This window comes from Roseomonas sp. CECT 9278 (genome assembly GCF_918698155.1).
Taxonomy (GTDB): Bacteria; Pseudomonadota; Alphaproteobacteria; order Acetobacterales; family Acetobacteraceae; genus Neoroseomonas.
Genome location: NZ_CAKKLX010000004.1, coordinates 1 through 57,032 on the forward strand (window position 1 = coordinate 1; position 57,032 = coordinate 57,032).

50 protein-coding genes and 1 tRNA gene (1 of these 51 running past the window's edge) are annotated in these 57,032 nt (G+C 70.2%); 19 read left to right on the forward strand and 32 right to left on the reverse strand.

Annotation, left to right across the window (positions count from 1 at the left end; genetic code table 11):
- Positions 1 to 243: 243 nt before the first annotated feature.
- The 3 genes from LQ222_RS03635 (at position 244) to LQ222_RS03645 (ending at position 4,644) form a co-directional block, all read left to right on the forward strand.
- Positions 244 to 1,416, forward strand: a complete 1,173-nt coding sequence (locus LQ222_RS03635) for an acetyl-CoA acetyltransferase (RefSeq protein ID WP_230164553.1) — start codon at positions 244 to 246, stop codon at positions 1,414 to 1,416.
- A gap of 117 nt (positions 1,417 to 1,533) precedes the next feature.
- The gene (locus LQ222_RS03640) at positions 1,534 to 2,631 is read left to right on the forward strand and encodes a Hint domain-containing protein (RefSeq protein WP_230164555.1); all 1,098 of its coding nucleotides are present in this window, start codon (positions 1,534 to 1,536) and stop codon (positions 2,629 to 2,631) included.
- Positions 2,632 to 2,952: 321 nt separating this feature from the next.
- Complete coding sequence (locus LQ222_RS03645) at positions 2,953 to 4,644, forward strand: bifunctional diguanylate cyclase/phosphodiesterase (RefSeq protein WP_230164557.1); 1,692 nt, start codon at positions 2,953 to 2,955, stop codon at positions 4,642 to 4,644.
- A gap of 264 nt (positions 4,645 to 4,908) precedes the next feature.
- On the opposite strand, the gene LQ222_RS03650 is transcribed toward LQ222_RS03645, so the two are convergent.
- The 3 genes from LQ222_RS03650 to LQ222_RS03660 all read right to left on the reverse strand — a co-directional run bounded on the left by LQ222_RS03650 (position 4,909) and on the right by LQ222_RS03660 (position 7,261).
- Positions 4,909 to 5,601, reverse strand: coding sequence for an HD-GYP domain-containing protein (locus LQ222_RS03650; protein WP_230164559.1), 693 nt, complete (start codon positions 5,599 to 5,601; stop codon positions 4,909 to 4,911).
- 76 nt (positions 5,602 to 5,677) lie between these two features.
- The gene (locus tag LQ222_RS03655; RefSeq protein WP_230164561.1) at positions 5,678 to 6,832 is read right to left on the reverse strand and encodes a bifunctional 2-C-methyl-D-erythritol 4-phosphate cytidylyltransferase/2-C-methyl-D-erythritol 2,4-cyclodiphosphate synthase; all 1,155 of its coding nucleotides are present in this window, start codon (positions 6,830 to 6,832) and stop codon (positions 5,678 to 5,680) included.
- Between the two features lie 39 nt (positions 6,833 to 6,871).
- Complete coding sequence (locus LQ222_RS03660) at positions 6,872 to 7,261, reverse strand: DoxX family protein (RefSeq protein ID WP_230164562.1); 390 nt, start codon at positions 7,259 to 7,261, stop codon at positions 6,872 to 6,874.
- A 133-nt stretch (positions 7,262 to 7,394) separates the two neighbouring features.
- On the opposite strand from LQ222_RS03660, the gene dusB reads away from it, so the two are divergent.
- The 12 genes from dusB (at position 7,395) to greB (ending at position 19,885) form a co-directional block, all read left to right on the forward strand.
- Positions 7,395 to 8,456 carry a tRNA dihydrouridine synthase DusB gene (dusB, locus tag LQ222_RS03665; protein ID WP_230164563.1) on the forward strand — a complete coding sequence of 354 codons (1,062 nt, stop codon included), beginning with the start codon at positions 7,395 to 7,397 and terminating at the stop codon, positions 8,454 to 8,456.
- Positions 8,453 to 9,592: a nitrogen regulation protein NR(II) gene (locus LQ222_RS03670; protein WP_374202151.1), complete on the forward strand. Its 1,140-nt coding sequence runs from the start codon at positions 8,453 to 8,455 to the stop codon at positions 9,590 to 9,592. The genes dusB and LQ222_RS03670 overlap by 4 nt, the downstream gene beginning before the upstream one ends.
- Positions 9,589 to 11,031, forward strand: a complete 1,443-nt coding sequence (ntrC, locus tag LQ222_RS03675; protein WP_230164564.1) for a nitrogen regulation protein NR(I) — start codon at positions 9,589 to 9,591, stop codon at positions 11,029 to 11,031. Before LQ222_RS03670 ends, ntrC begins: the two co-directional genes overlap by 4 nt.
- Before the next feature lie 18 nt (positions 11,032 to 11,049).
- Positions 11,050 to 13,377, forward strand: coding sequence for a PAS domain-containing sensor histidine kinase (locus LQ222_RS03680; protein WP_374202152.1), 2,328 nt, complete (start codon positions 11,050 to 11,052; stop codon positions 13,375 to 13,377).
- Positions 13,367 to 14,785 (forward strand): sigma-54 dependent transcriptional regulator, encoded by a 1,419-nt coding sequence (locus LQ222_RS03685; RefSeq protein ID WP_230164565.1) that lies wholly within the window; start codon positions 13,367 to 13,369, stop codon positions 14,783 to 14,785. Before LQ222_RS03680 ends, LQ222_RS03685 begins: the two co-directional genes overlap by 11 nt.
- A gap of 15 nt (positions 14,786 to 14,800) precedes the next feature.
- Positions 14,801 to 15,673: a D-amino-acid transaminase gene (locus LQ222_RS03690; protein ID WP_230164566.1), complete on the forward strand. Its 873-nt coding sequence runs from the start codon at positions 14,801 to 14,803 to the stop codon at positions 15,671 to 15,673.
- Positions 15,670 to 16,077, forward strand: coding sequence for an ester cyclase (locus tag LQ222_RS03695; protein ID WP_230164567.1), 408 nt, complete (start codon positions 15,670 to 15,672; stop codon positions 16,075 to 16,077). The genes LQ222_RS03690 and LQ222_RS03695 overlap by 4 nt, the downstream gene beginning before the upstream one ends.
- Before the next feature lie 48 nt (positions 16,078 to 16,125).
- Positions 16,126 to 16,776, forward strand: a complete 651-nt coding sequence (locus tag LQ222_RS03700) for an HAD family hydrolase (RefSeq protein ID WP_230164569.1) — start codon at positions 16,126 to 16,128, stop codon at positions 16,774 to 16,776.
- 119 nt (positions 16,777 to 16,895) lie between these two features.
- Positions 16,896 to 17,225, forward strand: a complete 330-nt coding sequence (gene hfq / locus LQ222_RS03705) for an RNA chaperone Hfq (protein ID WP_230164570.1) — start codon at positions 16,896 to 16,898, stop codon at positions 17,223 to 17,225.
- Complete coding sequence (gene hflX, locus LQ222_RS03710; protein ID WP_230164793.1) at positions 17,209 to 18,525, forward strand: GTPase HflX; 1,317 nt, start codon at positions 17,209 to 17,211, stop codon at positions 18,523 to 18,525. Before hfq ends, hflX begins: the two co-directional genes overlap by 17 nt.
- Positions 18,522 to 19,349 carry an inositol monophosphatase family protein gene (locus LQ222_RS03715; RefSeq protein ID WP_230164572.1) on the forward strand — a complete coding sequence of 276 codons (828 nt, stop codon included), beginning with the start codon at positions 18,522 to 18,524 and terminating at the stop codon, positions 19,347 to 19,349. Before hflX ends, LQ222_RS03715 begins: the two co-directional genes overlap by 4 nt.
- Positions 19,346 to 19,885, forward strand: a complete 540-nt coding sequence (greB, locus tag LQ222_RS03720; RefSeq protein WP_230164573.1) for a transcription elongation factor GreB — start codon at positions 19,346 to 19,348, stop codon at positions 19,883 to 19,885. The genes LQ222_RS03715 and greB overlap by 4 nt, the downstream gene beginning before the upstream one ends.
- 133 nt (positions 19,886 to 20,018) lie before the next feature.
- On the opposite strand, the gene LQ222_RS03725 is transcribed toward greB, so the two are convergent.
- Entirely contained in the window at positions 20,019 to 20,423 is a 405-nt protein-coding gene (locus LQ222_RS03725; protein ID WP_230164574.1) for a hypothetical protein, read from the reverse strand.
- Positions 20,424 to 20,602: 179 nt separating this feature from the next.
- Between LQ222_RS03725 and LQ222_RS03730 the strand changes: the two genes are divergently transcribed.
- Together LQ222_RS03730 and LQ222_RS03735 are read left to right on the forward strand one after the other, a co-directional pair.
- Positions 20,603 to 21,970, forward strand: a complete 1,368-nt coding sequence (locus LQ222_RS03730) for a S1C family serine protease (protein WP_230164575.1) — start codon at positions 20,603 to 20,605, stop codon at positions 21,968 to 21,970.
- Between the two features lie 100 nt (positions 21,971 to 22,070).
- Positions 22,071 to 23,021 carry a pirin family protein gene (locus LQ222_RS03735; protein WP_230164576.1) on the forward strand — a complete coding sequence of 317 codons (951 nt, stop codon included), beginning with the start codon at positions 22,071 to 22,073 and terminating at the stop codon, positions 23,019 to 23,021.
- Here the strand turns inward: LQ222_RS03735 and LQ222_RS03740 are convergent, their stop codons facing one another.
- Both LQ222_RS03740 and mazG read right to left on the reverse strand, forming a co-directional pair.
- Positions 23,022 to 23,957, reverse strand: a complete 936-nt coding sequence (locus LQ222_RS03740) for a hypothetical protein (RefSeq protein WP_230164577.1) — start codon at positions 23,955 to 23,957, stop codon at positions 23,022 to 23,024.
- A 3-nt stretch (positions 23,958 to 23,960) separates the two neighbouring features.
- A complete protein-coding gene (gene mazG / locus LQ222_RS03745) occupies positions 23,961 to 24,776 on the reverse strand; it encodes a nucleoside triphosphate pyrophosphohydrolase (RefSeq protein ID WP_230164578.1) in 816 nt (271 codons plus the stop codon).
- A 146-nt stretch (positions 24,777 to 24,922) separates the two neighbouring features.
- On the opposite strand from mazG, the gene LQ222_RS03750 reads away from it, so the two are divergent.
- Together LQ222_RS03750 and LQ222_RS03755 are read left to right on the forward strand one after the other, a co-directional pair.
- Complete coding sequence (locus LQ222_RS03750; RefSeq protein ID WP_230164579.1) at positions 24,923 to 26,950, forward strand: molybdopterin-dependent oxidoreductase; 2,028 nt, start codon at positions 24,923 to 24,925, stop codon at positions 26,948 to 26,950.
- Complete coding sequence (locus LQ222_RS03755) at positions 26,947 to 28,350, forward strand: amidase family protein (protein ID WP_230164580.1); 1,404 nt, start codon at positions 26,947 to 26,949, stop codon at positions 28,348 to 28,350. The genes LQ222_RS03750 and LQ222_RS03755 overlap by 4 nt, the downstream gene beginning before the upstream one ends.
- Positions 28,351 to 28,666: 316 nt before the next feature.
- Here the strand turns inward: LQ222_RS03755 and dnaE are convergent, their stop codons facing one another.
- From dnaE to LQ222_RS03885, 26 genes are all read right to left on the reverse strand, one after another.
- Entirely contained in the window at positions 28,667 to 32,125 is a 3,459-nt protein-coding gene (dnaE, locus tag LQ222_RS03760) for a DNA polymerase III subunit alpha (RefSeq protein ID WP_230164582.1), read from the reverse strand.
- A 39-nt stretch (positions 32,126 to 32,164) separates the two neighbouring features.
- On the reverse strand, positions 32,165 to 33,826 hold the full coding sequence (locus LQ222_RS03765) for a hypothetical protein (protein ID WP_230164584.1): 1,662 nt from the start codon (positions 33,824 to 33,826) through the stop codon (positions 32,165 to 32,167).
- Positions 33,827 to 34,052: 226 nt separating this feature from the next.
- A complete protein-coding gene (locus LQ222_RS03770; protein ID WP_230164586.1) occupies positions 34,053 to 34,742 on the reverse strand; it encodes an ABC transporter ATP-binding protein in 690 nt (229 codons plus the stop codon).
- Complete coding sequence (locus LQ222_RS03775; protein ID WP_230164795.1) at positions 34,735 to 35,964, reverse strand: lipoprotein-releasing ABC transporter permease subunit; 1,230 nt, start codon at positions 35,962 to 35,964, stop codon at positions 34,735 to 34,737. Before LQ222_RS03775 ends, LQ222_RS03770 begins: the two co-directional genes overlap by 8 nt.
- 28 nt (positions 35,965 to 35,992) lie before the next feature.
- Complete coding sequence (locus LQ222_RS03780) at positions 35,993 to 37,237, reverse strand: lipoprotein-releasing ABC transporter permease subunit (RefSeq protein ID WP_230164588.1); 1,245 nt, start codon at positions 37,235 to 37,237, stop codon at positions 35,993 to 35,995.
- 8 nt (positions 37,238 to 37,245) lie between these two features.
- Positions 37,246 to 38,562, reverse strand: a complete 1,317-nt coding sequence (gene proS, locus LQ222_RS03785; RefSeq protein ID WP_230164589.1) for a proline--tRNA ligase — start codon at positions 38,560 to 38,562, stop codon at positions 37,246 to 37,248.
- Between the two features lie 297 nt (positions 38,563 to 38,859).
- Positions 38,860 to 39,117 (reverse strand): DUF1467 family protein, encoded by a 258-nt coding sequence (locus LQ222_RS03790; protein ID WP_230164591.1) that lies wholly within the window; start codon positions 39,115 to 39,117, stop codon positions 38,860 to 38,862.
- Positions 39,114 to 40,760, reverse strand: coding sequence for a ribonuclease J (locus tag LQ222_RS03795; protein ID WP_230164592.1), 1,647 nt, complete (start codon positions 40,758 to 40,760; stop codon positions 39,114 to 39,116). The genes LQ222_RS03790 and LQ222_RS03795 overlap by 4 nt, the downstream gene beginning before the upstream one ends.
- 160 nt (positions 40,761 to 40,920) lie before the next feature.
- On the reverse strand, positions 40,921 to 41,739 hold the full coding sequence (locus LQ222_RS03800) for a type III pantothenate kinase (protein WP_230164593.1): 819 nt from the start codon (positions 41,737 to 41,739) through the stop codon (positions 40,921 to 40,923).
- The gene (locus tag LQ222_RS03805; protein ID WP_230164594.1) at positions 41,739 to 42,461 is read right to left on the reverse strand and encodes a biotin--[acetyl-CoA-carboxylase] ligase; all 723 of its coding nucleotides are present in this window, start codon (positions 42,459 to 42,461) and stop codon (positions 41,739 to 41,741) included. The genes LQ222_RS03800 and LQ222_RS03805 overlap by 1 nt, the downstream gene beginning before the upstream one ends.
- Complete coding sequence (nuoN, locus tag LQ222_RS03810; RefSeq protein ID WP_230164595.1) at positions 42,458 to 43,882, reverse strand: NADH-quinone oxidoreductase subunit NuoN; 1,425 nt, start codon at positions 43,880 to 43,882, stop codon at positions 42,458 to 42,460. The genes LQ222_RS03805 and nuoN overlap by 4 nt, the downstream gene beginning before the upstream one ends.
- Positions 43,883 to 43,886: 4 nt before the next feature.
- Positions 43,887 to 45,398, reverse strand: a complete 1,512-nt coding sequence (locus LQ222_RS03815; RefSeq protein ID WP_230164596.1) for an NADH-quinone oxidoreductase subunit M — start codon at positions 45,396 to 45,398, stop codon at positions 43,887 to 43,889.
- A complete protein-coding gene (nuoL, locus tag LQ222_RS03820) occupies positions 45,395 to 47,311 on the reverse strand; it encodes an NADH-quinone oxidoreductase subunit L (protein WP_230164597.1) in 1,917 nt (638 codons plus the stop codon). Before nuoL ends, LQ222_RS03815 begins: the two co-directional genes overlap by 4 nt.
- 4 nt (positions 47,312 to 47,315) lie before the next feature.
- The gene (gene nuoK, locus LQ222_RS03825) at positions 47,316 to 47,642 is read right to left on the reverse strand and encodes an NADH-quinone oxidoreductase subunit NuoK (protein ID WP_230164598.1); all 327 of its coding nucleotides are present in this window, start codon (positions 47,640 to 47,642) and stop codon (positions 47,316 to 47,318) included.
- On the reverse strand, positions 47,626 to 48,303 hold the full coding sequence (locus tag LQ222_RS03830) for an NADH-quinone oxidoreductase subunit J (RefSeq protein ID WP_230164599.1): 678 nt from the start codon (positions 48,301 to 48,303) through the stop codon (positions 47,626 to 47,628). Before LQ222_RS03830 ends, nuoK begins: the two co-directional genes overlap by 17 nt.
- Before the next feature lie 7 nt (positions 48,304 to 48,310).
- Positions 48,311 to 48,799, reverse strand: coding sequence for an NADH-quinone oxidoreductase subunit NuoI (nuoI, locus tag LQ222_RS03835; RefSeq protein WP_230164600.1), 489 nt, complete (start codon positions 48,797 to 48,799; stop codon positions 48,311 to 48,313).
- Positions 48,800 to 48,809: 10 nt separating this feature from the next.
- A complete protein-coding gene (nuoH, locus tag LQ222_RS03840) occupies positions 48,810 to 49,820 on the reverse strand; it encodes an NADH-quinone oxidoreductase subunit NuoH (RefSeq protein WP_230164602.1) in 1,011 nt (336 codons plus the stop codon).
- A 5-nt stretch (positions 49,821 to 49,825) separates the two neighbouring features.
- Complete coding sequence (gene nuoG, locus LQ222_RS03845) at positions 49,826 to 51,850, reverse strand: NADH-quinone oxidoreductase subunit NuoG (RefSeq protein ID WP_230164603.1); 2,025 nt, start codon at positions 51,848 to 51,850, stop codon at positions 49,826 to 49,828.
- Positions 51,851 to 51,854: 4 nt separating this feature from the next.
- The gene (gene nuoF, locus LQ222_RS03850; RefSeq protein WP_230164605.1) at positions 51,855 to 53,150 is read right to left on the reverse strand and encodes an NADH-quinone oxidoreductase subunit NuoF; all 1,296 of its coding nucleotides are present in this window, start codon (positions 53,148 to 53,150) and stop codon (positions 51,855 to 51,857) included.
- Positions 53,151 to 53,152: 2 nt separating this feature from the next.
- Positions 53,153 to 53,761 carry an NAD(P)H-dependent oxidoreductase subunit E gene (locus tag LQ222_RS03855; RefSeq protein WP_230164607.1) on the reverse strand — a complete coding sequence of 203 codons (609 nt, stop codon included), beginning with the start codon at positions 53,759 to 53,761 and terminating at the stop codon, positions 53,153 to 53,155.
- The gene (locus LQ222_RS03860) at positions 53,758 to 54,978 is read right to left on the reverse strand and encodes an NADH-quinone oxidoreductase subunit D (RefSeq protein ID WP_230164608.1); all 1,221 of its coding nucleotides are present in this window, start codon (positions 54,976 to 54,978) and stop codon (positions 53,758 to 53,760) included. The genes LQ222_RS03855 and LQ222_RS03860 overlap by 4 nt, the downstream gene beginning before the upstream one ends.
- A complete protein-coding gene (locus LQ222_RS03865) occupies positions 54,975 to 55,640 on the reverse strand; it encodes an NADH-quinone oxidoreductase subunit C (protein WP_230164610.1) in 666 nt (221 codons plus the stop codon). The genes LQ222_RS03860 and LQ222_RS03865 overlap by 4 nt, the downstream gene beginning before the upstream one ends.
- On the reverse strand, positions 55,633 to 56,190 hold the full coding sequence (locus tag LQ222_RS03870) for an NADH-quinone oxidoreductase subunit B family protein (RefSeq protein ID WP_230164613.1): 558 nt from the start codon (positions 56,188 to 56,190) through the stop codon (positions 55,633 to 55,635). Before LQ222_RS03870 ends, LQ222_RS03865 begins: the two co-directional genes overlap by 8 nt.
- Before the next feature lie 7 nt (positions 56,191 to 56,197).
- Complete coding sequence (locus LQ222_RS03875; protein ID WP_230164615.1) at positions 56,198 to 56,566, reverse strand: NADH-quinone oxidoreductase subunit A; 369 nt, start codon at positions 56,564 to 56,566, stop codon at positions 56,198 to 56,200.
- 225 nt (positions 56,567 to 56,791) lie between these two features.
- A tRNA-Asp gene (locus LQ222_RS03880) sits at positions 56,792 to 56,868 on the reverse strand.
- An 84-nt stretch (positions 56,869 to 56,952) separates the two neighbouring features.
- Positions 56,953 to 57,032: the 3' end of a TfoX/Sxy family protein gene (locus LQ222_RS03885; protein ID WP_230164617.1), read on the reverse strand. The gene runs 280 nt beyond the window's last position; only the last 80 of its 360 coding nucleotides appear in the window; its start codon lies beyond the right edge, outside the window; the stop codon is at positions 56,953 to 56,955.

Here is a 57,032-nt window from a genome sequence, read left to right on the forward strand (position 1 = left end):
CCATGCTCGCCTGGCGGGCCGAGGCGATGGGCTGGTGCCCCGCCACGCCGCCGCCCGCGCCGCCCGCCGCGGTCGGCACCCTGCGCGAGCGGCTGGCCGCATCGCCGGCCGCGCCGGCCTCGGGGCCCGCACTGCCCTTCACCGCGCCCCGGGGCGGCTGAGCGCGGTTTCCCGCCGCCCCGGCGATCCGCTATCGTCGACTCCGCACAGGCGGCCGCGCGCCGCACCGACGGAGGCTGCACCATGACCGACGCCTGCATCGTGGGCTGGGCCCATTCCGCCTTCGGCAAGCGCGAGGATGCCCCCGACCTCGAATCGCTGATGGCCGGCGTGGCGCGCGCCGCCATCGAGGATGCCGGCATCGCCCCGGAGGAGATCGATGCCGGCTTCGTCGGCGTCTTCGGGGAGGGCTTCACGCCGCAGGGCTTCCCCGCCTCGCTGGTGCTGCAGTCGGTGCCCGAACTCCGCTTCAAGCCGATCACGCGGATGGAGAATGCCTGCGCGACGGGCTCCGCCGCCATCCATGCCGCGCGCGACTTCATCGCCGCCGGGCGCGGCCGGATCGCGCTGGTGGTGGGCGCGGAGAAGATGACCTCGACCCCCGGGCCGAAGGTCGGCGACATCCTGCTGACCGCGTCCTATCGCCGCACCGAGCAGGATATCGAAGGCGGCTTCGCCGGTGTCTTCGGCCGCATCGCCGAGACCTATTTCCAGAAGCATGGCGACCAGTCGGATGCGCTGGCCGCCATCGCCGCCAAGAACCACCGCAATGGCGTGGACAATCCCTGGGCGCAGATGCGCCGCGACCTCGGCTATGAGTTCTGCCGCACCGAGAGCGAGAAGAACCCCTATGTCGCGCGGCCGCTCAAGCGCACCGATTGCTCGCTGGTCAGCGACGGCGCGGCGGCGCTGGTGATGGCGGATGCCGACACCGCGGCGGGGCTGGCCAAGGCGGTGCGCTTCCGCGCCGCGGTGCAGGTCAACGACTTCCTGCCGATCGCCGCGCGCGACATCACCCGCTTCGAGGGCGCGCGCGAGGCCTGGGCGCGCGCCTATGCCGCCGCCGGCATCGGCGTGGGCGACCTGTCCTTCGTCGAGACGCATGACTGCTTCACCATCGCCGAACTGATCGAATACGAGGCGATGGGCCTGGCGGCCGAAGGGCAGGGCGGCCGCGCCGTGCTCGATGGCGTCACGGCGGCGGGCGGGCGGCTGCCGGTGAACCGTTCGGGCGGGCTGAAGGCCAAGGGGCACCCGATCGGCGCCACCGGCGTGTCGATGCATGTGCTGGCGGCGATGCAACTGACCGGCACGGCGGGGGCGATGCAATTGCCCAAGGCCGATCTGGGCGGGGTGTTCAACATGGGGGGCGCGGCGGTGGCCAACTACGTCTCGCTGCTGGAACGCGCCCGGTAGGCCTGCCTGCGTGAATGCCGCGTGAAACCAATTAATTAATATTGAGATTCGCGATCATCGCGCTCTAGTTGACGGACCGTCGGGCAGCGGCCCGCGGCTCCTGATAGGGAAAGCGCGATGTCCGGGCAGTGGTACGATGCGGACGGCAACCCCCGGCCGGAGAACCTGCCGACTGAAACTGCCGACCGGTGGATCGGCACCGACGAGACGGACACGCAGTACGACGACCTTGGTTCGCTGGTCATCGGCACCTCCGGCGGCGTGGGAGACGACACGCTCGATGGGCGCGGCGGCAACGACCTGCTGGCCGGCGCAGAGGGCGATGATTCGCTCCTGGGCGGCAGCGGCGATGACAACCTCGGCGGCGGGGGCGGCAACGACACGCTCAATGGCGGCGCCGGCAACGACCTGCTGAACGGCATCCCGGGCAATGACTGGATGTATGGCGGCGGCGGCAGCGACACCGTCCAGATGGATGGCGGACCGGCAGGCCATGTCTGGGTGGCGGTTCCGGGCGGCTGGAACGTCATCGACATCGACCCGAATGACGGCGACGACGGCAGCGACTTCGTGGCCGATGACATCGCCTGGGTCGAATACACCGGGACGGGCGAGACCCTGCCCACCCCGTGCTTCCTCGCCGGCACGCTGATCGCCACGCCGGACGGCGAGCGCGCCATCGAGACGCTGCGCATCGGCGACCTGGTGCTGACCGCGGATGGGCGCGCCGTGCCCATCCTGTTCGCCGGCCGCACCACGGTCGAGGCGCGCTCCGCCCGCGGCGCGCGCGGCCTTCCCATTGTCCTGCGCGCCGGCGCGCTGGCCGACGGCGTGCCGCATCGCGACCTGCATTGCTCGCCCCAGCACGGCATCGTGCTGGACGACATGCTGGTGGTCGCGCAGGCGCTGGTGAACGGCCTGTCGATCTGCCACGCCCCCGCGCCCGCCCCGGTCTTCGTGTACTACAACATCGAGACCGAGGCGCATGAGGTGATGCTGGCCAACGGCGTGCCCGTCGAGACCTTCTGCGACCACATCGCCCGCGACGCCTTCGACAATGCCGCGGAGTTCGACGCGCTGTATCCGGGCGGGCGCGAGATCACCGAGATGGCGCTGCCGCACGCCAAGTCGGCCCGGCAGATCCCGCGCGCCACGCGCGCCCGGCTCGAGGCGCGGGCGCTCGCCGCGGCCGGGGGCGTGCCCAGGGCAGCGTGACGGGCGCAGCATGACGGGCGCGGCGTGACGGGGGCCGGGATGCCTGACGACCTGCGCCCGGCCTGGCCCGCCGCGCTCCCGATGCTGGGCGCGCCCGGCTGCGATGCGGGCGCGCGCGCGGGGCTGGTGCGCCCCTGCATGGGCCCCGATCGCCGCCACGGGCCGGGTGCCTGCCCGATGCGCTTTGCCGATTGCGCCGCCGCCCCGGCGCAGCCCTGCGCGGGCATCGCTGCCGTTCCATCCACGATTTCTTCATCCCTGCGGCGCGACATTGCCGGCGCGACCCGGCCGCGATCGGCCAGCAGAGGACGACAGCGCGCGATGGACGGGATGGCCGAAGCCGGCGGCGCGCCGAAGCCCCAGAAGCCCCCGGGGCGGGGGCAATTGGCGGCTGCGGCGCTCGAGACGCTGCCCGATGGCGTCATCAGCTTCGATTCCGACCTGCGGGTCGGCCTGGTCAGCGGCCGCGCGGCGGCGCTGCTGGGGCTGCAACGCACGGCGCGCCACGCGCAGGGCGTGTGCGACCTGCTGGAAGCCAGCCCGCGCCTGGACCGCGAGGCAGTGTCGGTGATCGCCGCCGCCTGCCTCACGGCCACCCTGCCGGACCACGACCCCGAGGCCGACCTGCGCCTGGCCGGCGCGCCGGGCCTGCGCTTCGGCATCCGGCGCGCAACGGTGGGGACCTGGGTGCTCGCCATCACGCCCGAGACGGTGCTGGCCGGCGGCGGCGGCATCGACCCGCTGACCGGCCTGTCGGACCGCGCGATGTTCGAAGCGCGGCTGGCCGCCGCCATCGATCGCCCGGCGCGCCGGCGCGGCGGCTGCGCCGTGCTGCTGGTCGACCTCGATGGCATCCGCGCGGTCAACCAGGTGCTCGGCCATGCCATCGGGGAGGACCTGCTGCGCGCCGCCTCGCGCCGGCTGCAGGCGGCGGTGCGCGACGGCGACCTGGTGGCGCGCATGGCCGGGGAGGAATTCGCCGTCCTGCAGGGCGAGGTCACCGACCCCTCGCATGCGGTCGCGCTGGCGGCGCGCCTGGTGGAGCTGCTCGGCCGGTCCTACCTGATCGCTGGCGAGACCGTGGCGATCACCCCGCGCATCGGCATCGCGCTGGCCCCGACCGATGGCGCCGAGGCCGCGCTGCTGCTGCGCCGCGCCGCGATGGCCCGGCACGACGCGCCGGCCGAGGGCCAGGGCACCTGGCGCCGCTTCAGCCCGGAGATGGATACCCGCTGGCAGGAGGCGCGCCTGATGGAGGCCGCGCTGCGCCGCGCCGTCGCCGAGGACCAGTTCGAGCTGCACTACCAGCCGCAGGTCACCCTGCCGGAGGGCATCGTGACCGGCTTCGAGGCGCTGATCCGCTGGCGCCACCCCGATCGCGGCCTGCTGGGCCCGGCGGCCTTCCTGCCGATGGCGGAGCGGCTTGGCCTGATGCGGCGGATCGGCGACTGGGTATTGCGCGACGCCTGCGCGGCCGCCAAGCGCTGGCCCGCCGCGCTGAGCGTCGCCGTCAACCTGGCCCCCGCGCAGTTCGAGGACGGGCGGCTGCCCGAGACCGTGGCCGCGCTGCTGGAGGAATTCGGGCTGGCGCCGCGCCGGCTGGAGCTCGAGGTGACCGAGACGGTGCTGCTGGCGAATGGCGACGCCGCGCTGTCGCAGCTGCTGGCGCTGCGCGATGCGGGCGTGCGCATCGCGATGGATGATTTCGGGACCGGCCATTCATCGCTGACCCAGCTGCGGGTGTTTCCCTTCGACCGCATCAAGATCGACCGGTCCTTCGTGAAGGACCTGCCGCTGCGCGGGGATGCGCCGGCGATCGTGCGGGCGGTGACCGGGCTGGGGCGCAGCCTGGGCATTGCCGTCATCGCCGAGGGGGTGGAGACCGAGGCCCAGCTGCGCGAATTGCTCGCCGAGGGCTGCGAGGCGGCGCAGGGCTACCTGTTCGGCCGCCCGGTGCCGATCGCCCAGGTCCCGGCGGTGATCGACCAGCTGAGGGCGCCCGCGCTGACGTGACCGGCGCCCGGGCCAGCGCCGGCACGCAGGCCCACCACCAGTTCCACCCCCAGCGGATCGTGCGCCTGCACGATCCGGGAGCGCAGGGCGCGACCGCGCCCAGGCCTCCAGCGGCACCAGGCCGGCCCGTCCAAGGCGCGCAAGCCAAGGCCGCGGATGCGGCCGCCCGGCGCCTGAGGGCGAAACACAAACGGCGCCAGGCCGGCCCGTCCAGGGCGCGCAAGCCAAGGCCGCGAACACGGCGGCCCGGCGCCTGCGCGAACATCAATGCGCGATGGCGGCGATCTCGGCTTCGCGGGCGCGCAACGCGTCCAGGATCTGCGGGTCGAACTGCGCCGGCGCGATGCGATCGTCGCCGGTGAACAGCAACGCCAGGGCCGCCGGGTGGGCCAGCGGTTCCTTGTAGGGGCGGTCGGAACGCAGCGCGTCATAGACGTCCGCCACCGCCACCAGCCGCGCCGCCAGCGGGATGTCCTCGCCCACCAGCCCGGCCGGGTAGCCGCTGCCGTCCCAGCGCTCGTGATGGTTGAGCGCGATGGTCGCCGCCAACTGCATCCAGGGTGCGCGCGCATGGGCCAGGATGCTGGCGCCGAGCACCGTATGGCGCTGCATGACGCGCCGCGCCGCCGGGTCGAGCACATGGCTGTGCCCCAGCACGCCTTCCGGCAATGCCATCTTGCCGATGTCGTGCAGCACGGCGGCGCGCCGCAGCATGGCGCGCTCCGCCGCCGCGATGCCGAGGTGTTCGGCCAGCATCGCCGCGATCAGCCCGACCCGCACCGGATGGTCGCGCCCTTCGGGATCGATCGCGACGGCGCGCGAGACCAGCCCTTCCAGCGCCTCGTCATGCGCGGTGCACAGGCAGGCGGCCGCCGAGGCATCCGCCGCGCCGCCGCGCCGCCCGCATTGCGGGCAGGCTACGGTCCGGTCGGGGATGACGAGGGTGACGGCGTTCATGCTTGTGGCGTTCGGAATCGATGCAATCGCGGATCGCAGGATACGCCAGATCCATGTCTCGGAAAAAGACAATGAATCACGAAATGGCACACCGCGGCACCAGCACCACGGCGGCGGCCTGGGCGGCAATGCCCTCGCCACGGCCGGCGAAGCCGAGTTGTTCCGTGGTGGTCGCCTTCACCGAGACGGCGTCGATCGGCACGCCCAGCAGCTCGGCCAGGCGCGCGCGCATCGCGGGGGCATGGGGCGTGATCTTGGGGCGTTCGCAGATCAGCGTGACGTCGGCATTGGCCAGCACGCCGCCGCGCGCGGCGATCCGCCCCGCCGCATGGCGCAGGAAGCGGGCACTGTCGGCGTCCTTCCATTGCGCCTCGCTGGGGGGAAACCAGCGGCCGATATCGCCCTCGGCCAGCGCGCCATAGATCGCGTCGCACAGCGCATGGATGCCGACATCGGCGTCGGAATGCCCTGCCAGGCCGAGCGGATGCGGCACGGTCACGCCGCACAGCACGAGCGGGCGGCCCTCGACCAGCCGATGCACGTCGAAACCGGTGCCCATGCGCGGGCTGAGATGGGCGGACAGGTGCGCTTCCACGCGGGCGAGGTCCTCCGGCCAGGTGATCTTGATGCTGTGCTCGCTGCCGGCGACCAGAGCGACCGGCAGGCCACCGGCTTCGAGCAACGCCGCATCGTCGGTGGCGGTTGCATCGCCGCCGCGATGGGCGGCCAGCAGCACGTCGAAGCGGAAGGCCTGCGGGGTCTGGGCGCGGAACAGGCCCTCGCGCGGGACGGTGTGCAGGATGCGCCCATCTGCGCCGCGCTTGAGGGTATCGGTCACCGGCTGGGCCGGGATGGCGCCCGGCGCATGGGCCAGCGCATCGCGCAGCGCGGCGATGGTGCCGGGCGGGATGACCGGGCGGGCGGCGTCGTGGACCAGCACCATGGCGGGCGGGTCGGTGGCCAGCACCTCCAGCCCGGCGCGCACGCTGGCGGCGCGGGTCGGCCCGCCGGCCACCGGGGGCAGGGCGGGCAGCCCGTCCAGCAGCGCGGCCACATGGGCTTCCTCGCCGGGGGCGACCACCGGCAACAGGCGGTCCACCAGGCCCTCGCGCAGCAGCGCCTCGGCCGCGTGGCGGATCACCGGGCGGCCGAGCAGCGGCAGGTACTGCTTGGGCACCGGCGCGCCGAAGCGTTGGCCGGTGCCGGCGGCCATCAGAAGGGCAGCGATCATCCTTGGCGTCTCCGGCCCGCAACCGGGCCGGCGCTTAGCCTACTTGCGGCGATTGTCCAGCGCGAAGGCGCCGGGGCCGGCGAAGACCAGGTAGAGGAACAGGAAGCAGTACAGGATGGCCGCATCGCCGCCATTGAGCACCGGGAAGGGGCTGCGCGGCGCATGCGCGATCCAATAGGCCGCCGCCATCAGCCCCGACATCACGAAGGCGGTCGGGCGCGTGAACAGGCCAATCGCCAGCAGCACGCCGCCGATGATTTCGAGCACGCCGGCGACCCAGAACATGGAGAACAGCGCTGGGCCAGCGCCGCCGCCGGCGCGCTCGGGGAAGCCGAACAGCTTCTGCGTCCCGTGTTCGAGGAAGATGACGGCCGCGACGATGCGCAGCAGGCCGAGCGCATAGGGCGACCAGCGGTCGAGATTGGGCATGGGAAGACTCCGGCGTTCGTTGTGCGGCGCAGCATGAATGGCGCGGCGCCGTGCGGCAATGCCGCCCCCGCCTGCGCGGTTGCGCGGCAATGCTGTTGCCGAACGCCGGGGCAGCGCCTATTCTGCACAAATCATGAGCAATCATTCCTCCCCGCGATTGGCGCCGATCCAGGTCGGCGGCATCACCATCGACCTGCCGGTGATCCTGGCGCCGATGTCGGGCGTGACCGACCTGCCGTACCGGCGGCTGTCGCGCAGCCTGGGCGCGCCGATGGTGGTGAGCGAGATGATCGCCTCGCAGGCCATGGTGCGGACCAACCGCCAGACGCTGAAGATGGCCGAGGTGGACGGCTTCGGCGGCCCGGCCTCGGTGCAACTGGCCGGCTGCGAGCCCGCGACCATGGCCGAGGCGGCGCGGCTGGTGGTCGATCGCGGCGCGGCGATCGTGGATATCAATTTCGGCTGCCCGGTGAAGAAGGTCGCGATCGGGCAATCGGCCGGCAGCGCGCTCATGCGCGACGAGGTCGCCGCCGCGCGCATCCTGGAAGCCACGGTGCGCGCCGTGGACGTGCCGGTCACGCTGAAGATGCGGATGGGCTGGGACCACAACAGCCTGAATGCGCCGCGCCTTGCGCGCATCGCCCAGGAATGCGGCATCCGCCTGGTCACGGTGCATGGGCGCACGCGGCAGATGCTCTACACCGGCACCGCCGACTGGGCCTTCATCCGCAAGGTGAAGGAGGCCGTGACGATCCCGGTCATCGCGAATGGCGACATCCTGACCGCCGAGGATGCCGAGGAGGCGCTGCGCCAATCCGGCGCCGATGGCGTGATGATCGGGCGCGGTTGCTATGGGCGGCCCTGGCTGCCGGCGGTGGTGGCGGCGCGGCTGTCGGGGCGCGACGCTGCCGAACCCGCGCTGGCCGAGCAGAAGCGCATCCTGCTCGCGCATTACGCCGACATGCTCGACCACCATGGGCGCGACCCGGGCGTGCGCCTCGCGCGCAAGCATGTCGCCTGGTATTCCAAGGGCCTGCCGGGTTCGGCTGAATTCCGCGTCGAGGTGAACCGCTGCGAGACGCCCGAGGCCGTGCTGGAGCTGGTGCATCGCTTCTACGACCCGTTGATCGACCAGGGGGTCGAGGCCGCGCGCGAAGCCTTCCGCCTGGCCGGCGAAGATCGCATCGCCGCATGAAATCCGGCCTGCTGCGCCGTGCCATGCGCCCTTCGGCCTGGCAGGGCCGCGCGGTGCCCGATGCCGCCGCCATCCTGGGCGCCATCGCCGTGCCGGTGGTGGTGCTGGATGCCGAGGACCGCTTCCGCAGCGCCAATGCCGCGGCGGAACAGTTCTTCCAGACCTCGATCGCCTCGCTGTCGCAGATGGGGCTGGCTGACCTGCTGCCGCCCGACAGCCGGATCTTCGCGGTGATCGCGCAGGTGCGGCACCTCGATGCGCGGGTGTCGGACCATGACCTGACACTGGACAGCCCGCGCCTGTCGCGCCGCGGCGTCACGGTCCATGCCGCGCCGCTGCCCGAATTGCCGGGCGGCGTGGTGCTGACGCTGCAGGATGGCTCGACAGCGCAGATGCTCGATCGGCAGTTGAACTTCCGCGGTGCGGCGCGCGGTGCCTCGGCCATGGCGGCGATGCTCGCCCACGAAGTCAAGAACCCGCTCTCGGGCATTCGCGGCGCGGCGCAGTTGCTCGAACAATCCGCCGCCAATGACGGCGACCGCGAATTGTGCCAGCTGGTGCAGGACGAGACCGACCGCATCCGCGACCTGGTCGACCGCTTCGACATGTTCTCCGAACGTCCGGTCGAGCTCGGCCCGGTGAATATCCACCAGGTGCTGGACCACGTGCGGCGGATCGCCGCGACCGGCTTCGCCGCCCATCTGCGGCTGGCCGAGGACTACGACCCGTCGCTGCCGCCGGTCTGGGGCAATCGCGACCTGTTGGTGCAGATCCTGCTCAACCTGGTGAAGAATGCGGCGGAAGCGGTTGATCCGCTGGCCGGCGAGATCGTGCTGACCACCGCCTATCACCATGGCGTGCGGATCGCCGTGCCCGGTTCCCCCGACCGCGTGCACCTGCCTTTGCAGATCAGCGTGCGCGACAACGGCCCGGGCATCGCCGACGAGATCCGCGGCACGCTTTTTGAACCCTTCGTCAGCACGAAGCGGGGCGGACAGGGGCTCGGCCTCGCGCTCGTCGCGAAGTTGGTCGCGGACCAGGGGGGGTTGATCGAATGCGACAGTCGCCCCGGCAGGACCGTGTTCCGGCTTTCGATGCCCACCCCACCGCCGGGAAGCTTCGGGACCGCCCAATGACTGACGCGCGCACCATCCTCATCGCCGACGACGACCGCGCCATCCGCACGGTGCTCAGCCAGGCGCTGGGGCGCTCCGGCTACCAGGTCCGCGCCACCTCCTCCGCCGCCACGCTGTGGCGCTGGGTCGAGGATGGCGAGGGCGACCTCGTCATCACCGACGTCGTGATGCCCGACGAGAACGGGCTCGACCTGGTGCCGCGCATCCGCCGCGTGCGCCCGGAGCTGCGCGTGGTGGTGATGAGCGCGCAATCGACCTTCGCCACCGCCATCAAGGCGACCCAGCGCGGCGCCTTCGAATACCTGCCCAAGCCCTTCGACCTGAAGGAATTGCTGGCGGTTGTCGAACGCGCCCTGGCCGCGCCGCCCAGCGCGGTCGCGGCCAGCGAGGATGGCGAGGGCGAGAAGCTGCCGCTGGTCGGGCGCAGCGCGGCGATGCAGGAGATCTACCGCACCGTCGCGCGGCTGACGACCACCGACCTCACCACCATGATCACCGGCGAGAGCGGCACCGGCAAGGAACTGGTCGCGCGCGCCCTGCACGACTACGGCAAGCGCCGCGCCGGCCCCTTCATCGCCATCAACATGGCCGCCATCCCGCGCGAACTGATCGAGGCCGAATTGTTCGGCCATGAACGCGGCGCCTTCACCGGCGCGCTGAACCGCGGCATCGGCCGCTTCGAACAGGCCGCCGGCGGCACGCTGTTCCTGGATGAGATCGGCGACATGCCGCCCGAGGCGCAGACCCGCCTGCTGCGCGTGCTGCAGGAAGGCGAGTTCACCACGGTCGGCGGCCGCCAGCCGATCAAGGCCAATGTCCGCATCGTCGCCGCCACCCATCGCGACCTGCGGCAATTGATCCGCCAGGGCCTGTTCCGCGAGGACCTGTTCTACCGCCTGAACGTGGTGCCGATCCGCCTGCCGCCGCTGCGCGAGCGCATGGAGGACATCCCGCTGCTGGCGCGCCATTTCCTCGACCGTGCGCGGCTGGCTGGCCTGCCGTCGAAGCAGCTTTCCGCCGAGGCGATGGACGCGCTGAAGGGCCATGCCTGGCCGGGCAATGCGCGCGAGCTCGAGAACCTGATGCGCCGCCTGGCCGCGCTCTACCCGCAGGAAGTCATCGGCGCCGATGCCGTGGCCGCCGAGCTGGCCGAGGCCGTGCAGCCCGCCGGTCCCGATGGCCAAACCATGCCCGCCACGCTGGAACAGGCGGTCGAACGCCACCTGGCGACCTTCATGGCCGCCCACAAGGACGGCATGCCGGTGCGCGACCTGTACGAACGCGTGCTGGCCGAGGTCGAGCGCCCGCTGCTGCGCCTGGCGCTGGGGGCGACCCGCGGCAACCAGATCAAGGCGGCGGCGATGCTGGGGCTGAACCGGAACACGCTGCGCAAGAAGATCCGGGAATTGGAACTGCCGGTGGTGCGCGGATTGTCCTGACCATGTACAGGCCCTGACATGATGGGCCTGTTCCACCGCCGCGCCGCCGGCCGCCCCGGATCGCGCGCCGCACAGCCGCCGGGGCCGATCGCCGGCGAAGCCACCGCGCCCGGCTCCTGGGGCCGGCGCCTCGGCGACGCGCTGCTGGGGCCGAGCGCCACCATCGGCATGGCCTTGCTCGCGCTGGTGCTGGGCATCGCGACCTTCGCGGTGCTGTCGGGCGGCACGCCGCTCGGGCCGACCTCGCCGGGGCAGGTGGTCGGGATCATCCTGGCGAACCTGGCCGTGCTGCTGCTGCTGGCGGCGTCGCTGGTGGCGCGCGTGGTACGGATGTGGGTGGAGCGGCGGCGCGGGTCGGCCGGGTCACGCCTGCATGTGCGCCTGGTGCTGCTGTTCGGCGTGGTGGCGGTCGGGCCGTCGATCCTGGTGGCGGGCTTCGCCGCGCTGTTCTTCAACCTCGGCATCCAGTCCTGGTTCAGTGACCGGGTGCGGGACACGCTGGAGGCCTCGCTGGTGGCCTCGCGCGCCTATCTGGAGGAACACCGCAACACCATCCGCGCCGACATTCTGGCGATGGCGAACGACCTGAACCGCGCCGCACCCGTGCTGCTGCCGGAAAACGGGATCGCCTTCGCCCGGCTGCTGGCGACCCATACGGCGATCCGCGGGCTGACCGATTCGCTGGTGGTGGAACCGACGCTGGGGCAGGTGGTGGCCTCGGCCGGGCTGACCACCGGGGCGGTGGTGGACGTGCCGCCATCCTGGGCGCTGGAGGCGGCGCGCGCCGGCGAGGTGGTGGTGCTGCCGAGCGAATCCGGCGAGGGGCGCGTGCGCGCCATGGTGCAGCTCAACATCGCCCCGGGGCTGCTGCTGATGATCAGCCGGCCGGTCGATCCGGGCGTGCTCGACCACATGCGGACCACGGAACTCGCCTTCCAGGAATACGACCGGCTGGACCGCAATCGGGGCGATTTGCAGATCACCTTCGTGCTGATCTTCGCCATCGCGACGCTGCTGGTGCTGCTGGGGGCGGTGCTGCTGGGGCTGCTGATCGCCAACCGGATCGCGCGGCCCATTTCGCGGCTGATCACCGCGGCGGAACGCGTGCGCGCCGGCGACCTCGGCACCCGCGTGCAGGAAGGCGAGGCGGATGACGAGGTCGCCTCCCTGTCGCGCGCCTTCAACCGCATGACCAGCCAATTGGGCGCGCAGCGCGGCGAGTTGATGGAGGCGTACCGCCAGATCGACGAACGCCGGCGCTTCACGGAAACCGTGCTGTCGGGTGTGACCGCCGGCGTGATCGGCCTCGATGCGGAGGGGCGGGTGAACCTGCCCAACCGGTCGGCCTCGGCGCTGCTGGGGGTGGATCTCGATGCCGCGATCGGCCTGCCGCTGGCCGGTGTCGCGCCGGAATTCGCGCCCCTGATCGATGCCGCGCGCGCCACGCCCGACCGCCCGCAGACCGCCGAGATCCGGTCCGGCCAGCCCAATGCGCGCCGCACCTTCATCGCCCGCCTGGGCGCCGAGATGCAGGGCGGGCGGGTCGAGGGCTACGTGCTGACCTTCGACGACATCACCGAATTGCTGAGCGCGCAGCGCAAGGCCGCCTGGGCCGATGTGGCGCGGCGCATCGCGCATGAGATCAAGAACCCGCTGACGCCGATCCAGCTTTCGGCCGAACGGCTCAAGCGCCGCTACCTCAAGCAGATCACCGACGACCCCGATACCTTCCGCCAGTGCACCGACACCATCGTGCGCCAGGTCGGCGATATCGGGCGGATGGTCGATGAATTCTCAGCTTTCGCGCGCATGCCCCAGCCGGTGATCTTTCCCGAGGACCCCAACCGCCTGCTGCGCGACGCGCTGGTTCTGCAGCGCGACGCCCACCCTGAGATCACCTACGCGACGCAGTTCGCCGACCCCGCGCCGATGATCCCCTGCGACCGCCGCCTGATCGGCCAGGCACTGACCAACCTGCTGCAGAACGCCGCCGACGCGGTGGCGATGCGCGCCGCCGAGGGCGCCGGGCGGATCGAGGCCAGCGTCACCGCGACCGCCGAGCAGGTCGCCATCGCGGTCGCCGATGACGGAGTCGGGCTTCCCAAGGAGGAGGACCGCGACCGCCTGACCGAGCCCTATGTCACTCACAAGACGAAGGGAACCGGGCTCGGCCTTGCCATCGTCAAGAAGATCATGGAGGACCATGGCGGGAAGCTTGTTCTGGAAGACCGGGAAGACGGCCCCGGCGCCCGGGTCACGCTGATCATCCCCGTCCGTGCGACGGCGGAGGTCACGGCAGACCCGACCAGGGCGGGCGAGGGAGCGAAGGTCGCGCATGGCGCATGAGATCCTGATCGTCGACGACGAACCGGACATCCGGACGCTCATCGAGGGCATCCTGTCCGACGAAGGCTACGAGACCCGCCAGGCGCACAACTCCGATTCGGCGATCGCCGCCTTCCGCGCGCGCCGCCCCTCGCTCGTGATCCTGGATATCTGGCTGCAGAATTCGCGCCTGGATGGGCTCGGCATCCTGGAGGCCCTGCATGTCGAGGAACCGCACGTCCCGGTCATCATGATCTCCGGCCACGGCACCATCGAGACCGCGGTGCAGGCGATCCAGCAGGGCGCCTACGACTTCATCGAGAAGCCGTTCAAATCCGACCGGCTGCTGCTGCTGGTCTCGCGCGCGCTGGAAGCCGCCAAGCTGAAGCGCGAGAACAGCGAGCTGCGCCTGCGCGCGGGGCCGGAGACCGACCTGCTGGGCGGGTCGGGCCCGGTCGCGCAATTGCGCGGCGCGATCGAGAAGGTCGCACCCACCGGGTCGCGCGTGCTGATCACCGGCCCGGCCGGGGCGGGCAAGGAAGTGGCGGCGCGCATGATCCATGCGCGGTCGCGCCGCGCCGACGGCCCCTTCCTGGTGCTGAACTGCGCCACGCTGAACCCGTCGCGCTTCGAGGAAGAACTGTTTGGCATCGAGGCCGGTACCGATGCCTCCGCCCAGCCGCGCCGCGCCGGCGTGCTGGAACGCGCCCATGGCGGCACGCTGCTGTTGGACGAGATCGCCGACATGCCGCTGGAGACCCAGGGCAAGATCGTGCGCGCGCTGCAGGAACAAGGCTTCGAGCGCATCGGCGGCGGCACGCGGGTGAAGGTGGATGTGCGCGTGTTGTCCACCACCAATCGCGACCTGACCGCCGAGATCGCCGCCGGGCGCTTCCGCGAGGACCTGTACTACCGCCTGGCGGTGGTGCCGCTGCGCGTGCCCGCGCTGCGCGAACGGCGCGAGGACGTGCCGATGCTCGCGCGCCACTTCATGGGCCGCTCCACCGAGACCACGGGCATGCCGCGGCGCGAGCTCAGCGAGGATGCGCTGGCCGCCATGCAGGCCTATGACTGGCCCGGCAATGTGCGGGAATTGCGCAACCTGATCGACTGGCTGCTCATCATGGCGCCGGGCGAGCCGCGCGAGGCGATCCGCCCCGACATGCTGCCGCCTCAGGTCGGCGCCGCGGCGCCCGCGGTGCTGAAGCTCGACCGCAGTTCCGAGATCATGACCCTGCCGCTGCGCGAGGCGCGCGAGCTGTTCGAACGCCAGTACCTGGAAGCGCAGCTGCTGCGTTTCGGCGGCAATATCTCCCGCACCGCGAATTTCGTCGGCATGGAGCGCAGCGCCCTGCACCGGAAGCTGAAATTCCTCGGCGTGCAGGCCGAGGACCGCGCCAGCCCGGCCGGCACCGTCGGCAACGCCTGAACAGGACGCGCCCGCATGTCCCGCATCGCCTATGTGAACGGCCGCTACCTTCCGCAACCCGATGCGAGCGTGAACATCGAGGATCGCGGCTACCAGTTCGGCGACGGCATCTACGAGGTCGTCCACCTGTTCGACGGGCGCTATATCGACGAGGACCTGCACCTCGACCGGCTGGAACGTTCCTTGCGCGAAATCCGGCTGCCCATGCCGATGGCGCGCGCCGCACTTCGCCTGGTGCTGCGGGAAGTGGCGCGGCGCAATCGCGTGACCGAGGGGCTGCTGTACATGCAGGTGACGCGCGGCGTGGCCCGGCGCGACCATGCCTTCCCGACCACGCCGGTGGCACCCGCGCTGGTGGTGACCATCAAGCGCATCCCGCCTTATCCGACCGATATCGACCGCTGGGGGGCGTCTGTCATCACCGCGCCGGACCTGCGCTGGGCGCGCTGCGACATCAAGACCGTGAACCTGCTGCCCAATTGCCTGGCCCGCCAGGCGGCGCGCGAACAGGGCGCGATCGAGGCCGTGCTGTTCAACCCCGAGACCAGCATGGTCACCGAGGGGGCCGCGACGTCCTTCTGGATCGTGGACGAACATGGCGTGATCCGCGTGCGCCACCTCGATGATGCCATCCTGCCCGGCTGCACCCGCGCGGCGCTGATCGCGGAATTGCAGCAGGCCGGCATCGCGGTCGAGCTGCGCGAATTCTCGCTCGATGAAATGAAGCGCGCGCGCGAGGCCTTCATCACCTCCGCCACCTCCTTCGTGAAGCCGATCCTGAAGATCGACGGCGCGCCGGTCGGCGACGGCAAGGTCGGCCCGGTGGTGCGGCAGCTGTTCGACATCTTCGCCCGCCACGTGAAGGGCGGCATGAAGAACGCGGCGTGAGCACCACCAACGCCGAGGTGATCCGCGCCTTCTACGCCGAGTTGTGGGAGGCCGCGGACCTGTCGCGGCTGCCCGCCCTGATGCACGAGGACGTCGCCTTCCAGGGCACCTTCGGCCAGACCATGCGCGGCCACGAGGCCTTCGGCGCCTATGTCCGGTCTGTCCGTCATGCCTTCTCGACCTATCGCTGCGCTGTGCTGGACCTGCTGGTGGATGGCGATCGCGTGGCGGCGCGGGTTCGCTTCTCCGGCACGCATGACGCCGGCCCCTTCCTGGACCATCCGCCGAGCGGGCGCGAACTGGCCTGGGAGGGCGTGGGGTTCTTCGCGCTGGATGCCGGGCGCATCCGCCATTTGTGGGTGATGGGGGACATGCTGGGCCTGCTGAACCAGTTGAAGTCATGACGCGGCCTGCCGAGGTGCTGCGATGACGCGGCCCGCCGAGGTGCTGCGATGACGCGGCCTGCCGCGATCCTGTGGGACTGGGACAACACCCTGGTCGATGGCTGGGCGGCCATCCAGGCCGGGCTGAACGCCGCCTTCCGCGCCTTCGACCTGCCGGAATGGGACCGCGCGACGGTGCTGTCCCGGGTCCGCAAGTCGCTGCCCGAATCCTTCCCCCCGATGTTCGGCGCAGAATGGGAACGCGCGCGGGACATCTTCTACGCGCAGGTGCGCGCCTGCCACCTCGATGTGCTGCTGCCCATGCCCGGCGCGGTCGCGGCCATCGCCGCCGCGGGCGCCATCGCGCCGCAGGCCGTGGTGTCCAACAAGCAGGGCGCGCTGCTGCGCGCGGAAGCGGCGCATCTGGGATGGGCGCCGCGTTTCGGCACGCTTGTCGGCGCCGGGGATGCCAGCGCCGACAAGCCCGCCGCCGCGCCGCTGCTGCTGGCGCTGGAACGCCTCGGCGTGCCGGCCTCCGATCGGGTCTGGTACATCGGCGACACCGTGCTCGACATGCAGGCGGCGCGCGCCGCCGGCTGCCGCGCCGTGCTGCTGGGCGACGCATCGCATGACGGTGGCGTGAACGCTGCCACGCCCGATGCGGTCTTCGCCGACGGCCATGCGCTGGAAGCGCATCTGCTTTCCCTTGCCAAGCCGTAGCGGGGCGGGGAAACTCGACACACCGGCGGCCGGAAATGGTTTTCGCCGGTCCGTTGTCCGGTCGGTGACCGGCAAGAACAGTCCGGCCGGTGGCCGGCAAGAACAGAAGGACCGGGCTCATGGCCGCGGAGAAGTCCCAGAACGTGCAGGACGTGTTCCTGAACCACGTTCGCAAATCGAAAACCCCCGTGACGATCTTCCTGGTGAACGGCGTGAAGCTGCAGGGAATCATCACCTGGTTCGACAATTTCTCGGTGCTGCTGCGCCGCGATGGCCACACGCAGCTCGTCTACAAGCACGCGATCAGCACGGTGATGCCCGGCGCGCCCATCATGCTGTTCGACGCGGCGGCGGCCGGGCAGGGCGCGGCGGCGCCGGCCGGTGCGGCCGCACCGTCCGAGACGCGCATGACCCTGGCGCGCGAGGTGGCTCCTGGCGGCAACGACTGACGCTGACGGCGGCGCGCCGACCCGCGCCGCCGTCATCCTGCCCTACGAGCGCATCAACCGCGTTGCCATCGGCGACCCGGGCGGGCATCGCGCGGCCGAGGCGCGCCTGGCCGAAGCCGTCGGCCTGGCGGCGTCGATCGGTGTCGCCATCGTGCATTCCGCCGTGCATCCGCTGCGCGAGCGCCGCCCCTCGACCCTGATGGGCGAGGGCCAGGTCGCGATGATCGGCCAGGCGCTGAAGGAACAGGAGGTCGGCGTGGTGGTGGTCGACGCCGCGCTGACGCCCGTGCAGCAGCGCAACCTGGAACGCGCCTGGGGCTGCAAGGTGATCGACCGCACCGGCCTGATCCTGGAGATCTTCGGCGAGCGCGCCGCCACCAAGGAAGGCGCGCTGCAGGTCGAACTTGCCCACCTGGAATACCAGCGCACGCGGCTGGTGCGGTCCTGGACCCACCTGGAGCGCCAGCGCGGCGGCTTCGGCTTCCTGGGCGGCCCCGGCGAATCGCAGATCGAGATCGACCGCCGCCTGATCGGCGAGCGCATCGTGAAGCTGAAGCGGGAACTGGAGCAGGTGCGCCGCACCCGCGGCCTGCACCGCCACGCCCGCGCGCGCGTGCCCTACCCGGTGGTGGCGCTGGTGGGCTACACCAATGCCGGCAAGTCCACGCTGTTCAACGAACTGACCGGTGCCGGCGTCTATGCGCAGGACCAGCTTTTCGCGACGCTCGATCCCACCATGCGCGCCATCCGGCTGCCGTCCGGGCGCACCTGCATCCTGTCCGATACGGTGGGCTTCATCTCCGACCTGCCGACGCAGCTGGTCGAGGCCTTCCGCGCGACCCTCGAGGAAGTGGCGGCGGCCGACATCATCCTGCATGTCCGCGACATCGCGCATCCCGACAGCGCCGCGCAGCGCGCCGATGTGCTGGGCGTGATGGCCGAGATGGCCGACGGCCCCAACGCCGCGCTGGAACCCGCCTGGGAAAGCCGCGTGGTCGAGGTGCTGAACAAGGCCGACCTGCTTGGCGGCGTGGATGCCGTGGCGCGCCGCGCGCCCGGGGCGGTGCCGGTCTCGGCGCTGACCGGCGAGGGGCTGGACGAATTGCGCCGCGCCATCGATGCGCGGCTGTCGGCCGGGCTGGAAACCATGGAGGTGAGCGTGCCGACCACCGATGGCGCCGGCCTTGCCTGGCTCTATGCCCATGCCGAGGTGCTGTCGCGCCAGGATGACGAGGACGCGATCCGCCTGACGGTGCGGATTTCCGCCGCCGACCGCGCGCGCTTCGAGGACCGCGCATGATCGGCGCCGCGCGCGCCGCCGAGGTCGCGAGCCTGCTGCGCGAGGCCGCGCGCGCCGAGATCCTGCCGCGCTTCCGCCGCCTGGCGCAGGGCGCGGTACGGGCGAAGTCCGGTCCGCTCGACCTGGTGACCGATGCCGACGAAGCGGCCGAACGCGTCATCGAGGCCGGGCTGTCGCGCCTGTTCCCCGGTTGCGCCGTGGTGGGCGAGGAAGCCTGCGCCGCCGATCCCGCGGTGATGGACCGGATCGCCGATGCCGACCTGGCCTTCGTGGTGGACCCGGTGGACGGCACCGCGAATTTCGCCGCCGGCGTGCCGCTGTTCGGCTGCATGGCGGCGGCGGTGTCGAAGGGCGAGGTGGTGGCCGGGTGGATCCACGATCCGCTCGGCGACGATACCGCGATCGCGCTGCGCGGGGAGGGCGCCTGGCTGGCCGATGGCGAGGGGCGGCACATGGCCGACCTGCGCGTCGCCGCGCCGGCGCCGCCGGAGCGCATGGTGGGCGCGATCTCCTGGACCTACCTGCCGGAACCGCTGCGCGGGCGCGTGGCGTCGCGCCTGCCGCGGCTGGCGGGCGTGGTGGGGTATCGCTGCGCCGCGCATGAATACCGGCTGGCGGCCGGCGGGCATGCCCATGCGCTGCTGTACAATCGGCTGATGCCCTGGGACCACCTGCCGGGCTGGCTGCTGCATCGCGAGGCCGGCGGCTATGCGGCGCGCTTCGATGGCAGCGAATACCTGCCGACGCATCGCGATGGCGGGCTGATCTGCGCGCCGGATCGCGCCTGCTGGGAGGCGCTGCGCGCCGCGCTGCTCGACCCGTGAGCGACGACGACGAGGCCGAGGACACCCCGCCCGGCCTGCCCCCGGGCACGCCCTTCTACATGACCCCCACGGGTGCCGCCGCGCTGCGCGAGGAAATTCGCGCCCTGTGGGAGGATGAGCGGCCGCGCGTGGTCGAGGTGGTCTCCTGGGCGGCCTCGCTCGGCGACCGGTCGGAGAATGCCGACTACCAGTACGGCAAGCGGCGGCTGCGGCAGATCGACGGCCGGGTGCGCTTCCTGCGCAAGCGGCTGGAGCGCGTGCAGGTGGTGGACCCGACGGCGCAGGCCCGGCGCGACCAGGTCTTCTTCGGCGCGACAGTGACCTATGCGCGCGTGTCGGATGATGCGGAGGTGACCATCCGCATCGTGGGCGTGGACGAGGCCGTGGCCGAGCGCGGCGACATCGCCTGGGTGGCGCCCGTCGCCCGCGCGCTGCTGGGCGCCCGGGTGGGGGACGTCCGACGCTACCGTACGCCGGCGGGCACCGAGGAGGTCGAGGTGGTGGCGATCGCCTACGGCATGGATCCGCCGCGCTGAACCGGCGCGGGCGGGCAGCGCGCCGCGCCATGGACGGCTTGCGCGGCACCGCGCCGATGGCGGGTGCGGCATCATGCCGCCAGGGCCGGCGGTTGGCGGGCGGCGCCGGGTGGCACCGCCCGCGTCGCCCTGGCTACTTCTCGAACACGTCCTTCACGGCCTGCATCATGTCGCGGCCCTTCGCTGAGTCCTTCGCATGCGAACGCGCGAAGGACTGCCCGGCCAGGAAGCCACGGCGGATGATGGTGGCGGCCTCGGCCGTGCTGATCCCGATATCCGGCATGCCGCCGCGCTCGATCGCCCCGATCGTTGCATCCAGGCGGTTGTAGTGCGCCACCGTCATGAAGTCCCATGCGCGGTCGAGCGCGATGGCGAAGGCACCGGCGAGCAGGAGCCTCTCGGCCTGGGCGCGCGCGGGGGTGGTCGGGCCGGCGACGAGCGTGGCCGCCGGGGTCTCGGTGAGGCTGCGGGCCTGCGTACCACCCTGGAAGCCCAGGACGGAGGCAGCGACCAGCGTGACGGCGAGAAGGTTGCGCATCGTGTGTGAAACCTTTGTCCGACCGCGGCCGCCCGATGCGGCGCGGTGCAGGTCTTCTGGCGACAACCGACAGGCGCGGCACTGAAGCGTTGCGCAGGCGGCGCTTTGCAACCGCTGGGTGGTGGACCGCCACTTCCGGATACGAAATAAACATTTGTCCCGCCGGGCAGGAGAATGACATGCGTCGCTTCCTCCTCATGGCTGCTGGATTGGCGCTGGTCGCCGCGATGCCACCCGCCGCGCGGGCCCAGCCCCGGCCGGCGGCGCCACCGGCGGCCCAGCCCGCCCATCCCGACCCGGACTTCACCCTGATCAACGCGTCCGGCCGGTCGGTGTTCTTCATCCGCATCCGCCCGGCCGGCAGCACCGACTGGGGCGAGGACCTGCTCGGCTCCGGCGTGGTGCTGCGCGACGGCGCCCGCTTCCTGGTGCGCCCGCCGCGCGACGGGCGCTGCAGCTGGGACGTGCAGGTGCAGTTCGACAACAGCGTCGAACGCATCTTCCCGGCCACGCCGGTCTGCCGGCTGGCCCACCAGACCATCAGCCCGGAGATGGCCGCGAGCTCGGGCAGCACGGCCATCGTCCTGCCCGGCGCAACGGCCACCCCGCCCGCCGCGGCAGCGCAGGCGCCCCCCGCCTCGCCCGCCGCACCGACGCCACGGCTGCGCGTGACCAATGGCTGGTCGGTCACCCTGCTGAACCTGGCGCTGCGCCCGCCCGGGCGGCCCGACAGCGACGCGAACTGGGGCGCCGACCTGCTCGGCATCGAAACCGTGCTGCCACGCGAAAGCCTGGCGGTGCGCCTGCCGGAGGGGACGCCCTGCCGGGTCGATATCCGCACCGGCTTCGACATGGGCAACACCCCCCTGGTGATCCTCACGCGCAATGTCGACCTGTGCGCCGGCGGCGAATTCGCCGCGAATGGCCCGCCGCGCGGCCAGCTGCTGGGCACCGGCAGCGGCTTCTTCGTCACGCGCGCCGGGCATATCGCCACCAACCAGCACGTCGTGCATGGCTGCGGCAGCATGGTGGTCATGCGGCCGGACGGCCAGACGATCCGGCTGCGCGTGCTGCAGAACGACCCGCGCAACGACCTGGCACTGCTGCAATTGCCCGAGGCGCGTACGCCGGCCGTGACCTTCCGCGACCCGCTGCGCCCGATGCGCCAGGGCGAGGCGCTGCTGGCCATGGGCTATCCGCTGGGTGCGAGGCTGGGCAACCAGGTCACCATCAGCACCGGCATCCTGACCGCCCTGCGCGGCGCGCGCGGCAGCGAGAACCGCTTCACCCTCAGCGCGCCGCTCAATGGCGGCAATTCCGGCGGGCCGATCTACGATGATGCCGGCCTGGTGGTGGGCGTCGCCGTGTCGGTCTCGACCGGCAATGTCCAGAGCGTCAATTTCGGCGTCCCGGCGCGGCTGCTGATCGAATTGCTGGCCAGCGCGAACATCACGCCCGAGACGACCGCGCCGCGCGAACCGATCAAGCCGGCCGATGTCTTCGAGCGCAACGCGCCCATGGTGATGCAGCTCGGCTGCATCAGCTGACGGCGCGCCATCACCGGTGCCGATGATGCGCATCATCGGCGCGGGCTGGCGGCCGGCCCGCCGCGCATCGATAAAGGGGTGAACCGGCAGGAGACCCGCCATGTCCACCCTCGACGAGACCGACCCGCACTGCCCGCCGCCGCCGCCGGGGATCGAGACCGTCATCATCCCGCGCGCCCATGATGTGGGCGGCTTCGAGGTGCGCCGTGCGCTGCCGGCACGCGAACGCCAGCTGGTCGGGCCCTTCATCTTCTTCGACCAGATGGGGCCGGGGGAGTTCCTGAGCGGGCAGGGGCTGGATGTCCGCCCGCACCCGCATATCGGCCTGTCCACCGTGACCTATCTGTTCGAGGGCGAGATCCTGCATCGCGACAGCCTCGGTTCGCAGCAGCCGATCCGCCCGGGCGAGCTGAACTGGATGACCGCCGGGCGCGGCATCGTGCATTCCGAACGCACCGATGCGGCGCAGCGCGACCATACGCGGCGGATGTTCGGCATCCAGTCCTGGGTGGCGCTGCCCAAGGACGCCGAGGAAACCGCGCCCACCTTCACCCACCATGCCGCCGAGGCGCTGCCGGTGGTGGACGACCAGGGCGTGCGGATGCGCCTGATCGCCGGCGAGGGCTGGGGGCTGCGCGCGCCGGTCGAGGTCTCCTCCCCGCTGTTCTACGCCGATGCGGTGCTGGCCCCCGGCGCGCGGCTGCCGCTGCCCGACCGGCACGAGGAACGCGGCGCCTATGTGGTGCAGGGCGGCGTGACCGTGGCCGACACGGTCTTCGAGGCCGGGCGGATGCTGGTGTTCCGCCCCGGCGATGCGCTGGCGATCACCGCCGGGCCGCAGGGCGCGCGGCTGCTGATGCTGGGTGGCGCCGTGATGGACGGGCCGCGCTACCTGCACTGGAACTTCGTGGCGTCCTCGCGCGAGCGGCTGGAGCAGGCCAAGGCCGACTGGAAGGCCGGCCGCTTCGCCAAGGTCCCGGGCGACGAGGCGGAATTCATCCCGCTGCCCGAAGGCCGAATCACGGTGAAGGCCGAGACGCGCCCGGCCTGATCAGCGCCAGTTCAGCCCGAACACCGCCGTCTGGTCCGGCCCGTCGCGGCGGCAGGCGGCGGTGGTGTAGGGGGCGCGCGGCGGGTTGGCGGCACGGACCGCCGCCGCGAAGGGGCTGCAGGCGATGCGGGCGGCCAGTTGCCGTTCGGTCTCGGCCAGGCCAGGGGTGCCCTCCGGCCAGGCGGCGCGGAGCAGGCGCTGCGCCTCCGGGGCCTGGCCGGCATAGACCAGGCAGGCCGCGAGGCGCGCGGCCTCCACGCCCGGGTGGGTGCCGCGCCGCGCCGCCCAGTCCTGGGCACGCAACGCCGCGATGGCGGTGGCGGCGTCAGGGTAGGTCGTGATGCGTTGGTCGGCCGGGGGGCGGTCCTCGATCGCGGTCATGTCGGCGCAGGCGGTGCCCAGGGCCGCGGCGACGGGCCGGCGCATGGCGGCGATGTCGGGTTCCAGCGCGCGCCCGGTCCAGCGAAAGGGGATGGTCGGGTGCAGGTCGGTCGCCAGGCTGGCCGGGACCTCCCAGAAGTCGAATGCCGCATCGGCCAGGCGGATGGGCGGGCCGCCCAGCTGGATGATGTCGGGCTCGCGCTTGCCCAGCGGCAGGGAGGCGACATGCGCCAGCCCCTGCGGTCCGCGATGGAACAGGTGCAGGGTGAAGCAGCAATAGGCGCCGCCGGTCCAGCCGGTGAAGCCGATGGCGCTGACGCCGTCGGCGATCGGGATGGGGGTGCCGTCGCGGAAGGGGGCGAAGCGTTGGTCGCGCGCTTCGAACAGGGTGCGCCCGGCGCGGGTGAGGCGCAGCACCTCGCCCCGGCCCTGGGGGGCGGCGGTGATGCGGCCGGCGGCGCCATCATCCAGGAGGGTGCGGCGCGGCTGGGCGGCTGCCTCGTGGGCTGGGAAAACCCACAGGAACAGGAAAATGACGATCAGAATTCGGGGCATGAGTCAGCGTTCCTGCCGTTCAATCCGCTTTGCCTCGGCCCAGAGCGATTCCATCGCATCGAGGCTGCTGTCGGACGGTGTCTTTCCTTGATGAACAAGCTGCTGTTCGATGTATCCGAAGCGGCGTTCGAATTTCCGATTGGCACCACGCAGGCACGTCTCCGGGTCCAGGTCGAGCTTCCGCGCGAGGTTCGCCAGGACAAAGAGCAGGTCGCCGACCTCATCACCCAGGGCATCCCGGTCAGCCGCTTGCATGCCGTCCTTCAGCTCGGCGCGCAATTCATTGGCCTCTTCCTCCAGCTTGTCGAGCACCGCGGCGGCATCGGGCCAGTCGAAGCCGACCCGCCCGGCGCGCCGGGTGAGCTTGGCGGCGCGGGTCAGCGCCGGCAGGCCCACCGGGATGCCGGCGAACGTGCCTGTCTCGGCCCGGGTGGCGCGTTCGGCGGCCTTCTGCACCTCCCAGGCGGCAACCTGCTGGTCGGCGGTGCGGGTCTCCTCGGCGCCGAACACATGCGGGTGGCGGCGGATCATCTTGTCGGCGATGGCCCCCGCCACGTCCGCGAAGGCGAACCAGCCGCGCTCCTGCGCCATGCGTGCGTGGTAGACCACCTGGAACAGCAGGTCGCCGAGTTCATCCAGCAAGGCCGCCGGTTCGCCGCGGGCGATGGCGTCCTCGACCTCGTAGGCTTCCTCGATCGTGTAGGGGGCGATGCTGGCGAAGTCCTGCACCTGGTCCCAGGCGCAGCCGGTCTGGGGGTGGCGCAGCCTGGCCATCACCTCGATCAGGTGCAGTGTCGCGGTGGCGGGGTCCTGGGGCATGGCGCATCCGTGGGCGGGGTCTGCCTTTCCTGTCGCGTCGCCCTGGCGCCGGCAAGCCCCCAAGCGGTGTTGTCAGCCGCCACGACGCCGCCGAGACTGCCCCGACGCGCCGGCCGCGCGCGCTGCCCAGCAAGGATCCGCCCCGCATGTCCAAGGTCCGCGTCGTCTGTGCCCATGACTGCCCCGACATGTGTTCCCTGGTCGCGGAGGTGGAGGATGGCCGGCTGGTGCGCCTGCAGGGCGACCCGGACGAGCCCTACACGGCCGGATTCGCCTGCGCGAAGGTCAACCGGGACATGGAGGTGGTGCATTCGCCGGACCGGCTGCGCACGCCGCTGCGCCGCACCGGGCCGAAGGGCAGCGGGCAGTTCGAGCCGATCACCTGGGACGCCGCGCTCGATGAGATCACCACCCGCTGGCAGGCCATCATCGCCGAGAGCGGGCCGGAGGCGATCCTGGGCTACGCCTATTCCGCCCACCAGGGGCACATGAACCGGCGGCTGGTGTCGGGGCTGTTCCATGCGCTGGGCACGTCCCGCCTGCAGGCCGGCACGGTCTGCGACACCTGCTGCGAGACCGCCTGGGACATGACCTGCGGGCCGGTCGGCGGCACCGACCCCGAAAGCGTGGTGCATTCCGACCTGGTGATCGCCTGGGGCTGCGACCTGATGGCGGTGAACGTGCATTTCTGGGCGCTGCTGGAGAAGGTGCGGAAGTCCGGCGTGCCGCTGGTGGTGATTGACCCGCGGCGCAGCCAGACCGCCGCGCGGGCGGATTGGCACCTGCCCATCCGCATCGGCACGGATGCGGCGCTGGCCTGCGGGATCGCGCATGTGCTGCTGCGCGACGGCTTGCTGGACCGCGACTACATCGCCGCGCATACGCTTGGTTTTGAACGATGGGCGGCCGAGGTGCTGCCGCATTTCCCGCCGGACCGCGTGGCGTCCATCACCGGGCTGGCGGTGGCCGATGTGGAACGCCTGGCCGCGATGTATGGCGCGGCGAAGGCGTCGCTGATCCGCCTCGGCGAGGGCATGACCCGGCTGGCCAGGGGCGGCCAGGCGCTGCGCGCGGTCGCGACACTGCCGGCGCTGACCGGCGCCTATGGGCGGGAAGGGGGCGGTGCGCTGCTGCTGGCCGCCGGCTCCATGGATTTCCAGTTCGGCGTGCTGAACCGCCCGTCCGGGCCGGCCACCGCGCGGATGGTGAACCACCTGGCCCTCGGCGAGGCGCTGGAGGAGATGCGCGACCCGCCGTTGCGCGCCCTGTTCATCGCCGCCAACAACCCGGCCGTGACCAATCCGGACGTGAACCGCCTGCGCCGCGGGCTGGTGCGCGAGGACCTGTTCACCGTGGTACATGACCCCTTCATGACCGACACGGCGCGCTACGCCGACATCGTGCTGCCGGCCACCACCTATCTGGAAACAGAGGATTTCTACCGGTCCTACGGCTCCTATCGCATGCAGTATGCGCCCGCGGCGGTGCCGCCCCAGCACGAAGCCCGATCCAACTTCCACCTGGCCCAGGAGCTCGCCCGGCGGATGGGGCTGACGGATGCGGTGTTCTCCGCCGCGCCGCGCGACCTGGTGCCGGAATTCTTCAAGGGCGCGACGGGCATCATCGCCGAGGTCGATCCGGCGCGGGTCTTCGAGGGGCCGGTCAAGGTCAGCCCGCCGGCGGCGCAGGAGTTCCGCACGCCCTCCGGCCGGCTGGAGATCTATTCCGAGACGCTGGCGCAGCAAGGCGTGCCGCCCATGCCGGTCTGGGAGGAAGACGCGGTCGAGGCCGCCGACGCCGCCCGCTGGCCGCTGCGCCTGCTGACCGCGCCGGGGTATTTCCAGGCGCATACGGCCTATGCGGCCTCGCCCTTCCTGCGCAAGCGGGAAGGCGAGCCCTGCGCGATCCTGCATCCCGAGGAGGCGGCGCGCCGCGGCCTGGCCGACGGCGCGCGCGTGCGCCTGTTCAACCAGCGCGGCGAGGTCGGCCTGGTGCTGCGCATCAGCGACGAGGTCCGCCCCGGCGTCGTGCTGGTGCCCGGCCAGCGCCCGGATTCCGAGGCGGTGTCGGGCACGGTGAACATGCTGTGCGACGAACGGCGCACCGACATGGGCGAGGGGGCCTGCTACCAGTCCACCTTCCTCGATGTCGCGCCCTGGGGCGCGGCGGCATGAGCGACCTCGCCACAATGTCCGCCACCGAGCAGGCGCGGCTGATCCGCACCCGGCGCGCCTCGCCGGTCGAGGTGGTGCAGGCGGTGCTGACGCGCATCGAGGCCTGGGAACCGCGGCTGAACGCCTTCGCCGCCCTGGACGCCGAGCGCGCCCTGGAGGCCGCCCGCACGGCCGAGGCGGTGGCAATGGGCGATGGCGAGCTCGGCCCGCTGCATGGCGTGCCGGTGACGGTGAAGGACATCACCGCGGTGCAGGGCCTGCCGACCCGGCGGGGGTCGCGGCTGACCGACCCGACGCCGATGGGCCATGATTCGCCGGTGGTGGCGCGGCTGAAGGGGGCGGGGGGGATCATCCTCGGCAAGACGACCGCGACCGAATATGGCTGGACGGCGGTGTCGAGCAGTCCGCTGACCGGGCATACGCATAATCCGTGGAAGCATGGGGTTACGGCGGGGGGTTCATCCTCGGGCGCGGCGGCGCTGGCCGGGGCAGGGTGCGGGGCGCTGCACCTGGGCACGGATGGCGCGGGGTCGATCCGGCTGCCGGCGCATTTCTGCGGGGCGGTGGGGCACAAGCCGACCTTCGGCCTCGTGCCCTATGCGCCGGTGACGAACAACCAGTCGCTCTCCCATGCCGGGCCGATCACCCGGACGGTGGCGGATGCGGCATTGATGTTGGAAGTGATGTCGGGCCTGCATCCATCGGATCACACAACATTGCCGGGTGGGTTCCGGGCGGCGGATATCGGCCCGCCCGACCTGCGCGGGCTGCGGATCGCCTATAGCCCGGACCTCGGCCATGCGCGGGTGGACCCGGAGGTGGCGGCGGCCGTGCGGCGCGCGGTGGCGGGCTTCGAGGAAGCCGGCGCGCGCGTGGAGGAGGTCACGCCGCCCTGGGGGCCGAAGGGGCCGGGGCTGGAGCGCGGGCTTTGGGGCATCGCGATGCTGCCCTTCATCGAGACCGATCCGGCGCGCCGCGCGCAGCAGGATCCGGGACTGGCGGCGTGCCTGGACGAATATGCCGGCATGACCCTGGCGCAGGCGATCGCCGCCCAGGGCAAGCGGATCGCCTATGCGGCCGAGATCGGCGACTGGTTCGCCACCGGCTGGGACCTGCTGGTGACGCCGGCGGCCTCGGTCACGGCCTTCGAGGTCGGGCGGCAGCGCCCGGCGCATTGGCCCGACCATGCCTGGGACTGGCTGGTCTGGGCGGAGTTCTCCTATCCCTTCGACCTGTCGCATGGCGCGGCGGTCTCGGTGCCGTGCGGGCGGGACGGGCAGGGGCTGCCGATCGGGCTGCAGATCGCCGGGCCGCGCTGTGCGGATGCGCTGGTGCTGCGGGCGGCGGCGGCGTTCCTGGCGGCGCGTCCGTTTGCACCCGGGTTCGCATCACGCGCCTGAGCGGTCCGAAGGCGGGCGCCGGTCAAGACGCCGCGGGCAAGACAACGGTGCCGGACTGGCGCGACAACCGGCGGGACGCTCGCACGCCACATTCGGCACGGCGCGATGTCCGGAGCCTGCGTGGGGACCAGGCGCTGCAGCTGCGGCAAAGGGGCGGGTGCGGACGGCCGGCAACCGGACCTTGGCGAGAGCGTTTACCGTATAAGGTATATTATGGAAATTAAGTGATAGGCCAGTGTGCCGCTGGCCCTGCGAAAACATCCCTCGGCCGACGCCCTCGGTGCCAGCCGGCCCGCGTCACAGCCGGTCTACCGCCTCAGATCTCCTCCACCGCCGAAACCCCCGGCAGCACCTTCATCGCCTGCAACACCCGCGGCCCGACATTCCAGCCATTCGGCAGCGCCACCTCCACCTCCTGGCCCAGCGCGATGCGCGGCACCAGCACCACCCGCCCGCGGCCGCGGCCCTCGCGCGCCAGGATGTCGCGGATCGGCGCCACCGCCTGGATGTCCTCGATCCACAGCCGGATGCCGCCGCCGGCACCATTCGCGGCCTTCTCCAGCGCCTCGACATCGGTGGCGGTCAGGCGCAGCGCCTCGCCTTCCATGCGGGCATCGGCGGTGACCAGCACGGCCTGGCCCTCGGCCAGCAGCTCGCGCGACCGGTTCAGCACCTCCGAGAAGCACGTCACCTCGTAGGACCCCTGGGCATCGGACAGCCGCACCCAGGCCATGCGGCTGCCGGTCTTGGTGGTGCGTTCCTTGGCGTTCACCACGGTGCCGGCCAGCTTCAGCCGCGCCCCGCCGCGCGCGCGGTCGGCGATCAGCGCCGAGGGCGTCACGCCCAGCCGCTGCAAAGCCTTGCGATAGGTGTCCAGCGGATGCGCCGACAGGTGGAAGCCGACCGCCTCGGCCTCATGCGCCAGGCGGTCGAACAAGGGCCAGTCGGGCACGTCGGGCAGCCGCAGCGGTTCGTCGCGGGTCGTCTCGCCGCCGAACAGGCCGATCTGGCCGGAGCCGCGCTCCTCGGCATCGGCCTGGGCGCGGCGCAGGATCGTTTCGGCCCCGGCCATCACCCGGGCGCGGTTCTTCTCCAGTCCTTCGAAGGCGCCGGCGCGGGCCAGGTTCTCGATCTGCATCTTGTTGAGCAGCTTCGGGTCCACCCGCGACGCCAAATCCGCCAGCGATACGAAGGGGCCGGAGGCATCGCGCGCGGCCGCCAGGTCGCGCATCGCCGCCTCACCGACCCGCTTCACCGCCGCCAGGGCGAAGCGGATGGCCTGCTTGCCCTCGGGCGTGGTCTCCACCCGGAACTCGGCGCCGGAGCGGTTGATGTCCGGCGGCAGGATGCGGATCCCCAGCCGCCCGCATTCCTGCATGTGCCCGGCCAGCTTGTCGGTGTTCGACAGGTCCAGCGTCATCGACGCCGCCATGAAGGCGACCGGGTGGTTGGCCTTCAGCCAGGCGGTCTGGTAGCTGACCAGCGCATAGGCCGCCGCGTGCGACTTGTTGAAGCCGTAGTCGGCGAAGCGCTCCATCAGGTCGAAGATCTCGGCCGCCTTTGTGGCCTCGATGCCGCGGGCCTCGGCGCCGTCGCAGAAGATCTTGCGCTGCGCTTCCATCTCGGAGCGGATCTTCTTGCCCATGGCGCGGCGCAGCAGGTCGGCCGCACCCAGGGAATACCCGGCCAGGTCCTGCGCGATCTGCATGACCTGTTCCTGATAGACCATGATGCCGAAGGTCTCGGCCAGGACATGATGGATGGCCGGATGCGGCGCCGCCCAGGGCTCGCCCGCCTTGCGCGCGCAATAGGCCGGGATGTTCGCCATCGGCCCCGGCCGGTACAGCGCCACCGCCGCCACCAGGTCCTCGAAGCGCGAGGCGCGCATCTGCCGCAGGCAGTCGCGCATCCCCTGCCCTTCGAACTGGAACACCCCGGCCGCGTCGCCCTTGGCCAGCATGGCGTAGGTGGCCGGGTCATCGATCGGGATCGCCATGATGTCGATCTCGATCCCCTGCCCCTTCAGGATGCCGAGCGCGCGCTCGATCACCGTCAGCGTCTTGAGGCCGAGGAAGTCGAACTTCACCAGGGACGCCGCCTCGGCGTATTTCATCGAATACTGCGTGACCAGCATGTCCGACCGCGGGTCGCGGTACAGCGGCACGATCTCGATCAGCGGCTTGCGCCCGATCACCACGCCGGCGGCATGGGTCGAGGCATTGCGGTACAGCCCCTCGACCTGCTGCGCGATATCGAGCAGCCGCGCCACCTGTTCGTCGCCGTCGCGCAACTCCTGCAGGCGCGGCTCGCCGGCGATGGCGTCGGTCAGGCCCACCGGCTTGGCGGGGTTGAACGGGATCAACGAGGCGATCTTGTCGACCTGGCCATAGGGCATGCCCAGCACGCGCCCCACGTCGCGCACCGCCGCCTTGGCCTGCAGCTTGCCGAAGGTGATGATCTGCGCGACGCGGTCCGCACCGTATTCGTTCACGACGTAGCGGATCACCTCGTCGCGCCGGTCCTGGCAGAAGTCGATGTCGAAGTCGGGCATCGACACGCGCTCGGGGTTCAGGAAGCGTTCGAACAGCAGGCCGAAGCGCAGCGGATCGAGGTCGGTGATCAGCAGCGACCAGGCCGCGACGGACCCGGCACCCGACCCGCGCCCGGGCCCCACCGGAATGGGCGGCACCTGCGCCTTCGCCCATTGGATGAAGTCCGCGACGATCAGGAAATAGCCCGAGAAGCCCATCTTCTCGATGACCGACAATTCGTAGTCGAGGCGCTCGCGATAGACCTCGCGCGCCTCGGCATCGGGCGCGGGCACCAGCGCATCGAGCCGCTTCTCCAGCCCTGCCTTGGCCATGGCGCGGACCGTCTCGGCCTCGGTCATGCCGGGCGAGACCTTGGGGCAGACCGGCAGCTCGGGCTTCTTCGATTCCGCCATCACCGCGCACATGCGCGCGATCGCCAGCGTGTTGTCGCAGGCATCCGGCAGGTCGCGGAACAGCGCGCGCATCGCCGCGGCCGGCTTGAACCAGTGCTCGGGCGTCACGCGGCGGCGCTCGCGCTCGGCCATGGTGCGGCCCTCGGCGATGCACAGCAGCGCGTCATGCGCCTCGTGCATCTGAGGCTTGGCGAAATACACGTCGTTGGCGGCGACGATCGGCAGGCCCGCCTGCTGCGCCAGCGCCAGCAGCGCGGCCTCGGTCGCGGGTTCCTGCGGCAGGCCGTGGCGGTGCAGCTCGACCGCGAGCCGATCGGGGAAAGCCTCGCGCAGCGCATCCAGGATGCGCGCGGCGGCGTCGCGCCGTCCCTCGCCCAGCAGCCGCGCCACCGGGCCCAGCGTGCCGCCGGTCAGCAGGAACAGCCCCGCCGCGTGCTCGCGCAGCAAATCGAGCGTGACCGCCGGGCGGCCCGACGCATCATCCCGCAGGAAACCGTGCGACGAGAGCCGCTGGAGGTTGTCCAGCCCCGCCGCATCCATCGCCAGCGCGACCAGCGGGTCGGGGTTCAGGCGCGCGACGTCGGGGCGGTCGGGGTCGGTGTCGGCCCGCGCCAGGAACAGCCGGCAGCCCATGATGGGCTGGATGCCCTTCTTGGCGCAGGCCTCGGCGAATTCCAGCGCGCCGAACATGTTCGCGCTGTCGGTCAGCGCGACCGCGGGCATGCCGTCATCCGCCGCCAGGCTTGCCAGCTTGTCGGCCTTGATCGCGCCCTCGCTGAGCGAATAGGCGGAATGGACGTGCAGGTGGATGAAGGTGTCGGGGCTGGTCATCGATGGACTCGCATGCGCGGCGCCAGTGTAGCGCGCGGGTCAGCCGCGGGGCAGCGCGGCGGTGTGCTCGGCGAGGTAGATCGCCTCCAGCGCGCGGCACAGGCCGGCCACGTCGCAGGCCGGGCTGGCTGCCAGGCGGTCGCGCATGCCCGCCCGCAGTGCGGCCAGGCGCGCCGGCGTGCCGGCGTCGCGCCCCAGCGCGATGGCCCGCGCGACGTAGTCCTCCGCGTCGCGCGCCACCCAATCCCCCAGCCCCGCGGCGCACAGCAGCGACCGGCTGGTGCGCGCCGCCCAGCGGTCACCATCGAAGGCCAGCACGGGCACGCCCTGCCACAGCGCCTCGGTCGTCGTGGTGCCGCCATTATAGGGAAACGCATCCAGCGCGATGTCGACCCGGCCATAGGTCGCGAGGAAGTCGAGATGGGGCGCCGGTGTGTCCATTGCCAGCCGATCCGCCGCGATGCCGTGCTGCGCGAAGCGCGCGGCGATGGCGTCGCGGTTCGACGCATCGCCGAACGAACTGTTCCGCAGGACCAGGCGCGCGCCCGGCACGCCGTGCAGGATGCGCGCCCAGGCGGCCACCGTCGGCGCGGTCAGCTTATAGGCCGAACAGAGCGACCCGAAGGTGACGTGCCCGGCGGCCAGGCAGGGCGGCGGCACGATGTCGGGCGCCGGGTGGTTCACGGTGAAGGCCAGGTAGCTGCCGGGCACGCGCAGGATGCGCTCGGGGTAGAACGCTTCCTCCGCCGGCGTGACCACGGCATCGTCGCCGATCAGCGCATCGAAGGCGGCGCTGCCGGTGGTGGCGTACATGTTGAACCAGCCGAGTTGCACCGGCGCCGCGCGCAGCATGAACAGGCCCAGCCGCTCGGGCACGCTGTAGCCATTCAGGTCGACCAGCACATCCAGCCGGTTGTCGGCCACGGCGGCAGCGATGCGCGCATTGCCGGCGCCGCGGATGGACCAGATGCGGTCCTCGTCATGCGCGGTGAAGCCGCCTTCGGCGCTGGGTGGGTCGCCATCGGCCAGCAGGTGGATCTCGAACCGCGCGCGGTCGTGGTGGTTGAGCACGCCGAAGACCGGCTTCATCCAGTTCGGCCGGCCGAAATAGGACGAGACATAGCCGACGCGCAGCCGCCGCCCGGTGGCGTCGGCCGCGGCGCGGCGCGGCGCGGTCGGCTGCGCCTGCATCCAGGCGGTCCGCACGGCGCGCACGGCGGCGTGGTCGGCGCCTGGTGCGCCGGGGATGATGCAGGCCAGGTTGCGGAGCGCCGCCGCGCGCACGGCAGCATTGCCGGTGCGGATGGCCTCCGCGTATTCGGCGCAGGCGGCATCGACGGCGCCGGTCTGGAACAGGGCCTCCGCCAGCGTGGTCCGCAGCGCCGCGGCGGCCGGATCGATGCGCAGCGCCTCGTACAGGGCCTCGACGGCGCGCGGATACGCGAAGCGTGCGGCGCGGGCCATGCCGAGGCCGTACCAGCTGTCGAAGCCGGCTTCGCCGAGGGCGATGGCGCGTTCGTACTCCGCCTCGGCCTCGGTCAGGCGGCGGGCGTGGTGCAGCGCATCGGCATGGCGCAGCGCGAGCGCGGCATCGGCGGGCGCCTCCGCGGCGGCTTGGGCGAGCATGGCCAAGGCCGCCGCGGCATCGCCATCCGTGCGCTGGCGCGCGGCGGCGGCGGGGATGGCATCGGGATCGGTCACGGCGCCACGGCTTCGATGCTGCACGGCCGGGCATGCATTCCGGCGCTGCCGCCGCGCCTCGCCCTCACGCGGCTGCCGCCGCGCCTCGCCCTCACGCGGCTGCCGCCGCGCCTCGCCCTCACGCGGCTGCCGCCGCGCCTCGCCCTCACGCGGCTGCCGCCGCGCCTTGCCATCACGCGGCTGCCGCCGCGCCTCGCCCTCACGCGGCTGCCGCCGCGCCTCGCCCTCACGCGGCTGCCGCCGCGATGCACCCGTCCCGCAGCGTGACGATCCTGTCCATCCGCCGCGCGAGCTCCGGGTTGTGCGTCGCGATCAGCGCCGCCACGCCATGCCCGCGCACCTGGTCGAGCAATTGCGCGAAGACGCGGTCCGAGGTGCCGACATCGAGGTTGCCGGTCGGCTCGTCCGCCAGCAGCACGCGCGGGCGGTTGGCCAGTGCGCGGGCGATCGCGACGCGCTGCTGCTCGCCGCCGGACAGCTTGCCTGGCCGATGCTGCCCGCGCCCCGCCAGGCCGAAGGCGGCCAGCAACTCGCGCGCCCGGTCGCGCGCCGCGCCACGCGCCACCCCCGCGGCCATTTGCGGCAGCGCGATGTTCTCCTCGGCCGAGAATTCCGGCAGCAGGTGGTGGAACTGGTAGACGAAGCCGATCCTGGTGCGCCGGATCGCGGTGCGCGCATCATCCGACAGCGTGCCGGCGGCGCGGCCTTCCACGAAGACCTCCCCGCCATCGGGCTTTTCCAGCAGCCCGGCCAGGTGCAGCAGCGTGGACTTCCCGGTGCCGGACGGCGCGACAAGCGCCACGATCTCGCCGGCGGCGAGGGTGAGGTCGGCACCGCGCAGCACCGGCAAGTCGCCGGCCTCGGTGCGGTAGCGGCGCTGCACGGCGGCCAGGCGCAGCGGCGGATGGTCATTCACTGCGGAGCGCCTCCACGGGATCGAGGCGCGCGGCGCGCCAGGAGGGAATGAGCGTCGCCACCAGCGACAGCAGCAGGCCGAGCCCGACCACCTGCGCCACTTCCCACGGATCCACCACCGCGGGAATGCGCGTGAGGAAGTAGATCTCGGGGTCGAACACCGTGGTGCCGGTGGCGCGCATCAGCGCCTGGCGGATCGCCTCGATATTGGCGGCGAAGATCAGGCCGAGCGCGAGGCCCACCACGGTTCCCACCCCGCCGATCGCCGCCCCGCACAGCAGGAAGATCCGCATCACCGCCCCCCTGCCCGCCCCCATGGTCCGAAGGATGGCGATGTCCCGTCCCTTGTCCTTCACCAGCATGATCAGGGAGGAGATGATGTTGAACGCCGCCACCAGGATGATCAGCGTCAGGATCAGGAACATCACGTTGCGCTGCACTTCCACGATCTGGAAGAAGCCGGAATTGGCGCGCTGCCAATCCAGGATCACGATCGGCCGGCCCGCCATGGCGCGGCGGATGCCGTCGGCGGCATCGAGGGCCAGGGCCGGGTCGCGCAGATGCACCTCGATCTGGCTGACCTGGCCGGGCTGGCGGAAGAAGACCTGCGCGGCCGCCAGGGGCTGGTAGACGAAGCCGCCATCGTATTCCTGCATGCCGACTTCGAAGATCGCCGCGACACGATACGCGCGCAGCCGCGGCACCGTGCCGAACACCGTCACGCGGCCCTCGGGCGAGACCAGCGTGACGCGGTCGCCGACAGTCACATCGAGGCGGCGCGCCAGCACCGTGCCGATCGCGATGGCGTCGTCGCCCTCGAAGGCATCAAGGCTGCCGGCGCGGATATTGCGGGCGATGATCGCGCGCGCGCGCAGATCCGCCGGCGCGATGCCACGCACCAGGCCCCCGGCGGAAGCGCCCGCATCGGTGGTCAGCAGCACCTGGCCTTCCAGCGTCGGCACGGCGGTCGCGACCTCGGGCAGGGCGCGGATGCGCCGCGCGATGTCGTCGTAGTCGCGCAGCATCCCCTCGGCGGCAACGACGCCCAGATGCCCGTTCAGCGCCAGGATGCGCGTCAGCAATTCCTGCCGGAACCCGCCCATCACCGACAGCACGACGATCAGCGTGCCGACGCCCAGCGCGATGCCCGCCAGCGAGAAGCCGGCGATGAGCGACACCGCGCGCTCACCGCGCCGCGCCCCCAGGTAGCGGCCCGCCACCATGCGTTCGAAGGCGCCGAAGGGGCGGGATCTAGCCACGCAGCGCCTCCGCCGGGTCGATCCGCGCGGCCCGCCAGGATGGCCAGAGTGTCGCCAGCAGCGACAATGCGAAGCCGAGCACGACGATGATCGTGACCTCCCGCGCATCCACCACCGAGGGCAGCGACATCAGGAAGCGCAGTTCCGCCGGCAGGGTGATGCTGCCTTCCAGGTCCATCAGCAGCGCCTTCAGCGTGGGGAAATTGGCGGCGATGCCAAGCCCCAGTCCGAAGCCCAGCAGCGTACCGCCGCAGCCGATGGTCGCCCCGCACAGGATGAAGATCCGCAGCACGGCGCCGCGCTTGGCCCCCATGGTCCGCAGGATGGCGATGTCGCGGCCCTTGTCCTTTACCAGCATGGTCAGCGAGGAGATGATGTTGAAGGCCGCGATCACGACGATCAGCGTCAGGATCAGGAACATCACGTTCCGTTCCACGACCACGGCCGCGTAGATGCTGCTGTTGGCGCGCTGCCAGTCGGTCACGCGCAGGTCCGGCAGCAGGGCGCGCAACTCGGCGGTCAGCGCGGCGACGCGCGACGGGTCGTTCACCAGGATTTCCACCTGGCTGGAATCATCGCCCAGCCCGAACAGGGACTGCGCGGTCGCGAGGGGGACAAAGATGGTGCGTCCATCGACTTCCGGCATGCCGACATCGAAGGTGGCGATGACGCGCAGCGCGCGGCTGCGCGGGGCCTCGGTGAAGTCGCCGCCGCGCGCCTGGGGCAGCACCAGGGTCAGCGTATCGCCGGGCTGCACGCGCATGCGCTGCGCCAGGCGCGCGCCGATCAGCACGCTGTCGTCATCCCCGAAGGCATCGAGGTTGCCCTGGCGCAACCCGCGACGGATGACAGCGCGCTCGCGCAGCGCATCCGGCGGCAGGCCGCGCAGCTGGGCGGCGGCCGCGGTACCACCGGGGCCCGACAGCAGCACCTGGCCCTCGATGGCGGGCGCTGCCTGTGCCACGCCGGGCAGCGCCGCGAGCCGCGCGGCGATGGCATCCGCCCCGCTCAGCGCGCGACCGCGTTCGGGCTGCACCGTCAAATGCCCGTTCAGCCCGATGATGCGGTTCATCAGGTCGGCGCGGAAGCCGTTCATCACGCTGGTCACGATGATCAGCGTGGCGACACCCAGCGTGATGCCGACCAGCGAGAAGATCGCAGTGATCGACACCAGCCTTTCGCCCTTGCGCGCGCGCAGGTAGCGGAAGGCGACGGCGCGTTCGAAGGCGTTGAACACCGCGCGCGTCAGCCGCCGCGGATGCGCGCGATGGCGTCCTCGAGGCTGACCTCCGCCCGTTCGCCGGTGGCGCGGCGCTTCAGTTCCACGCGCCCGGCCGCCGCCCCGCGCGGGCCGATGATGGCCTGCCAGGGGAAGCCCATCAGGTCGGCATCGGCGAATTTCTCGCCCGCGCGCGACCCGCGGTCGTCATAGACCGCCGCATCGCCAAGGCGCGCGTAGATGTCCTCGCACATGGCATCCGTCGCGGCATCGCCCTGGCGCAGGTTCAGCACGGCGGCGGCCCAGGGGGCGACGGAGTCGGGCCATTTGATGCCGGCCTCGTCGTGGTTGGCCTCGATCAGCGCGCCGACCAGGCGGCTCACGCCGATGCCGTAGGACCCCATTTCGGGGGTGATGGTGGTGCCCTCCGGCCCCGGCAGCGACAGGCCCATGGCGGCGGAATACTTGGTGCCGAAGTAGAAGATGTGGCCGACCTCGATCCCCCTGCCCTCGCGGCGACGTTCGGCCGGCACGGCGGCCCAGGCGGCTTCGTCGTGCATCTCGTCGGTCGCGGCGTAGGAGGAGGTCACGCCGTTGAAGAAGGCTTCGAGCCCCGCGACGTCATCGGTGGACACGCTGGTCCCGGCCCAATCGGTGGTCTCGTAGGTGGCATCGTAGAAAACGCCGGATTCCCCCGTCTCGGCCAGGATGATGAATTCGTGGCTGAGGTCGCCGCCGATCGGCCCGGTATCGGCGCGCATCGGCACCGCGGTCAGGCCCATGCGCTGGAAAGTCCGCAGATACGCCAGGAACATCTGGCGGTAGGAATGGCGCGCACCCACGGCCGTCGCGTCGAAGGAATAGGCGTCCTTCATCAGGAATTCGCGACCGCGCATGACGCCGAAGCGCGGGCGCACCTCGTCACGGAACTTCCACTGGATGTGGTAGAGGTTGCGCGGCAGGTCGCGATACGACTTGGCGTAGCTTTTGAAGATGTCGGTGACCATTTCCTCGTTGGTCGGGCCGAACAGCATCTCGCGCTCGTGGCGGTCGGTGATGCGGAGCATCTCCTTGCCATAGTCGTCGTACCGGCCGGATTGGCGCCACAGCTCGGCCGACTGGATGGTCGGCATCAGGATTTCCTGCGCACCGGCGCGGTCCTGTTCCTCGCGCACGATCTGCTCGACGCGGCGCAGCACGCGCAGCCCAGCAGGCAGCCAGGCATAGATGCCGGCCGAGGTCTGCCGCACCAGCCCGGCGCGCAGCATGAGGCGATGCGAGGCGATCTGCGCCTCGGCAGGGGTTTCCTTGAGCGTCGGCAGGAAGGCGCGGGAGAGGCGCACGGCGTGACCCTATGGCGTTGAGCGGGCGAACCTACCGGCGCCGGCGCCGCGCCGGAAGGGGCGGTGTGCCGCGCAAAAAGAAAGGGCCGCGCCCCGAAGGTCGCGGCCCAAGTTTAGGGAGGAAACGCCAGTCACACGGCAGAAAGAGAACCAATCTCTCTCTGCAGCCAGGATGCGGTGGAGCGGCCGCGCGGACAACGCCAAATGCCGCAGTGCGGGATGGAAAATGCGCCACCCAGACGCATCCTGCGCCATTCGCGGGCAATCACGTTTACCGCTGCCGCTTCGGCGGTCAGGTCACGGCATCGCCAGGAAGCCGGTGCGGAAGGAAAGGAAGTCGCTGTCGATCACCCACCAGAGAATCGCCCAGATCACGCCCGTCAGCGCGGTCGTGCCCAGGGCCTTCCAGCCGAGATTCACCTTCACCGGCGTGCCGCGCCAGCCACCCGCCTCGATGTCGCCATCGGGGTCGGTCCGCGTGCCGATCGGCAACACGCAGAACAGGACGGTCCACCAGACCAGGATGAAGACGACGGTGCCGGTGAACCAGGTCATACCCGCAGCAGGTGCACTTCCACCGTCGGGCGCTTGCGCAACCGGCGCGACACGGCCTTGCGAAGGGCGCCGCGGATCGCCTCGCGCAGCGCATCGTCCTCGCGCTTCAGCGCGGCCGGCAGAGCGGCCACGGCCTGCCGCAGGTCGGCGGCGATCAGCGCGGGTTCGGCATCGCCGGCATCGAACAGGCCGGGGGCGGCGATCTGCGGTTCGCCCAGCAGCCGGCCCTGCACGTCGACCGCGAGCGAGGCCACCACCACGCCGTTGAACATCATGCGCCGGCGCGCCGCCAGGATGGCGCCGTCCATCGGCACCAGCCGGTCGACATCGACGGCCAGCTTGCCGGCAGGAACGGATTCCACCACCTCGGGCCGATTGCCGGACAGGCGCAGCACGTCGCCATCCTCGATCAGGAAGGGGGTGGCGCCGCAATCCTCGGCGAGGTCCGCGTGATCCTGCATGTGCCGCCATTCGCCATGGACGGGCACGGCGAAGCGGGGCTTCACCAGCGCATAGAGCCGCTTCAGCTCGTCGCGCGCCGGGTGGCCGGAGACATGGACCATGTGGTCCTCATCCGTCATCACGCGGCAGCCGCGCCGCGCGAGGCCATCCTGGATGCGCTGGATGGCGCGTTCATTGCCCGGGATGCGGCGGGAGGAGAAGATGACGGTATCGCCCTCGCCGAGCGCGATGTTCGGGTGCGTGTCCTCGGCGATCTTGGCCATGGCCGAGCGGGCCTCGCCCTGGCTGCCGGTACAGATCAGCAGGATTTCCTCATCCGGCAGGTAGCCGGCCTCGTCCTCCGGGACGAAGGGCGGGATGGACTTCAGGTAGCCGCAGTCGCGCGCCGCCTGTTCGATGTTGCGCAGGCTGCGCCCGAACAACGAGACCTGCCGCCCGGCCGCCCGGCCGGCCAGCGCGATCGATTCCAGCCGCGCGACATTCGACGCGAAGCCGGTCACCGCCACGCGGCCATCCAGGCTGCGGACCAACGCGGCCAGGTTGCGCCGGACCTCTGCCTCGCTGCCCGAATGGCCTTCCACCATGGCGTTGGTGGAATCGCAGACCATCGCAAGCACGCCTTCCTCGCCCAGGGCGGCGAAGGCGGCTTCATCGGTGCGCGGGCCGATCAGCGGGTCGGGGTCGAGCTTCCAGTCGCCGGTGTGCAGCACGATGCCGTGCCGCGTGCGGATGGCCAGCGCCTGCGCTTCCGGGATGGAATGGGTGACCGGGATGTATTCGCAGTCGAAGGGGCCAAGGCGGAACCGCGTGCGCGGCTGCGTCACCACCAGCGGCACCTCCTGCGCCATGCCGGCCTCGGTCAGCTTGCGGGTCAGCACCGTGGCGGCGAAGGGCGTGGCGAAGACCTTGCAGCGGAACTGCCGCCACAGATGCACCACGGCGCCGATGTGGTCCTCATGCGCATGGGTGATCACCAGGCCGACCAGGCGGTCGCGACGGTCCGCGAGCCAGGCCGGGTCCGGCACCATGACATCGACTTCGGGGTTGTCGCGGCCGGCGAAGCCGATACCGCAGTCGACCGCCAGCAGCGCGTCGTCGCAGCGATAGACGTTCAGGTTCATGCCGATTTCGCCGGTGCCGCCGAGCGGCAGGAAGGCGAGGTCGCCGGATAGTGCATTCATGGATGATGACCCTCAGACGGCGGGCGGGCCGCATCGGCGGCCCTTGCCATCATGCCGGAGGCGCGCCATTGGCGTGACGCCGGACACCCGGCGGGCCGCGTCCGCGGCCTCGGCGCTTCGGGCCGCAGGCCGGCCCTTCGTGAGTCTCGATTCATGCGGGTCAGTCGGACTCCGATCTCAGCGGGTCGCGGAGCGCGCTGTGGTGGAAGACGGGAACGGGATTGCGATCGGCCAGCAGGCGCAGGCCCTCGAGCGTGATGTCGGGGTCGGTCCGTTCGATGACAAGGGTGCCCTCGGCGAACAGCGAGGCCAGGCCGCCGGTGCCGATCACCTTCAGCGGGCCGCCGAACTCGGCCTTGATGCGGCTGACGATGCCCTCGATCAGCCCGACATAGCCCCAGTAGATGCCCGACTGCATGGCCGGCACGGTCGATCGCCCGATCACCGCCTGCGGCCGGCCGATGCCGATGCGCGGCAGGCGGGCGGCGGCCTTGTGCAGGGCCTCGATCGACAGGTTGATGCCCGGGGCGATGACGCCACCGACATAGCCGCCATCGTGGTCCACCACGTCGAAGGTGGTGGCGGTGCCGAAGTCGATCACCACCAGCGGGCCCTTGTAGTGCGTGTGGCTGGCCAGCGCGTTCAGCAGGCGGTCGGCGCCGACCTCGTTGGGCTGGTCGACGCGGATCTCGAAACCCCAGTCGAGGTGCGCGCGGGCGATCAGCGGTTCGGTGTCGAACCAGTCGCGGCAGACGCGGCGCAGGTTGTACAATGCCGCCGGCACCACGGTGCCGATGACGCAGCGCGTGACGTCGTTGGGGTTCACGCCGGCGTGCTGGAACAGCGCCAGCAGCCACACCGCGTATTCGTCGGAGGTGCGGTCGGCGCGCGTGGCGATGCGCCAGCGGCCGCGCCACTCCTTCCCGTCATGCACGGCGAAGACGACATTGGTGTTGCCGGCATCGATGGCGAGCAGCATCAGGTGAGCTCCCCGGAAGCAAGGGCATGGACGCGCCCGCCGGTGGCGAGCAGCAGGCGGCCGTCGTCGGCCAGGCCCGCGAAGCGCCCGGCGATCCCGCTGCTGAGCGCGAGGTGGCTGGCCAGCGCCGGGCCGCGGTCCAGCCAGGCCGCGCGGATGGCGGCGAAGCCTTCGGTGATGCGCTGGCTGCGGCGGGCCTCGAGCGCGGCCAGCAGCGTTTCGGCGAAGGCCTCCGGCGTGGGGGCGGCGATGCCGGTGTCGGCCAGGCAGGCGGTCGCGCGCCCTTCGACCTGCGGCGCATGGTCCAGGTTCACGCCGATGCCCAGGCACAGCCAGGCGATGCCGCCGTGGTCGTCGGCGCTGGCCTCGGCCAGGATGCCGGCCGATTTGGCGCCATGGATCATCAGGTCGTTCGGCCATTTCAGCGCAATGGCGCTGGCGTCGGGGATGGTCGCAGCGACGGCATCGGCCAGCGCGACAGCCGCCAGCAGCCCCCATTGCGGCGCATGGCGCAGTGGTTCGTTCGGGCGCAGCAGCACCGACAGGTGCAGGTTGCCCGCGCGGCTCTCCCAGGCGCGCCCCTGGGTGCCACGCCCCGCCGTCTGCCGGCGCGCGAGCACCGCGAGCCCGTCCGGTTCGCCCGCCGCGGCCAGTTGTGCCACCAGGTCCGAGGTGCTCGGCAGCGCTTCGTGGACGCGCAGCCGGAAGCGGTGCTGCGTCACCCCAGCAGCGCGGCGACCGCCGCCTGCGCCGCCGCCACCAGCGGCGCCGGGTAGAGGAAGAACAGCAGCGTGAACAAGCCCGAGGCCGTCATCACCAGCGACACCGTCGCCGGGCGCGGGTCGAGCGCAGCGCCGACCTGCTCGTCGAAGAACATCACCTTCACGATCCGCAGGTAGTAGAAGGCCGAGACGACCGAGGCCAGCACGCCGACGATGGCGAGCGTCCACAGCCCCGCATCCACCGCCGCCTTGAAGACGAACATCTTGCCGAAGAAGCCCGCCAGCGGCGGGATGCCGGCCATCGAGAACATGAAGATCGCCATCCAGACCGCCATGCCGAGGTCGGTCTTGGCCAGGCCCGCGAGGTCGCGCACCTGCTCGACCGCCCTGCCCTGCCGGCGCATCGCCACCAGCACCGCGAAGGCGCCGAGGTTCATCAGCAGGTAGATCGCCATATACACCAGCAGCCCACGCATGCCGGCTTCCGATGCGGCCGCAAGGCCGACCAGCGCGAAGCCGACATGGCCGATGGAGGAATAGGCCATCAGCCGCTTGATGTTCTCCTGCCCGATGGCGGCGAAGGCGCCGAGCACCATGGACAGCAGCGAGATGATGACGACCACCTGCTGCCATTGGCCCGCGAGATCGCCGAATGGTCCGCCGAGCACGCGCGCGAAGAGCGCGATGGCGGCGACCTTGGGGGCGGCCGCGAAGAAGGCGGTGACCGGCGTGGGTGCCCCTTCGTAGACGTCGGGCGTCCACATGTGGAAGGGCACGGCGGAGATCTTGAACGCCAGGCCGACCATCACGAAGACGAGGCCGACGATCAGGCCCGCGCTGGCCTTGGTCGGGTCGGACAGCGCATTGGCGATGCTGTCGAAATTGGTCGTGCCGGTGAAGCCATAGACCAGCGAGGACCCATAGAGCAGCAGGCCGGAGGCCAGCGCGCCGAGCACGAAATACTTGAGGCCGGCTTCCGCCGAGCGTTCATCGTCGCGGTTGAAGGCGGCAACGACATAGAGGCTGAGTGAGAGGAGTTCGAGCCCGATATACAGCGCCATCAGGTCGTTGGCCGAGACCATGACCATCATGCCGAGCGTCGCGAACAGCAGCAGCACCGGGTATTCGAAGCGGTCGAGGCCCTCGCGCGCGTTGAAGTCGATGGACAGCACGACGCCGGCGGCAGCACCCAGCAGGATCAGCACCTTGGCGAAGCGCGAGAAGGCATCGGCGGCGATCTGCCCGCCGAAGGCCGTGCCCTCGGGCACGCCCAGCGTCACCACCGCGGTCAGCAGGAAGGCGCCGACCACCGCCATGGCGCAGGGGAAGAAGGTGTTGCGCTTGGGCAGCACGCCGATGCCCAGGATCGCCAGGCCGCACAGCGCCAGCACCAGTTCGGGGAGTGCGAGGGTCCAGTTCATCATCTCACATCCCCGCCAGGCGCGTGGCGGCCAGCGCGGCTTCGTGCCGCACCACCAGCGCGGTCACCGTGGCCTCGAAGAAGGACAGGAAGGATTGCGGATAGACGCCCATCCACACCGCGAGGATGACCAGCGGCGCAAACACCGCATGTTCGCGCGGCGACATGTCCATCAACCCGCGCAGGTCGTCCCTGGTGATGCGCCCGAAGGCGACGCGCTTGTAAAGGTACAGCGCGTATGCAGCGCCGAGGATCATGCCCATCGCCGCGCCGAAGGCGACCCAGGCATTGACCTTCCAGGCGGCGACGATCACCAGCAATTCGCCCGGGAAACCGGCCAGGCCAGGCAGCGCGACCGAGGCCATGGTGAACAGCATGAACACCAGCGCATAGGCCGGCATGATCTTCGCGACGCCGCCGTATCGCGCGATCTCGCGCGAATGCACGCGGTCATACAGAACGCCAACGCACAGGAACAATGCGCCCGAGACGATGCCGTGCGACAGCATGGTGTACAGCGCGCCCGACAACCCCTGCACGCTGAAGGTGAAGATGCCCAGCGTGACAATGCCCATGTGGGCGACGGACGAATAGGCGATGAGCTTCTTCATGTCCTCCTGCGCCAGCGCGACCAACGAGGTGTAGACCACGGCGATGATCGACAGCGCGTAGATGAAGGGCGCGAAGTCGGCGGAGGCGTGCGGCAGCATCGGCAGCGAGAAGCGCAGGAAGCCGTAGGCGCCCATCTTCAGCAGCACGCCGGCCAGGATGACCGACCCCGCCGTGGGCGCTTCGACGTGCGCATCCGGCAGCCAGGTGTGGAACGGCCACATCGGCACCTTCACCGCGAAGGAGGCGAAGAAGGCCAGGAAGATCCAGGTCTGCAGCGCCGGCGGGATGGCGTGCTGGAACAGCATCGGGATGTCGGTGGTGCCGGCGCGGAACCATAGCAGCAGGATCGCCAGCAGCATCAGCACCGAGCCGAGCAGCGTGTAGAGGAAGAACTTGAACGACGCGTAGACCCGCCGCTTGCCGCCCCACACGCCGATGATCAGGAACATCGGGATCAGCACGCCCTCGAAGAAGACGTAGAAGACGATGAAGTCGAGCGCGGCGAACATGCCGACCATCATCATCTCGAGCACCAGGAAGGCGACCATGTATTCCCGCACGCGGGTCTGGATGGAGTCCCAGGATGCCAGGATGCAGATCGGCGTCAGCAGCGTGGACAGCAGGATGAACAGCACCGAGATGCCGTCCACGCCCATGTGATAGGTGATGCCGAATTCGGACAGCCAATCGAGCCGTTCGACGAACTGGAAGCCCGGGTCGGTCTTGTCGAAGCGGAACCACAGGATCAGTGACAGCGCGAAGACGATCAGGCTGGTCCACAGCGCGGTCCAGCGCGCGTTCTCGGCGGTGACCTTGTCGTCGCCGCGCAGCGTCAGGATGGCGATGGCACCCGCCAGCGGCAGGAAGGTCAGCAGGCTCAGCAGCGGGAAGCCGGCGGCGTTCATCGGGCGGCTCCGAAGACCAGCAATGTCACGAAGATGGCGAGCCCCGCGATCATGGTGAAGGCGTAGTTGGCGACGCGCCCGGTCTGCAGGCGCACGGCACCCTGCGCGACATCGGATGCGATGGCCGCCGCGCCGTTCGGCACGCCGTCGATCACGCCGGCATCGACCTTCTGCCACAGCACGCGCGCCAGGGCGCGGGCGGGGCGGACGAAGATCGCGTCATACAGCTCGTCGAAATACCACTTGTTCAGCAGGAAGCGGTACAGCCCGCCGAAGGCCGAGGCGAGCTTCCCCGGGATGGATGGTGCGAGCATGTACAGCATGTAGGCGAGCGCGATGCCCGACAGCCCCACCACGGTGGGCGCAAGCGGCACCCAGGACGGCACATGATGCGCGGCGTCCATGATGTGGTTGTGCGGCGCGTTGACGATCGCCCCGTTCCAGAACTGCTGCCAGTGATGGCCGACGAATTCCTCGTGGAACACCGCGCCGATGCCTATGGCGCCGGCCGCCAGCACCAGCAGCGGCGCCAGCATCACCCACGGGCTTTCGTGGACGTGCTCCATCGTGTGGTGGTCGGCCCGCGGCGCGCCATGGAAGGTCAGGATGATGAGCCGCCAGGAGTAGAACGCCGTCAGGAAGGCCGCGATCATGCCGCAGGCGAAGGCGTACATGCCCACCGGCGTGCCGGCCGCAAACGCCGCCTCCAGCACGAAATCCTTCGAATAGTAGCCGGCGAAATACGGCACGCCCGCCAGCGCCAGCGAGCCGATCCAGATCACCGCATAGGTGACCGGGATCTCCTTCCAGATGCCGCCCATCTTCCGGATGTCCTGTTCGTTGGACATGGCATGGATGACCGACCCCGCGCCGAGGAACAGCAGCGCCTTGAAGAAGGCATGCGTGAACAGGTGGAAGATCGCGCCCTGGTAGGCGCCCACGCCCGCCGCGAAGAACATGTAGCCGAGCTGCGAGCAGGTCGAATACGCGATGATCCGCTTGATGTCGTTCTGCACGCAGCCGATGGTCGCGGCGAACAGCGCGGTCGACGCGCCCACGATGGTGACCAGCGCCAGCGCCGTCGGCGCGTATTCGAACACAGGCGACATGCGCGCCACCAGGAACACGCCGGCGGTCACCATCGTCGCCGCATGGATCAGCGCGGAGACCGGCGTGGGTCCTTCCATCGCATCCGGCAGCCAGGTGTGCAGGCCCAGCTGCGCCGACTTCCCGCAGGCGCCGAGGAACAGCAGCACGCAGATGACTTCGTAGGTGCGGAAGCCGGCGAAGGTCGCGTCCTTGTGCTGGTCGATGGCGCCGAAGATCGCGCTGAACTCAACGCTGCCGAAGGTCCAGAAGGTCAGCGCCAGGCCCAGCATGAAGAACAGGTCGCCCACGCGATTCACGATGAAGGCCTTCATCGCCGCGTTGCAGGCGCTGTCCTTCTCGTACCAGAAGCCGATCAGCAGGTAGCTCGCCAGGCCTACGCCTTCCCAGCCGAAGAACAGCTGCACCAGGTTGTCGGCCGTCACCAGCATCAGCATCATGAAGGTGAACAGCGACAGGTAGGCGAAGAAGCGCGGCCGGTCCGGATCGTGGGACATGTAGCCGACGCTGTAGATATGGATCAGCGTCGAGATCAGCGTGACCATGCCGACCATGACGGCGCTGAGTGTGTCGTAGCGCAGCGCCCAGGACACCTCGAAGCCGCCGACATCGAGGAAGGTGACGATCTCGATCGTGGTCGGCGCATGGCCGAGTGCCACCTGGAAGAAGGCGGTCAGCCCGCAGATCGCGGCCAGCACCATGCAGGTGATGGTGACGATCTGCGCGGCGCGGTCGCCGATCCAGCGGCCGAACAGGCCCGCGATGGAGGCACCCAGCAGCGGGAAGAAGACAGCGCCGACGAACATGCGCTCAGCCCTTCAGGGTCGAGATATCCTCGACCTCGATAGTCCCGCGGTTGCGGAAGTAGATGACGACGATCGCGAGCCCGATGGCGGCCTCGGCCGCCGCGACGGTCAGGATGAACATGGTGAAGACCTGGCCGGTGAGGTCGCCGAGTGCGGCCGAGAAGGCCACCAGGTTCAGATTCACCGCGAGCAGGATCAGCTCCACCGACATCAGGATGACGATGACGTTCTTCCGGTTGAGGAAGATGCCGAAGACGCCCAGCACCAGCAGGATGGCCGAGACGGTCAGGAAATGCGCGAGCGAGACGGCCATCTCAGTGATGCCCCCCATGGTGCTCGACCTGCTTTGGCTTTTCGGCCTCGGGCGAAGGCGGGCGCTCGATGCCGATCTCTTTCAGCCCGACGCCCATCGGCACCTGGCGGACCGAGACGGACCCCGTCCGCGACACCTGCGCGCCGATATCCTGCCGCTTCGTCCCCACCCGGTCGCGATGCGTCAGCACGATGGCGCCGATCATTGCCACCAGCAGGATCACGCCGCTGCCCTGGAACAGGTAGATGTAGTCCGTATAGAGGATGCGCCCGAGCGCCTCGGCGTTGGTGACGCCCTCGGGGTTCGGGTTCAGGCGCAACGCCGCGGCCTCCGGCGCGAAGCGCCATACCGTCACCACCATGAACAGTTCCAGCAGCAGGATGCCGCCGATCACGGCGCCGAAGGGCGCGTATCGCTGGAAGCCCTCGCGCAGCTGCGCGAAGTCGATATCCAGCATCATCACCACGAACAGGAACAGCACCGCGACGGCGCCGACATAGACGATGACCAGGATCATCGCGAGGAACTCGGCCCCCGCGATCAGGAACAGCCCGGCCGCGTTGAAGAAGGCCAGGATCAAGAACAGTACGGAATGCACCGGGTTGCGGCTGGTCACCACCATGACGGCGGAGGCGATCAGCACCGCGGCGAAGGCGTAGAAGGCAAGGGCTGCGATCATGGCGCTTTCACCGATACGGCGCGTCGAGGCGCAGGCGTTCCGCGAGCATCGGCTCCCAGCGGTCGCCATTGTCGAGCAGCTTCTCCTTGGTGAAGATCAGCTCCTCGCGCGTCTCGGCGGCGAATTCCATGTTGGGGCCCTCGACGATGGCATCGACCGGGCAGGCTTCCTCGCACAGCCCGCAATAGATGCACTTCGTCATGTCGATGTCGTAGCGCGTGGTGCGGCGTGATCCGTCCTCTCGCGGCTCGGCCTCGATGGTGATGGCTTGCGCAGGGCACACGGCTTCGCACAGCTTGCAGGCGATGCAGCGTTCCTCGCCATTCGGGTAGCGGCGCAGCGCGTGCTCCCCCTTGAAGCGCGGGCCGAGCGGGCCGCGTTCATACGGGTAGTTCAGCGTGACCTTCTTCTTGAAGAAGTACTTCAGCGTCAGCGCCATGCCCGAGACGAGCTCGGAGAGCAGCAGCGAACGCGCGACGCGATCGAGGGAGGCCATTGTCAGCTCCTCACGCCGGCAGCCAGCCGGTGAGCTTCAGCACAAGCGCCGTCAGCACCAGCCACAGCAGGCTGAACGGCAGGAACACCTTCCAGCCCAGGCGCATCAGCTGGTCGTAGCGGTAGCGTGGGAAGGTCGCGCGCACCCAGATGAAGGTGAACAGGCACAGGCAGATCTTCGCCACGAACCAGACCGGTCCTGGCACCCAATTGAACGGCGCGATGTCGATCGGCGGCAGCCACCCGCCCAGGAACAGGATGGTGGTCAGCGCCGACATCAGGATCATGTTCGCGTATTCGCCGAGGAAGAACAGCGCGAAGGACATCGAGCTGTATTCGACGAAGAAGCCGGCGACGAGTTCGCTCTCGCCTTCGGGCAGGTCGAAGGGCGCGCGGTTGGTCTCGGCCAGCGTGCTGATGAAGAAGATCACGAACATCGGGAACAGCGGAATCGCGAACCACACGGTCGATTGCGCCCGCACGATCTCGGTCAGGTTCAGCGACCCCACGCACAGCAGCACGGTCACGATCACGAAGCCCATGCTGACTTCGTAGGACACCATCTGCGCCGCCGATCGCAGCGCGCCCAGGAAGGCGTATTTCGAATTCGACGCCCAGCCCGCGATGATCACGCCGTACACGCCCAGGCTGCTGATCGCGAACAGGTAAAGGATCCCCACATTGATGTCGGCGATCGCCCAGCCGTCGTTCACCGGGATGACGGCCCAGGCCAGCATCGCCAGGCTGAAGGTGAGCATCGGCGCCAGCAGGAACAGGACACGGTTCGCGCCGGTTGGCACGATCGTCTCCTTCATCAGCATCTTGATGGCGTCGGCGAAGGGCTGGAACAGGCCGAAGGGTCCGACGACGTTCGGCCCCTTGCGCAGCTGCATCGCCGCCAGGACCTTGCGTTCCGCGTAGGTCAGGTAGGCCACGCCGACCAGCAGTGGCACCAGCAATGCCAGCGCCTTCACCACAGTCAGGATCAGGATGCCGAGCGGGTGGGTGAAGAAGAACTCCATCGCGATCACTCCGCCGCCATCGCGGGCTGCGGGCCGTAGACCGCGGCGCATTCGGCCATGGTGTCGGAGGCGCGGCTGATCACATCCGCCTGGTGATACACAGCGATCGGCAGCACGAAGGGCGCGTCGGTCGGCGTGCCACCTGCCGGCGCGGTCGTGTCGGTGCAACCACCGCCCACCACATCGCCGACGCGCGCGAAGACCGGGCTTGCCTGCGCCAGCCGCGCGCGGATCGCGTTGGTGTCGTCATAGGGCAGCGTCTTGCCGACACCTTCGCTGTAGGCGCGGAGGATGCGCCAATCCTCCTTCGCCTCGCCGGGCGGGAAGATGGCCAGGCGTCCGCGCTGCGCGCGGCCCTCGGTGTTCACCCAGGTCGCGTCCTTCTCGGTATAGGCCGCACCCGGCAGAATCACGTCGGCCCGCGCGGCCATCGCATCGCCGTGGTGGCCCTGGTAGATCACGAAGGTGCCCGGCGCGATACGCGAGGGCTCGAAGCCATCCGCATTCAGCAGCCACAGCGCGTCGACGCCGCCGGCCAGCATGTCGGCCAGCGGCTTGCCCTGCACGAAGCCCAGTTCCAGCGCGCCCACCTGGCCGCCGAACAAATGCAGCAGGTTGAAGCCGTGCCAGTCCGGCGTCAGCGCGCCCACATCCGCCGCCAGCTGCCACCCCGCCGCCAGCACCGCCGCGCCATCGGCACGCTGCAAGGCGCCGCGGCCGAGGATGATCATCGGCTTCTGCGCGGCCTTCAGCGTCTCGACGAAACCGGCCATCGCGGCAGGCGTGTCGCCGAGATGCGTCGCCGGATAGGTCAGGTCCACCCCACGCGGCCCGATGAAGCCGACCGGGAACTTCCCCGCGCTCCAGCGCTTGCGGATGCGCGCATTCAGCACCGGCGCCTCGCGCCGCACGTCGCTGCCGATGATCAGCAGCGCGTCCGCTTCGTCGATCCCGGCGATGGTGGTGTTGAAGCGGTAGAAGTCCGGGCGGCTTGCATCGATCGCCGCGAAATCATCACGGCAATCGAGGTTCGTCGACCCATACGCCGCCATCAAATCCTTCAGCGCCAGCACGCTCTCGGCATCCGCCAGCGCGCCAGCCACCGCGCCGATGCGCTCGCCCGGCAGCGCCGACAGCTTCGCCGCGATGGCGGCAAACGCCTCCGGCCAAGTCGCCGCGACCAGCTTGCCGCCGCGCGTCACCCAGGGCCGATCCAGCCGCCGCCGCTTCAACCCGTCGAAGGAGAAGCGGCCGCGATCGGCCATCCATTCCTCGTTCACCGCCTCGTTGATGCGCGGGATGATGCGCAGCACTTCCGGCCCGCGCGCATCGACGCGGATATTCGCACCCACCGCATCCAGCACGTCGATGCTGTCCGTCTTCGACAATTCCCACGGCCGCGACACGAAGGCGTAGGGGCGCGAGGTCAGCGCACCCACCGGGCAGATGTCGATCAGGTTGCCCGACAGTTCGGAGGTCAGCGCCTTCTCCACATAGGTGCCGATCTCCATGTTCTCGCCGCGATTGGTGCCGCCGAGTTCCGGCGTGCCGGCAACCTCGGCGCAGAAGCGGACGCAGCGCGTGCACTGGATGCAGCGGTTCATCACCGTCTTCACCAGCGGGCCGATATCCTTGTCCTTCACCGCGCGCTTGGGTTCGCCATAGCGCGACTTGTCGTGGCCATACGCCACGGCCTGGTCCTGCAGGTCGCACTCGCCGCCTTGGTCGCAGATCGGGCAATCGAGCGGATGGTTGATCAGCAGGAATTCCATCACGTTGCGCCGCGCCTGGCGCACCACGGCGGTGTCGGTGAACACCTTCATCCCGTCCATGACGGGGTACGCGCAGGACGCCACGGGCTTGGGCGCCTTCTCGACTTCCACCAGGCACATGCGGCAATTGCCGGCGACCGACAGGCGTTCGTGGTAGCAGAAGCGCGGCACTTCCTTGCCCGCGGCCTCGCAGGCCTGCAGCACGGAGGCGCCGTTCGGGACCTCGACCTCGATGCCGTCGACGGTGACCTTGGCCATGGTCCTACTCCGCCGCCAGGCGCGTGTGCTGCGCCTTGTACGCCATGATGCGTTCTTCCATCAGCGGCCGGAAATGCCGGATCAGCCCCTGTACCGGCCAGACGCCGCCATCGGCCAGCGCGCAGATCGTGTGGCCCTCGATGCGGCGCGTGACGTTCTCGAGCACGTCGATCTCCTCGATCTCCGCATTGCCCGTGACCATCCGGTTCATCAGGCGCATCTGCCAGCCCATGCCTTCGCGGCAGGGCGTGCACTGGCCGCAGCTCTCATGCTTGTAGAAGGCCGCGAGACGCGCGATCGCCTTGATGATGTCGGTGGACTTGTCCATCACGATCACCGCCGCGGTGCCGAGGCCCGAGCGATGTTCGCGCAGCGCATCGAAATCCATCAGCACGTCGTCGCAGATGTGCTTGGGCAGCAGCGGCGTCGACGACCCACCCGGGATGACACACAGCAGGTTGTCCCACCCGCCGCGCACGCCACCGGCGTAGCGTTCGATGAGTTCCCGCATCGGGATGCTCATCTCCGCTTCCACGTTGCAGGGCTTGTTCACATGCCCCTGGATGCAGAAGATTTTCGTGCCGGAATTCTTCGGCCGCCCGAAGGAGGCGAACCACGCGCCGCCACGGCGCATGATCTCCGGCACCACGGCGATGGTCTCGACGTTGTTGACCGTGGTCGGGCAGCCATAGAGCCCGACGGCGGCCGGGAATGGCGGCTTCAGCCGCGGCATCCCCTTCTTGCCTTCCAGCGATTCGATCAGCGCCGTCTCTTCGCCACAGATATACGCGCCCGCGCCGCGATGGACGTAAAGCTCGAAATCATAGCCCGACCCGCAGGCGTTCTTGCCGAGCAGCCCCGCCTCATACGCCTCGGCGATCGCTGCTTCGAGCACGACGCTCTCGTTGTAGTACTCGCCACGGATGTAGATGTAGCCAGCCACCGCCCCCATCGCGAAGCCGGCGATCAGGCAGCCCTCGATCAGCGTGTGCGGATCGTGGCGGATGATGTCGCGGTCCTTGCACGTGCCCGGTTCGGATTCATCGGCGTTGACCACCAGATACGACGGCCGCCCATCCGACTGCTTCGGCATGAAGGACCACTTCATGCCGGTCGGGAAGCCGGCGCCACCGCGCCCGCGAAGGCCCGAGGCCTTCATCTCCTCGATGATGCCGTCGCGCCCGCGCGCCAGGATCGCCGCTGTGCCGTCCCAGTTGCCGCGCATGCGCGCCGCGGCCAGGTTCCACGGCTGCGTGCCGTACAGGTTCTGGAAGATGCGGTCGCGGTCGTGCAGCGCCATGGTCACTCCTGCTCCGCGCCGGTGAGCACTTGCGGCCCGCCTTCCGGCGCACTGGTCTGGCGGCTGATCACGCTGCCCGGCTTCGGCCGTTCGCCGCGCTTCAGCGATTCGATCAGCCGCACCGTGCTCTCGTAGTCCAGGTCCTCGTAGTAGTCGTCATCCACCGCGATCATCGGTGCGTTCACGCAGGCACCCATGCATTCCATCTCGGTCAGCGTGAACAGCCCGTCGGCGCTGGTGTCGCCATAGCCCTTCAGCGCGCCGGCATCCTTGCAGGCGCGCAGCACGTCATCGGACCCGCGCAGCCAGCAGGGCGTCGTGCCGCACACCTGCAAGTGGTAGCGCCCGATCGGCTTGGTGTTGAACATGAAGTAGAAGGTCGCGACCTCGTAGACGCGGATCGGCGGCATGGACAGGCGATCGGCCACCACGTCCATCGCAACCCGCGGCACCCAGGCGCTGCCGGTCTGCCGGCCCATCTGCTTCTGCACGACATACAGCAGCGGGATCACCGCGCTGGCCTGCTTGCCCTCGGGATAGCGCGGCAGGATCGTCGCGATCTTCGCCTCGCTCTCGGCATCGAAGGCAAAGCTTTCGGGTTCCGCGCTCACCGGTCAATCTCCCCGAACACCACATCCAGCGAGCCGATCACCGCCACCGCATCGGCCAGCATGTGCCCCTTCGACAGCACTTCCATCGCCTGCAGATGCGCGTAGCCCGGTGCGCGGATCTTGCAGCGATACGGCTTGTTCGTGCCGTCCGCGACCAGATAGACCCCGAACTCGCCCTTCGGCGCCTCGGTGACCGTGTAGGTGCTGCCGGCCGGCACATGATAGCCCTCGGTGTACAGCTTGAAGTGATGGATCAGCGCTTCCATCGACCGCTTCATCTCGCCACGCGACGGCGGCGCGATCTTGTTGTCCAGCACCTTCACCGGGCCGGGCTTCATCTGCGCCAGGCACTGTTCGATGATGCGCAGCGACTGACGCATCTCCAGCATCCGCACCAGGTACCGGTCGTAGCAATCGCCGCGCGTGCCGACCGGCACGTCGAATTCCATGCGGTCATACACGTCATAGGGCTGCGACTTCCGCAGGTCCCACGCGCAGCCCGAGGCCCGCAGGCAGGGGCCGGAGAAGCCCCATTCCATCGCCTGCTCCGCCGTCATCACGCCGATATCCACGGTGCGCTGCTTGAAGATGCGGTTCTCCGTCAGCAGCGTCGCGAGGTCGTCGATGAAGGCGGGGAACTTCCGCGCCCATTCGGCGATGCGATCCTCCAGCCCCGGCGGCAGATCCTTCGCGACACCACCGGGCCGGAAGTAGTTGGCGTGGTAGTGGCTGCCCGACACCTGCTCGTAGAATTCCAGCAGCGTCTCGCGCTGCTCGAAGCCCCACAGCGCGGGCGTGATGGCGCCGCAATCCAGCGCATAGGTCGTGATGTTCAGCAGGTGGTTCAGCACCCGCGTGATTTCGGCGAACAGCACGCGGATATACTGCGCGCGCTCCGGCACCTCGATCCCCAGCAGACGTTCCGTCGCCAGCGCGAAGGGATGCTCCATGCACATCGGGCTGACGTAATCGAGGCGGTCGAAATACGGCAGCGCCTGGATGTAGGTCTTGTGCTCGATCAGCTTCTCGGTGCCGCGATGCAGCAGGCCGATATGCGGGTCGGCGCGCTCGACGATCTCGCCCTTCATCTCCAGGATCAGGCGCAGCACGCCATGCGCGGCCGGGTGCTGCGGGCCGAAATTGATGGTGTGGCTCTCGACCTCGATGCTGCGCTTGACCGTCTCGACGGGCGCGTCACCGATCAGGGGCTGGCTCATGCCGGGCCCTCCAGGCGGTTGAGGTGGATCTTCTCGTCACCCGGGAGCGTGGTCATGCCCTCCCACGGGCTGAGGTAGTCGAAGTTGCGGAATTCCTGCGCGAGCTGCACCGGGCCATAGGCCACGCGCTTCAGTTCCTCGTCGTAGCGGAGTTCGACGAAGCCGGTCAGCGGGAAGTCCTTGCGCAGCGGATGGCCTTCGAAGCCGTAGTCGGTCAGCAGGCGGCGCAGATCGACCTGGCCGTCGAAGACGACGCCGTACATGTCCCAGGTCTCGCGCTCGTACCAGGTGGCGCAGGGGTAGATGGCGGCGACCGACGGCACCGGCGTCGCCGCATCGGTCGTGACGGACACGCGCAGGCGGTGGTTATGCGCGAGGCTGAGCAGGTTGTAGACGACCTCGAACCGCTCGGGATTCTCCGGCCAATCGACGCCGCAGATGTCCATGCATTGCTCGAAGGCGAAGCGCGGGTCGTCGCGCAGCACCAGCAGCAGCGCGGGCAGCGCATCGCGCCGCGCATGCAGCACCAGCTCGGTGCCGGCGCAGGCCAGCGACACATCGGTCACCATGCCACCGGCGCTCGCGGCGATCGCCGCCCCCAGCGCGCGCAGCGGGTTCTCGGGCACGGCCGGTTCGGCCGGCGTGATCTCGGTGTCAGCCACGCAGGATGGTCCCCGTCCGGCGGATCTTTTTCTGGAGCTGCAGGATGCCGTAGACCAGCGCCTCGGCCGTCGGCGGACAGCCCGGCACATACACATCGACCGGCACGATGCGGTCGCAGCCGCGCACCACGCTGTACGAATAATGGTAATACCCGCCGCCGTTCGCGCAGGACCCCATGCTGATGACCCAGCGCGGCTCGCTCATCTGGTCGTAGACCTTGCGCAGAGCGGGCGCCATCTTGTTGGTCAGCGTGCCGGCCACGATCATCACATCCGACTGCCGCGGCGACCCGCGCGGGATGATGCCGAAGCGATCAAGGTCGTAGCGCGCCATATAGGCGTGGATCATCGGCACCGCGCAGCACGCCAGGCCGAAGGTCATCGGCCACAGCGATCCGGTGCGCGCCCAGTTCACCACCTTGTCGATGTTGGCGACGACGAAGCCCTTGTCCTGCATCTCGTCGGTGACGCGGTTGATCACCGCATCCTGCGCGGCACCTGGTGCCAGCGCGTCCTTGTTCCAGGCGATGTCGTTGCCGGCGGCGCTCATGCTGCGCTCACTCCCAGTCCAGGGCGCCTTTGCGCCACTCGTAGACGAAGCCCACCGTGAGCACGAACAGGAAGCCCATCATCGAGCAGAAGCCGAGCCAGCCGATATCCCCCAGCGCGATCGCCCAGGGAAACAGGAAGGCCACTTCCAGGTCGAAGATGATGAACAGGATCGCGACCAGGTAGAACCGCACGTCGAAGCGCCGGCGCGTGTCGTCGAAGGGCGCGAAGCCGCATTCATAGGCGGACAGTTTCTCGGCATAGGGCTTCTGCCGCGCCGCGAGGAAGGCGCCGCCCACCATCGCGATGGCGATGCCCGCCGCGATACCCAGGAACACCAGGACCGGAAAATAGGCAGCCAACAGTGGCTCGGTCATCGCAACCTTTGCTCCCCTGCCCTGTGCCGGGCATGCGGTGGCTTGCGCCTGGGCCTATGCCGCAGCGCAGCGCGGGCGGACATTAGCCGCCCTTGTGGCGCTTCGCCATAGGTCGCGGCATCCCGTTTTCAAGCATTCTCGTTACGATACGCTGAGCGTGGCGCTGGATGCGAAAGCGGCGCCGGGCATGTGCCGCGGCGCCGCTGTCTGTCGCATACTGTCGCGTGGCGCGAGTGACGGGGCTCGAACCCGCGACCTCCGGCGTGACAGGCCGGCGCTCTAACCAACTGAGCTACACCCGCTCGCGACAGGAGGCGGGGGATACGTCCCGTGGCGGGGATAGTCAAGCGGTGGAATGCAGCGATTGCGTTTGCTGCCGCCTCGGTTCACCGGCGCCGCGCCGGCCTGCGCTTCGCCGCGACGCGCCGTGCCGCGCCCAACGCCGACCTTGCCCAGGCGAGCAGCC

Excerpts from the sequence above, each read along its gene's own strand:
- nuoG (WP_230164603.1), bottom strand. The coding sequence starts at position 51,850 with ATGGCCAAGGTCACCGTCGACGGCATCGAGGTCGAGGTCCCGAACGGC.
- LQ222_RS03730 (WP_230164575.1), top strand. The coding sequence starts at position 20,603 with ATGCGTCGCTTCCTCCTCATGGCTGCTGGATTGGCGCTGGTCGCCGCG.
- nuoF (WP_230164605.1), bottom strand. The coding sequence starts at position 53,150 with ATGGCGCTGCACGACCGCGACCGCATCTTCCAGAACCTGTACGGCACG.
- LQ222_RS03645 (WP_230164557.1), top strand. The coding sequence starts at position 2,953 with ATGGACGGGATGGCCGAAGCCGGCGGCGCGCCGAAGCCCCAGAAGCCC.
- LQ222_RS03700 (WP_230164569.1), top strand. The coding sequence starts at position 16,126 with ATGACGCGGCCTGCCGCGATCCTGTGGGACTGGGACAACACCCTGGTC.
- LQ222_RS03875 (WP_230164615.1), bottom strand. The coding sequence starts at position 56,566 with ATGACCGAGCCACTGTTGGCTGCCTATTTTCCGGTCCTGGTGTTCCTG.
- nuoH (WP_230164602.1), bottom strand. The coding sequence starts at position 49,820 with ATGGAGTTCTTCTTCACCCACCCGCTCGGCATCCTGATCCTGACTGTG.
- LQ222_RS03870 (WP_230164613.1), bottom strand. The coding sequence starts at position 56,190 with ATGAGCGCCGCCGGCAACGACATCGCCTGGAACAAGGACGCGCTGGCA.
- LQ222_RS03650 (WP_230164559.1), bottom strand. The coding sequence starts at position 5,601 with ATGAACGCCGTCACCCTCGTCATCCCCGACCGGACCGTAGCCTGCCCG.
- LQ222_RS03680 (WP_374202152.1), top strand. The coding sequence starts at position 11,050 with ATGATGGGCCTGTTCCACCGCCGCGCCGCCGGCCGCCCCGGATCGCGC.
- ntrC (WP_230164564.1), top strand. The coding sequence starts at position 9,589 with ATGACTGACGCGCGCACCATCCTCATCGCCGACGACGACCGCGCCATC.
- nuoL (WP_230164597.1), bottom strand. The coding sequence starts at position 47,311 with ATGTTCGTCGGCGCTGTCTTCTTCCCGCTGCTGGGTGCCTCCATCGCG.
- LQ222_RS03690 (WP_230164566.1), top strand. The coding sequence starts at position 14,801 with ATGTCCCGCATCGCCTATGTGAACGGCCGCTACCTTCCGCAACCCGAT.
- LQ222_RS03795 (WP_230164592.1), bottom strand. The coding sequence starts at position 40,760 with ATGAATGCACTATCCGGCGACCTCGCCTTCCTGCCGCTCGGCGGCACC.
- LQ222_RS03660 (WP_230164562.1), bottom strand. The coding sequence starts at position 7,261 with ATGCCCAATCTCGACCGCTGGTCGCCCTATGCGCTCGGCCTGCTGCGC.
- LQ222_RS03790 (WP_230164591.1), bottom strand. The coding sequence starts at position 39,117 with ATGACCTGGTTCACCGGCACCGTCGTCTTCATCCTGGTCTGGTGGACC.
- LQ222_RS03640 (WP_230164555.1), top strand. The coding sequence starts at position 1,534 with ATGTCCGGGCAGTGGTACGATGCGGACGGCAACCCCCGGCCGGAGAAC.
- LQ222_RS03725 (WP_230164574.1), bottom strand. The coding sequence starts at position 20,423 with ATGCGCAACCTTCTCGCCGTCACGCTGGTCGCTGCCTCCGTCCTGGGC.
- dusB (WP_230164563.1), top strand. The coding sequence starts at position 7,395 with ATGAGCAATCATTCCTCCCCGCGATTGGCGCCGATCCAGGTCGGCGGC.
- LQ222_RS03655 (WP_230164561.1), bottom strand. The coding sequence starts at position 6,832 with ATGATCGCTGCCCTTCTGATGGCCGCCGGCACCGGCCAACGCTTCGGC.
- LQ222_RS03815 (WP_230164596.1), bottom strand. The coding sequence starts at position 45,398 with ATGAACGCCGCCGGCTTCCCGCTGCTGAGCCTGCTGACCTTCCTGCCG.
- LQ222_RS03635 (WP_230164553.1), top strand. The coding sequence starts at position 244 with ATGACCGACGCCTGCATCGTGGGCTGGGCCCATTCCGCCTTCGGCAAG.
- nuoK (WP_230164598.1), bottom strand. The coding sequence starts at position 47,642 with ATGGGGGGCATCACTGAGATGGCCGTCTCGCTCGCGCATTTCCTGACC.
- LQ222_RS03860 (WP_230164608.1), bottom strand. The coding sequence starts at position 54,978 with ATGAGCCAGCCCCTGATCGGTGACGCGCCCGTCGAGACGGTCAAGCGC.
- LQ222_RS03830 (WP_230164599.1), bottom strand. The coding sequence starts at position 48,303 with ATGATCGCAGCCCTTGCCTTCTACGCCTTCGCCGCGGTGCTGATCGCC.
- dnaE (WP_230164582.1), bottom strand. The coding sequence starts at position 32,125 with ATGACCAGCCCCGACACCTTCATCCACCTGCACGTCCATTCCGCCTAT.
- LQ222_RS03750 (WP_230164579.1), top strand. The coding sequence starts at position 24,923 with ATGTCCAAGGTCCGCGTCGTCTGTGCCCATGACTGCCCCGACATGTGT.
- LQ222_RS03775 (WP_230164795.1), bottom strand. The coding sequence starts at position 35,964 with ATGGTGGCGGGCCGCTACCTGGGGGCGCGGCGCGGTGAGCGCGCGGTG.
- nuoI (WP_230164600.1), bottom strand. The coding sequence starts at position 48,799 with ATGGCCTCCCTCGATCGCGTCGCGCGTTCGCTGCTGCTCTCCGAGCTC.
- LQ222_RS03755 (WP_230164580.1), top strand. The coding sequence starts at position 26,947 with ATGAGCGACCTCGCCACAATGTCCGCCACCGAGCAGGCGCGGCTGATC.
- hfq (WP_230164570.1), top strand. The coding sequence starts at position 16,896 with ATGGCCGCGGAGAAGTCCCAGAACGTGCAGGACGTGTTCCTGAACCAC.
- nuoN (WP_230164595.1), bottom strand. The coding sequence starts at position 43,882 with ATGAACTGGACCCTCGCACTCCCCGAACTGGTGCTGGCGCTGTGCGGC.
- LQ222_RS03670 (WP_374202151.1), top strand. The coding sequence starts at position 8,453 with ATGAAATCCGGCCTGCTGCGCCGTGCCATGCGCCCTTCGGCCTGGCAG.
- LQ222_RS03800 (WP_230164593.1), bottom strand. The coding sequence starts at position 41,739 with ATGCTGCTCGCCATCGATGCCGGCAACACCAATGTCGTCTTCGCCGTG.
- LQ222_RS03715 (WP_230164572.1), top strand. The coding sequence starts at position 18,522 with ATGATCGGCGCCGCGCGCGCCGCCGAGGTCGCGAGCCTGCTGCGCGAG.
- LQ222_RS03740 (WP_230164577.1), bottom strand. The coding sequence starts at position 23,957 with ATGCCCCGAATTCTGATCGTCATTTTCCTGTTCCTGTGGGTTTTCCCA.
- LQ222_RS03685 (WP_230164565.1), top strand. The coding sequence starts at position 13,367 with ATGGCGCATGAGATCCTGATCGTCGACGACGAACCGGACATCCGGACG.
- LQ222_RS03735 (WP_230164576.1), top strand. The coding sequence starts at position 22,071 with ATGTCCACCCTCGACGAGACCGACCCGCACTGCCCGCCGCCGCCGCCG.
- mazG (WP_230164578.1), bottom strand. The coding sequence starts at position 24,776 with ATGCCCCAGGACCCCGCCACCGCGACACTGCACCTGATCGAGGTGATG.